Genomic DNA, 57,671 nt, shown 5'->3' on the forward strand with positions numbered 1-57,671 from the left:
TGACGCTCACGCTTAACACTTGAAACAGGGGGTACACCATAGTTAAACCTATGGCGCACAAAACATCATTATTTTACTGATGAAAGAAGAGGTATTTTACATACAACACTTCTTATATTTCTTGCCACTTCCACATGGATAAGGATCGTTTCTTCCTACTTTAGGTACTCCTATAAGGATTTCTCATACAAGTAAGCATTCATTATCTCTTCTGCTTCCTCTCCATCTAATTCATGGTAGGTTGTTCTATATCCTTCATAATTAATAGTTAAAAGCGTTTATTTTTTAGTTCACTCAGTTATAACTTCTAAATATGATAAAATTTATAATCTTCTCAACAACAATTCTGGCAATACTATTTTCACTTCTTTTTCATGTTCTTCAGACCACCAATAGATAATATAACTCACTTTCGCTTTTGCTATGGTATATCCTTTTTGAGATAGTCTTTGAAGCTCCTCTTTAAAGGCTTTGGAGAATTTTAAAATGAGATAGTTATCCTGAGTAAAACAACCATCTTGATCAAAAAGAAGAGCATCTCCGGTATTTAAGTTTGAGATGTACTTTTGTTTGTGAACAAAGAAGCTTAACCATAAATCTTTGTGAGTAGCTTGAAGAAGTAAAAGTTTTGAAGGTTCATAGTGTTGATCGTCTTCCAAAACTTCAAGATGAGGAATTGAAATATTATTTAGGTAGTTTTTGTTGGTGTGGATGGATAAATGATGCTTTGATCTGGTAAAAGCTACATACAACTCTCTTTTCCTGGCATTGGTATTCTCAATTTTATCTTTGAGCATAATAAATACGTTATCAAACTCTTTGCCTTTTGACTTATGGATTGTAGAAACAAGAATGGTTTCTTCGTCTGAATTAATAAAGTTTTCTAGTTTGGACTCTTTGATAAAAATCTCAAAATCTGATTTGTATTTAATCTTTGGATAAAGTTCTTCAAATTCAGCTATGATATTTAGACATAACGATAAGTGTTGACTGTTACTGAAGTTTGATTTAATCTTTTCTATTGAATCCTTCCACTTATTATTGTCAATAATAGCCTCACTATTTTCAAAATCTAAGGCAATGATAAAATGACGTATTTCTGATAAATTATATAAGTTGAAACCATCATTGGATTGAATAAGTTTAGCCTTCTTTCCCATCATATTCAACAAGCCTGTGATCTGTAAAGCATCTTCATTTTTATGAGTAAGAATACAAGTCGAACCTTTTAATGGACTGTGATAAACTGTTCTTACCACCGCTTCTATTAAATGTTGGGAAACATACTTTGTTAACTTTACGGAACCTGTCTCTTTCGACTTAGAGGTGATTTGATTTACCTTTAATCGATTACCGATTTTTTTGACAAATTGATTGGAATAATCGACCAAAGCCATATCACTTCGATAGTTTTCTGTCAATTCATACTTTTCTGCTCCGTTATGTTGAATAAAGTCTTCTAAATATTTTGAAGAAGCCCCTCTGAATTCGTAAATATTCTGATCATCATCCCCCACCATAATTACCCTCATATCATCATTAATCTCCATCAAGGTAGACACTAACTCAAACTCCGCTTGATCCATATCTTGTGCCTCATCGATCACAAGTACCGTTTTGGTAATTTTGGATTGTTCAATCTCCTTATTCTTAATTTTGTCTACTGTGGAAGCAATAATATTTTGCGATTTCTCTAGATCACCTACCTTACCCAATATTTCAAAACAATAAGAATGGAAGGTCATAATTTCAATACCATACACTGCATTTCCAATCAATGCTTTGAGTCGCATTTTAAACTCTGTTGCCGCTGCCCTCGAAAAGGTCAACATCAAGAGTTGTTCATGCTTGACATCTTCCATGAGAATCAAAGAGGCTAATTTATGTACTAACACCCTAGTTTTCCCACTTCCTGGACCAGCTAGAACGGAAATATAATCCGACTTATTATCTTTAATTATGCTATTTTGAGTGATGGACAATCCACCAAAAAGCTGTTCATATTTGGCGGGTGTAATGTTCTTTTTTAAAGATTTCCCTTTTTCACCTCTAAAATATTTTCTTAAAAAATCTGAGTATTCCAAGTGAAAATAATCTTCCGTAAACTGCAATGCATCTTGATAATCTTGGATCATTTTTTTGGCATACTCTCCTACTATATGAACCTGTTCGGTTTTATTTTGATAGTATTGATCCAATTTCTCATAATCTGACTTCTTATATTTGATCTGATTGTTTTGCTCTAATCGATCAACCTTTATCTTATTATAAGTAATCAAAAAGCCTCCATCAATCTTAATGGCATCAATCCTCGACAAGTAAAAAAGGGCATCTTCAATATCCTCTAATTTAGCATTTACCTTAAAAAGAGAAGATGTGTTTTTAAAGTCAAAGGCTTTCTTTAATTCTAAAATTGAAAAGTGAACTAGTATTTCATTTCCTTCTAAATTTTGACTTATACTTTTCTCAAACAAAAACTCAACGATAAATTCTGATAAAGTATACCTTAATTGAATTTTCTTTTTTAATGTATCAGGTGACAGTTTACATTTTACAATAAAGTGATGATTTGAATACTCATCTTTCTTCCTTTTGATACTATTTGTAATCACCCAAAAGTTTAAGATGGTATTTATCTTCTGAGGGTTGACTCTGGAAACATTCTCACTTTCTGCTTTTTCATTGAGTTCTTTAATATGATATTGACATTCCTCTTCTGTAAATTGATCAACCAAAAAATTTTCAATACCATGGAAGGACTTCAATATATTCAAAGACCTATTTTTCTTGTCTTCTCTTTTGATAAAAGCGGTCAAATCCTTTGCATCAGACAGAATTCCTTCAGCCCTCAGTAAAGTAATGACTTCTATGACCTGTTCCTTTTTTAAACCAAGGTGATCTGATATATAATCAACTCTCGTTTCTGCTTTCTCATCATCTTCTCTTATCCGTGTTTTGGAAGAAAATAGTTTTTTGATGACTCGAATGGCATTCTGTTTTTGGTCTTCATTAAATCGAGGAGAATTGTTTATTTTATCGATTGCCTCCTGTGCATTTTTAGATTGAATACTATCCGCAAAAACTTGAGGCATATTTTGTCCACGTTTTACATAACCGGCATCTTCTAATGCCGCTATAGCAGTGGTCACCCTTGTTTCTAATTCCTTGATACTATCATCCCAACCTGCTTTCCTTGCGATCTCTAAAGCAGAATTTGACACACTACCTTTATAAACTGATAGTTGTTTGATAGCACTCCATATTTGCTTTATTTCATTGAAGTTTAGCTTTGTTTGATTCAAAAGAAGAAAATGCTTGTCTAAATCTTCTTCATTAAACAACACAAAGCATTCTGCTGACAAGCTTTGATCTCTCCCTGCCCTACCTGCTTCTTGCACATAATTCTCTAAAGAGTCCGAGACTTCAAAATGAACTACCATCCCCACATCACTTTTATCCACTCCCATTCCAAAAGCAGAAGTAGCAACCATAATATCTACTTCTCCATTGATAAAAAGTTCTTGGTTTTCAGACTTCTCATTCTTGTCCATTTTTCCATGATAAGCCCTAGCATAAAATCCATCTTGATTTAATTGCTCTGCAATTTTGTAGGCTTTTTTAGTCCTTGAAACATAAACAATTGTTGGGCATTGTTTCGCTTCTATCAATTCTCTAAGTTGAGCGTACTTTTCTTTATCTCCTTTCTTAGGAATTACTTGGTAACTCAGGTTCGTCCTTGAGGCTTTGGAACTAAATTCTTTTAATTGAAGAGATAATTTACTTGAGAAATAATGCTTGATATCGTTAACGACCTGCTTTTTGGCTGTAGCTGTAAAACAAGAAACAGGAATGGTATAATTTAGCTTTTTCTTTATTTGTAAGTTTTGAATAAAGTCCGCAATGTACAAATAGTCCACTCTAAAATCTTGTCCCCAAGCTGAAAAACAGTGGGCTTCATCAATTACAAACCTTACGATATTCCTCCCCAATAAAAGTCTTTCTATCGACCTTGATCTCAATGACTCAGGAGAGATATATAATAAAGAAGCCATTCCATTTTCAACTCTTTCAAAAGATTTCGCTCTTTCGATAGGGTCTAATAGTCCATTAATAGTTACTGCATCTGTGATATTAGATTTCTCTAAATTATCCACTTGATCTTTCATCAATGACTGTAATGGTGAAATCACAACCGTTAACCCCTTCACATTTTCACCACTCATTAATGCTGGAACTTGAAAAGTGATCGACTTTCCTCCTCCTGTTGGAAAAATAGCTAGAAGTGATTCATTATTTATGGCAGCATTTACGGCATCTTCCTGCAGAGACCTACCTTCAAACTTACGATAATCAGGGTATCCAAAATACTTTCGCAACCCTTCCTTTGCCCCTAATTTACTTTGACAATAATTACAGTCTTCAGAACATTTGGTATTCCTTAATATTTTAAAAACAGCTTCAACTTTGGGATACGTTTTTAATACCCAGGGTGGCGTAATAGAGTATTTATTATTTATCGAAATAAGTGCCAAAACATAGGCTAATTCTACTGGGTTTTCTAGGATTAAATCCTCTAAAGAAGCTATGTTATCACAAATCTCTCCTTTAAATCTTCTGAAGATTGTAGATTTTATTTTTTTATGATCGGACTGATAATGAATGTATTTGAAAAAGGATTTATATTCTCTTTGATCTTTAAGTAAAGCATAAAAAATTGCTCTTAAGTCTTCGTCTAGATTATTGAAAGCTACAATCTCATCATGTAGTAAGTCTTTCGTTTTCAAGCAATCTGTTAATGGATTATTCAATTCATCAGTCTGTAATTTATCATCTTTTAAAAGCTTATGATAAGGTTTGGAGGGAAATAATAAAGGAGACCAATGCAAAGTATCAATCACTTCTTTCTCTGCAAAAGACACTACAAATTGCTTTTCAATGCAGGGAATATCATGTGCAAAAATATTATGTCCACATATAAACTCCTTCTCTTTTATACATTGAAGCAAATCTTGATTGGAGGTAGAATGTGAAGCCACATCCTCACCTGATACTACTCCTATATCTTCAATTTTCTTCGATTTTACATTAACCTCTACATCAATAAAAGCAATCCTTTCCATAATATACTCTATAAACAATCAGCTGTAATAACAACTATTCTTTACAAATTTCTTAGATGATAAAAAGACGGTCCCGTCAATTATTTTAAAATCTTGTTTGCTAGTCGACTTAATCAGCTAACTAATAGATCAAATCAACAGTGTTCAATATAATTAGAATCAAGAAGAAATTATAACATAATACATATTTAATACTTAGGGTTAAGAGACATTGACTACGTTAAGAAAATAATAATGTGCAAGTGTACTAATCATCAATTCCAAATTGCTTAAATTATATAAAACTCAACGACTGAAAAATAAAAAGAGGGCATGATACTATCCATCAAAAACCCTCTTTCATTTACTAACATTCCACATTTTAATCGAAACAAAATCTCTGATTAATAGTATCAACCCGAAATACGATTAAATGAGGTGCCGTTTGTAAAGCATTTCTACTTTTGCAAAGTGTGCTCCCGAATCTAACCTTCGTTTTAATTTATAAATGGACTTTATCTTTGTGGGTTCATAATGAGTGACCACCAATTTAAAACGATATTGATCCGTTCCGTAGGTTCTTGATGACAATAAATCGGTTTTAAAATCCTCAGACCGTACTTCTGCTATAAATTTGGGGTGTTCTGTAGAAAACACTTTGTGAGGGACTTCACGAAAACCTTCAGAAAACAAAAAATTTAATTTTCTCTTCAACTTTGCTTTTTTTCTTTCAGGTACAACATGGATATGCACAACCCTATCAGTGATTAGGCCCTGAAATACTTTTTTTGACAGCTGTACAATTTCTTTATCAGAGAGAATATCTTCTGTCTTTTCTTGCCAAGCCCAAAAAGTTACGGATTCTAAAGCAACCCACTTCAATTTCAAATAGATACCTTCAAACCTTCTGATCATGATTATTCTCTTTGTAATTAAATGCTCGGTTTGCTCAGCAAGTTCTAATTCTTTTAATTTTAGCATGATAAAAGTAGTTTTAAAGGTTAATAGTAACAGTTGAAATAAGAGTATATTCAAATTCAAGAGGCGTAGTTATTCCATCACCACTTAGCCAGGTACTTTTCAAAAAGTGGACTTGACAAGATTTGATATTTAGATTGAAGGTTGGGTTAAATTCCAATACCTTTCTTACTCTTTTTAGAGCTAAGGTTAAATCCGCTTGAAAGTTTTCTTTACTGGAGGATAATTCAATGGTCAATACCCCCTTTTTGAAAGACTTAATATCGGTACAAACCTGAGTAAGCATACGAGAGTACTTATCAACCCCATGAACAAAATAGTCGTTGAGTACTTGAATCTCTTTGTCTGAAAAAGTATGTTTTTGCATTACAATAGTATTTAAAGGGTTAAAACTATTGCATCAAGAAAAGAAGAGAAGTGACCATGTTTTTTTTAGGCGGCCGCCTCACATCATTTTTACCACCGTGCCTTGGTGAAAGATCGGTTGGTGAGTGTTAAAACACTACTCTTGATGCTATTATCAATTCAAAAGTGCATAATTCTCAATTAAAACACAACCATTAAGGTATTTATTCTATTTTAATTAGAGACTTATTTTATTCAATAATAGTAGTAGGCCTTATCTCGGTTTATAACAGTTAAACTCGTTCAGTACACTTTAAACTACGTTTCTATGCACTTTCAATCCATTTTTCTACAAGATTCTAAAGTGTAATTATATCTAGAAAATTCTTTATAAAAAGAAACTATGATAAACGTTAAACAGGTTGTTATTTTGAAAAGTTTTTTCTAAAATGACAGTTCATTACGAACACGTTGTCGTTCCATTATTAATTTGATTATCACTTCAAATTATAGTTTTTTTTAATCAATTTACTTAGCAAATACTTTTAATATCTCATAAACAACAATTAAAAAATGCTTCAAAGAAAATTTGATAAAATCGTTAAAGCGGAGTTTCCTAATGCGAAAGATGCAAAGGATACATCTATTCACTATTTAGGTAAAATGCAAATTGACTATGAATTGGATGTATCAAAAGTCCTGATGGCCACTTCAGTTTGCTCAGACGATATCAATGTACCTTCATCTACTTTTTTCAGTATACTTTTTGGACCGTTTGTAATGGGTGGACTTGGAGGTATTCCGTTTGTAGGTAAAACAGGTATGACAGCTTTTGCCCATCATGTACCCGATGGAGGAAGTGCATTTATTTTTTATGGCCCTCATATTGGTATCACATTAGATGGTGAATTAGGTAAAATGTACAGACCAAGAATGGAAGAAACCGGAAATTCTTGTGGAGCACTGATGTTGGCATTAAGTCGTCTGGAAAATGAAACCTATACCCCCACTATGAGCGATGATGATTACCAACAAATGAAACTTGAAGAAAGTTTGCTGCCCTACAGAGAAAAAATCATGTCAGCCGAAAATAAGCCAAAAGCAATTACTGAAGCTACTTATGAGATTATTGACCAAAAAATCCATGAGTACTTGAAAACTTGCAAAGAGGAATTTCATGTGGATAAGGTCACTTTGCTCGGCGGAATAGTTATCAATACTGATTATGGTCTGGATGATTATTTCGATGTTAGAAATTTTGAAGTCATTGACTTAAATAGTATTTAATGTAAAATACCTAACTATAATATATACTGCCTCACCAATATTGGTGGGGTATTTTTTTCAACTATCATCGCATTGAGATAAAAAGAGTGATGCAGAGGTGATATGAATTCAAAAATTAAATAAATCACCTCTACGTAGTTCACTATCACTCCTCCTTCTCTCATACTTCTTCCATCATAAAAGCTCCTGCCAAGGCTTTCGTTTCTATATCTTTTGCGAATAGTGGAGTTTCTTCATTGATATGAAGTTGGAAAGGTGTTTCCTGTGGATCAATGTCTTTTGTTAGCTCGTGAGTGGCTTCGATAAATTTTTCATTTTCAGTTTCTGAAATCACTTTACAAGTAAGCAGACTAGTGTCCTCATCTATTTTTTCAACTGTTAATTCCCAAGTGATTTGTAGTATTACATAGTTGACATCATCCAACCAAAGTGTAGTATTAGGTGAGACGGTCAATACTCTATGCTTTTCTGAGATTGTTTCTATGTAGTGCTGTACCATAAAGTAACCCGCTACATTTTCGACATTCATTGAGACTCTTTTTCCTGAAGGTAATTGCCCTTGTGCCGCACTTTGATGCCCAGATGAACAGGCGGCATATTCTTCGGAAGTTATATTGAAGAGCCATTCTGAGATGTTGATACTTTCAATGTTCGCGTTAATAATGGCTTGTGCTGTTGCTTCTCCTAGTTTTGTCATGATGTTTTTGATTTGAAGAGAGTAAATTTTGTTTAGAAATAAGTGTTCTCGTTTTTGAATTTTCCGCCAACCATCCAGAAGTAAAATCTCATTTGACCGTGAATAGGCTGTACAGCATCCCAATGTTCAGTGATTTGACCATTTTCTACTTTCCATACATCTATGATATTCAAACCTTTTTGAGGATTTCCTCTATGTTTTTTATCATTCGTGGCATGTGAGTGAACGGTTACGTGTTCCCCATCTACATAAATATGCTTCACATCATACATATAATCAGGGTATGTTTTTGCAAAGTTAGAGACCACTTCCAACACCCCTTCTAAACCATCGACCATACTTTGATTGTGTTGTTTGTAAGGGTGACTTCCATACGTCTTTCTTATGTATTCAAAATCATGATCATTCATTATATGCTGCACAAAGTCAACTACGATTGTTGCATTTTCTACTTCTTGTGCTGTCCATGATGCTTTCTGATACTTCTGTAAATCAATTTTTTGCGTTTCCATTTTAACTTTATTAAAAGGTTTTTAAATAAATAATCTTTAACTTGCATTTTGCAATCTTTTACAAACATAAAGCATTAACTTGCATTTTACAAGCTATAAAATGAAAAAAGATGAATTAAGATCAGAGTGCCCTATCAATTATGCCTTGGAATACCTTGGGGATAAGTGGACATTATTGGTGATTAGAGACCTTGTTTTTGAGGGAAAAAAATTCTTTAAAGAGATCCTGAATTCGAAGGAAGGCATCGCTACAAACATCCTTACTGACCGTTTAAAACGATTAGAAAGTTTGGGCATTGTGGAGTCTCGACCTTATGAAAAACAAAGAAAATTCAAAGTTTACTCACTGACAGACAAGGGAATAGATTTAATTCCAGTTTTATTAGAATTAATTGTTTGGTCTGCTAAACATAAGGAGGGCTTAAATGTGAGTTCAGAGTTTATTGAACTCGTAAAAAAGGATAAAGAAGGAGTAATTCAAGCTATTACAGAAAGTGTAGGGACTAATAAATTTAGTGCGAATCGCGAAGCATAAGGTAAGTTGATTTTTTTTGAAAAGTTTTTTTTAAAAAAACAGTAATTCAGTTTTGATGTGTGGATGTTAGAATGCAATGTCCACACATTTACCTCATTCATTAAGGACAAATGTTGTATTCAATAATTTGAGTCATAGTGTTTTTTTTATAATTTGAATAAGCCAAATATTAAGAATTTGCGTCAACTCAAAAAATAACTATGAAACTACTTGAACACACAACAACCTGGGCCAAAGGTGATATCTACCAAGGAAAAGTGATGTTAAGCACTGGCATTCTCCTCCTCATTGTTGGTATAATGATCCTAAGAAGCAATTATGAATTATTAAAAGGAACTTTGATTCCTATATCATTAGCAGTGATAATGCTATTGGGATATGGAGGTTTTCTAACTTTCACTAGAAATAGTCATCTGACCAATGTAGAATCAATTTATAAAGAAAGTCCAGCAAAGGCGATTGAACAAGAGTTTGAAAAAGCAAAAAAAGATCACGAGGCGTATTCCAAATTAAAACCTGTATGGGCGTTATTGATCGTCTTATCTTTGGGTTTGTTCTTTATTTTTAAAACAGACTATCTCAAAGGGCTTTCTCTTGGGCTTGTAGGTCTTTTCTTTCTAGCATTAATAATTGATACGAATCTTCATTTCAGGTTAAAACCCTATTTTGACCTACTTAGTAATTTCTCATTAAATAACAATCTATGATTATTTCAAAAAGTATTGGATTAAAAAAATTAATACAATGGTCAGGCGTCCATATGCTATGGCTTTTAATTTTTATGACTTCAGTGGCTGCTCTTTATTATTTTAAAGTGATAGAAATTAGCATTCCATGGTTACCTGTCTCTGTCATCGGTACTGCTGTAGCTTTTTACGTTGGTTTTAAAAATAATCAAGCTTATAATAGAATGTGGGAAGCTCGAAAAATTTGGGGAGGAATTATTAACGATAGTAGAACTTGGGGAATGATGGTGGATGGTTTTATTACAAACCAATTTACCAATGAAAAGGTCAGTGAAAACGAAATAAAAGCCATCAAAAAAAGACTAATTTACAGACATATTGGTTGGCTTTATGCTCACCGGAGCCAACTTTTAGTCCCTGCCCCCTGGGAACATTCGAGTCAGAAGGGGCATATTGGAAATAGAGCGAAGTATTTTCAGAAAAATTTCGGTATTGGTTTAGTAGATGATGAAGTGACTAAATCTGAGTTAAAAAACTTTTTACCACCCACTGAATACGACCGATTGATCAACTATGCCAATACTGCTACCCAAATCATCAATGAACAATCTCGTGAATTAACTCAATTGCGAGCGTCGGATTTAATAGAGGATTTCAGGCATATGGAAATGACTAAAATACTCTCCAATTTCTACACTTTACAAGGGAAAAATGAACGAATCAAAAAGTTTCCCTTACCTCGACAGTATGCCAATATCAGTAGGTATTTTGTGACCATTCTTATCGCTTTACTCCCCTTCAGTATGATTCCAGAATTAATAAAATTAGGCAGTTGGGGAATTTGGATTTCTGTTCCCATTTCTGCCTTGGTTGGCTGGGTTTACCTGATGATGGAGATCGTTGGAGATTATTCAGAAAATCCATTTCAAGGAATGGGCAATGATATACCAATGCTATCACTCTGCCGAATTATTGAAATTGATCTTCTTCAGATGCTAGGGGAAACAGATTTACCAGCTCCGATTCAACCTAAGAATGATATTTTGATGTAAAATTAATCACAAAAGAAACTATTACGAATAAAGAATAGTCCTATTTAGAAATGCCCTTATTGATAACAAATAGTTGTTGATAAGGGCTATTATTTTAAAATAACAATTTTACTTTTTCACAGATAAACACTATAACAACACAAACATGAAAAATTTGTATTTATCAATGACCAAACCTTAAAACGATTTCAATACTGTTGTAAATTAAGTCAGCGTATTCTCTATATCTTGCTTCTGTTAGCCCTACTTTAGAAAAAAAAAAGGAATAAAAAAACTTATAAAATGAACTAATATTCACACTAAAATAATCTGTATTATAAATTTAAAAATTAGATTATCAACGATTTACAAGTATTACAAAATAATATTATATTAGATATTTACAATAATTACTTCGTATTATTATATTTGTATGTAATGTATGATTCACTAAACATTATTTTTACAACTTTTGTAATACTATTGAAAAAATTTCCATTTAGAGGAAAAAAGGCATTGCATCATTATCATAACATTAAATACTAGGTTATAATGAGAGACCTAGATGCTAGTAGTACTTATCTCCAATTTAATTATTATACTCTTTCCTATGAAATTTGATTTATTCAATTTTTTCAAGATTAAGACGAAAGTCTTTTTATCCATTGAGATTGCTTTCATTATAATTTTTCTATTTTTAGATTTAAAAACGGAAATAGTTTCACTTTCATTTCTTACACTCATACAGGTAGGAATTGTTCTATTTTCATCACAATCAGAAAAGTGGACTTGGATATTGCATCTTCAAATATTACTACTCACAGCGATAGTTACCACAATTTCCTTTATAGGAGGGGGAATTACATCTCCAGTCATCTATTTCTATATTCCAACAATGGCGGTAAGTTTCTTGTTTTTTGATCTAAAAACAGGAGCCATGTATACTGCTCTTATATTAGTTTTAGCTATAATTTTGTCTGTAGTTTCTATCAATGAGTGGTCACCTTCTAATGGAATCGCACTAACAGAATTACAAAATAATATCTTTTTCGCTTTGGTATTAGTCGGGGCGAGTACAGATACCCTTTGGACAATTGTCCAATATGAAATTGCTCGTAATAAAGGGGAAAATGAGTTAAAACTGTATCACGATGAAATTATTCAGCAAGAAGAAGAACTTCGTCAGCAGCAAGAAGAGTTAATTTCAACTAGGGAACATGAACTTGAATTAGCTAAAACAAAAACAACCGCACTTGAAGAAGAACAACGTAGGATAAAGGCGGAACAAGATTTATTTGTTATTCAAGAGGCCTTAAAATATACTTCTGAGATTCAAAAAATTACGCTTCCTGGAAATGAAATATTAAAGGATTTCTTCAATGAACACACTCTAGTGTATAAACCCAAAGAATCAATCAGTGGTGATTTCTACTATGTCAACGATTATAATAAAATTACGATGGTAGTAGTAGGTGACTGTAAAGGGCATGCTATTAGTGCCACTCTACTCACAATGGTCATTTCAGGGTACTTTGATTCTCTACAGGAACTCCCCTATTACCCAAGCCTCCTTTTGTACAATTTACATGATTATCTAATCAATAAGTTTGATCACAAAATTGACGATAAAGAGCAATTTAAACATGAAGTGAATTTATCAATTGCTTATTTCCAAGGAAATAACATGATTTATACATCTGCTAACGGTAGAGGTATTCTAGTCCAAGAAGATAATGTCAATGAACTTCCTCATACAAATGCTCCTATTGGAGATCGATTTAACTTAATCAAAAACTTCAAAGACGTAGAGTTCTCGATCTCTCCTGATGATGTGGTTGTATTGTTTACGGATGGTTTGACTAAAATTGGGCAAACTGAGAAAACCGAGGACCTTATAAAAATAAGTAAGGAGTTCTATGGTAAATATGAAAAAGATTGGACAGCACAGATTCAAAAATATATCAGTAAAAACTTCGCTTCTGAACAAGATGATGATATTACGGTTTTAGCTTTTAATCTGAATTAAAAACTAAGGAGTACTACTCAACGAATAGGAAAGGGTCGGGGTACTATTCACCTTTTTTACCTCATCATAAATCCACTTTTAAATCATGGGTTTATGATGAGGTATTTTTATACAACTGCTTTGAATTGATTTATTGAAGGTCGATCAAGAGTTCATTACTTTTTAGAGTTCCTACTGTAGCATAAACCTTCCCACTTCCCAATTGTGTTTTTGCTCTAAGCATGGCTAGTGCTCTACCCTTATGAGATTTCACTTGATTCGTGTTATGAGGCGATACATTCATTTCTGAACCATTATCTACACCGATCAACTCTAACTCTTCTGACACATGGAATATTACTTGCTCTTCTAAGTTTTTAATTTCGTGTCCTTGTTCATCCAACATTTTCACTTTGACATGAGCAACATCATATTGATTGGCTTTCATCTGGGAGCGGTCTGATTCAACGACAATTTTAGCTACTTTTCCTACGGTATTTAATACATACTCTTGTACTTTCTGACCTTGATTATAGCCTACCACTTTCAACTCTCCCTTTTGATAAGGTACTAACCATTTGATGATATTGTCAGTTGAAGTGAAATCTGAAAGAGATTGTTTCCCTAAGCTTTTCCCATTAAGAAAAAGTTCAGCTTCTTCACAATTTGTATAGGCTTGCACTACAATTTCCTCTCCTTTTTTATAATTCCAATGTTCATTGACCTTATACCATTCCCATAATCTCAATTCTGCCCATACTGGTGGTTTTCTTAACTGTATATCAAATTTCCAACCTCCCTTTTGACTATAGGAGTATTCTGATATTGAAGCAGGTGTAGTGACCATATATACTTTTGGTTCTTCCTTCCATAAACACTCAAAGAAATGCCCTCTAGGGTTTTTGAAACCGGCAAAATCAAATAGAGAAATATTTAATCCTTTTCGAGGCCACAAACCCGCCTCTCCTAAATAGGCAAAACCTGTCCATACAAAAATGCCTGGAATAAAATCTCTTTCTTGCACCGCTTTCCACTCTGAATAGGCCACCCAGTTTTCTGATCCCAACATCATTTTATGAGGAAAAGCGGCATGGGCTGCATCATAATCTATCTCTCTATAATTAAGTCCTAAAATATCAACGGCATCAGCATATCCACTTGCAAAAGCAATGGAGGGACGAACGCTTCCACAAACTGTTGGGCGTGTTGTATCTTCTTCTTTGACCCACTTAGATAACTGATGAGCAATGATAGAAAGAGAATCTACGCCACCCGTTACTTTATCAAATACAGGTTTAATGATTGTTGTATCAAAAGTAGGTGTATCTTCATACTCTCTGATTCCATTTTTAAGTTTAGCATAGGTCTTAGAGTAAGCAGGGAAAGTCCATTCAATTTCATTCCCAATACTCCACATGATTACTGAAGGATGGTTATAATCTCTTCGAATCAAATCTTTCAAATCACGTTCTGCCCACTCTCTAAAGATTTCAGGGTACCCAGTCGAAATATCTTTGGGTGCTTTCTTTCCACCTAAACAGTTCATCATTTTCCCTTTAGGAACATACCACTCATCAAATGCTTCGTTCATCACCAAAAAGCCCATTTCATCGCATAAATCCATCAGTAGTGGTGAATGTGGATTGTGTGCCATTCGAATTGCATTTACACCTACTGACTTCAATTTTTTCAAACGAAAAACCCAGTGATCTCGTACAGCGGCTGCACCTACTGCTCCAACATCATGATGTAAATTGACTCCCTTAATTTTTACATTTTGCCCATTCAAGAAAAAGCCTTTTTGTGAATCAAATTCAAAGTCTCTAATACCAAAATGCTCTTCTGTTTCATCGACGACTTGACCTTTCTCTATCACTTGAACTTTAGCAGTGTATAAATAAGGGTGATCTATCCCCCAGCGTTTTGGTTGAATGACTTGTAATTTTTGATCAATGATATCTCCTGTAATGGCTTTTGCTTCACTTTCAGTAACCACTTTACGCTCTTCATCCAAAATACTAACCTTCACGGAAGTCTGTTTTGACCTTCCCTTGATCGTTGTTTTTACACGAACAATAGCATCCTTTTTTGATAGTTTAGATGTTTCTATTCGAATGCCCCATTGTGGTATATGTGTTTTAGAGGTTTTTACTAATCTCACATCACGATAAATCCCCGAACCAGTGTACCAACGTGAATCTACAAAGTTGGAATGATCCACTTTTACGGCTATCACATTTTCTTCTCCATATTGCAGATGATCAGAAAGTGAATAAGAAAAACTAGAATATCCACTTGGTCTAAATCCTAGCTTTGTTCCATTAATATAGACTGTGGAATTACAATACACTCCATCAAATTCAACCCAAATCTCTCTGCCTTTATCGGATGTTGGAACAGTAAATGTTTTTCGATACCACCCTATTCCTCCTTCAGTAAAACCAGTACTCGAAGCACCTTTATCTTTTTGGTAACCTCCTAAAATACTCCAATCATGCGGTAATCTGATGGCCTCCCAAGTGGTGTCATCATAGGCTTTCTGTTCCGCATTTTGTTGTTCGTTTTTGATAAACTTCCATCCAAAGTTAAAATCATCTACTGATCGTTTTTTGGTTTGACTGCATGAAGTGAAAGCCAAGAATAAAATAAGTAGTAATACAGTTGGTCTCATACCTTATTTAAGTTTGTTAGTTGAGTTCATATAATCTGATAGTGAATGTAAAAGAAATACCCTCCCTTTAAGTAAAAAAATTTAACCAAAAGAGAGGGTATTTAGTGTATGAGTGAGAAATTGTTCTTATTCTGATAACGTTTTTGTATCCCAATACTTCTCAACGATTGCCTGAATTTCCGGATAGTTTTCATCCGTTTCATTCAAATCTTCTCTTTGCTTTTTCAATTCTGACTTCAACTTTGCAATGATCTCTTGGTATTTTGGATCATCGTAGCGGTTATGTAATTCTTCTGGATCGTTTTTCAGATCATAAAACTCCCAAGTGTGAGGTGTTTCTCTTTCGATACCATAATATTGTTTCGCCCAATAGTGCTTGGCATATTCTGACTCCGGTAAGTAATGTTTTCCGTAATAGAATACCAATTTGTAGTCCTCTGTACGTAAGCCGAAATGTGCGGGTACATAATGGTGAATAATGTGCATCCAATAACGGTAGTAAGTTGCCGTTCTCCAATCTTTCTCTTCTTTCCCTTTTAGCGTTCTTGCAAAGCTTTTCCCTTGCATATACTCAGGTGCCTTTCCTCCTGCCATTTCAATTAATGTGGGTGCAAAATCCGTATTATTGATTAGAAGGTCAGTGTCTCTTCCTGCTTCAATAGTTTTAGGATAATGTACGATAAATGGCATACGCATCGACTCTTCATAAATCCAACGCTTGTCCTGTAAGTCATGTTCTCCCAACATCATTCCTTGATCGGCGGTGTAGACAATGATTGTATTTTCCCAAAGGCCTTCTTTCTTTAAATAATCAAATAAACGACCTAAGTTATCATCCACTCCTTTTACACAACGTAAATATCTTTTCAAGTAATCTTGATAAGCAACATGTGCTGACTGTTGCCCTTTTAGAGAATCCTCATGGAAAAACTTATTATAGTTTCTGTACATATGACGATCAGAAACGGAAGTACCAATATAGTTTATCAAAGAATCATTGGCTCCTCTTGTTGCTTCTGATCCCCAATTGGGTTGATAATACAAGCTTGAAGGTTCGGGGATTTCTGTATCTGCCAAGTAGTCTTCATAACGAGGTGCATACTCAAAGAAATCGTGTGGTGCTTTATAGTGATGCATCAAAAAGAACGGCTTGTCCTTATCTCTATTTTCTAAATATTCGATCGTCACATCTGTTATTACATCACTTGAATGACCTTCCGTTTTCACTTTATTTTTTGGCCACTCTCCTTTTCCTTTCTCATGGAATGAAGGATTGAAATATTTTCCTTGACCTGGCAATACCTTATAATAATCAAAAGCTGTAGGTTCAATATGTAAGTGCCACTTTCCAATGATCGCTGTGCTGTAACCCAACTTTTTCATTTCTTTTGGTAAATACTGTTTTTCTGGCTCTAAACGAATATCCAAATCCAATACACCGTTGGTTTGAGGATACTGACCTGTGATAATTGAGGCTCTACTTGGTGTACAAATAGAGTTGTTACAAAAAGCATTATTAAAGCGAATTCCTTCGTCTGCTAGTTTATCCAAATTGGGTGTTGGATTTAAAGAAGATAAACGACCTCCATAAGCCCCAATAGCATGTGCAGCATGATCATCTGACATAATGTAGATAATGTTGGGCTTTTTCTTTTGAGCAAATGAAATTGCTGATGAAAACAAGATTGCGAGTAATAACCCTGTTTTTGTGAGTGTTTGAAGATTAAATATTTTCATTTCTGTGTTAATATAATATCTATTTTTTTATGCTCGGTTTAATTTGAGCTTGTTTTCGTTTTGTTGTTCGTGTTGCCGTTATATACAATACAACGGCCCAATAAGAAGTGTGCCCTGTAGAACCACAATTCCTTGTGGCACACGGACCATATCCATGTTTCAAGTGTTAAGCGTTAGCGTCACTTGGAACAGATCATTGGCGAAGTCTCCCGACTTCGAATATTAAGGTCACTCTTTCATTCATTTCGAAGTCGGGAGACTTCGCTTATAGGAAATCACAAGTGACGCCTACCGGCTTAACACTTGCGATATGAAAATGAAGAAAATAGGTTTTGCGACATACCATGCCCCCTAGCTATTATTTATTTTCTTTAAAATTGATCTTAAAGACATAAGCAAAATCACATGGCTTATCTTTTGGAAGCGTTACATTTAATGCGCCTTCCGTTCTTTCCCATTTCAATTTCCCTTTGTGACCAATCAATTCTATATCTTTTACTTTTGAATTATAAGCAATTAAACCTAATGATTTGATAGGCAACACACCTGATTCAGGCCAGCCTAATGCAATAGCATATAACTGATCTCCTTTTGTTGTAAAACGGATATCTTCAGCTCCGAAACCATCAAATTTTTGATCGGCTAAGTGACCACTTTTAGTCTTCGTTGGGCCTTCTCCAAAAATCAACCAAGGACGGCTATCATAGATTGCTTCTCCATTTAACTTTAACCACGCTCCCATTTCCAACAAACGTTCTTTTTGTTCTTGAGGAATTGTACCGTCAGGATGTGGTGCAACGTTTAATAATAGACATCCATTTTTACTGACAATATCTACAAGGTCATCAATCAAACGGTTCGTAGGATAGCATTTAAGATCTGATGCATACGACCATGAAGATTTTGAGATAGATGTATCCGTTAACCATGGATCAGGATAAATATCAGGCATACGTTCACGCTCCAAGTCCACTGTTCCTACACCCAATGGGAAATCAGGGCGCTTGAATGTAAATACTCTTTCGATGTTATTTTCAGCACTGTGATTATGTACATAAGCCACCATTTGCTTTCTGATACCTTCTGATAAAATTCTCACTCTATTATCAAACCAAAGCAAATCAGGAGAGTAACCATCCACTACTTCTTTTACTTTTTCTAACCAAATTCTTTCAAATTCTGGACTTGGCATTGGGTAAGAGCCTTTCTCCTCTCCAATTTTAAGAAGACGAGAAGTTTCAGGGATTTTGGGTCCATACAAACCGGAAAACTCTGGGTTAGCACAATCCGTATTTTCATCCCAAGTAGGGTACCACCCCCAAAGCCAAGAGTGATGCAAACTGACCACGTATTTCATTCCTCTCTTCTTTACCGCTTTTTTCATCTCTGCAACCACATCGATCTTCGGACCCATTTTTACAGAGTTCCATGGATTCACTTTAGAATCCCACATCGAAAAACCGTCAGCATGTTCTCCGGCCGGTCCTGCAAACTGTGCTCCTGCTTTTTGGAACAGTTCAGCCCACTCATCTGCATTAAATTTCTCGCCGGTAAGTTTCGGCACTAAATCTTTGTAGCCAAATTCTTTCTGATCACCGTACGTTTCTTTATGGAATTTATAATTCGGGTGCCAGTCGTTATACATATTTCTACCGTACCAATCTGAATTTCCCGTGGCCATAGAAGCCGAGTAAACACCCCAGTGTGTGTATATTCCAAACTTGGCATTTCTAAACCATTCAGGACACTCATATTGACTCAATGATTCCCAATTTGGCTCAAAGTGTTTTTTATCTTCTTTAGGTTGCTCTTGTTCCTTACATGCCCCTAATATCATGATTAGGGAGAGTATTGTAAAAAGTCTAATTCGATTCATTTCAATAGTTGTATTTATTAATCTAGTTAAGTATCCAATAAGGTAGTCTTAATTGATTTCCAGAATAAACTAAATCAATTTTGATGAATCGGAAGTGTGGTAAAAAAATTACACCCCACATATAATGAAAATTTACACTCTTACAAAGTATAATTTTCCTTGAAATGCGAGTGGAATTCGAATCTATTGGGTGTAAACAAAGGCTTTTTCAGCGACTCATAACGATAGACTTTGTATAGACACCTATAAAAAATGGGAACTATTCAGAAAGAAATATTACACAATATCATCATATGATTTATTTAAAACTGATTAATATAATCATACAAATTCGTACCCTTTACCAAGTTCATTTTCTTCCTTAATCTATATCGTTTTAGGTCCACACTTTTAGGAGTGATATTGAAGATGGGGGCAAGTTCTTTTGTGGAAAGATTTACTCTGATATAAGCACAAAGCTTGAGGTCTTCTTTGGTGAGTGCGGGGTGTGCTTTCTTTAAATCTGAAAAGAAGTTTTGATGCATTTTTCTGAAAGTGGACTCGAAAGTGAGCCAGTCTTTTTTATCATCAAACTCGGTGGTGAGGATATGGTCAAGCTTGCGGATCACTTGACTTTTGTTGGCGGAATCAAAATGCTTGGCGTTGTCTATCTGATGCTTTAGTTGCTTGATGACGTCTTTGTTTTTTGAGCTTTGAACGAGCAACTCTGATAAACTTTCATTTTTATCTTGAAGCTCTTTTTGAAGTTCGTTGGCTTGAAGAATAGCGATTCTTTTTTCGTTGAGATCTCTTTGATGGTTGAGGTCTTCTCTCTTTTTTAAAAGGAGGGCCATTTTCTCTTTTCTCAACATTAAGCTATAAAACTTATGGAGGCTCCATACCGATAATAAAACGGCTACAACATATACTATTAGCATTAAGTTGGACAAATAAAATGGTCTGTCTATTTCAAATTTATAATGGGAGGTTTTATTGGAAGCGGTGTCTTTTACTTCAAATGTGAACTTTCCATAAGGAAGGTTTTGGTAAGCGATTTCGTTCTTTTCTCCTATCTCCACCCAATTACTGTCATAGCCGATCAGACGAACTGCATAATTCGATTCTTCATAGTAATTTTTGGAGCTGAATTGGAATTCAACAGAGTTGTAATCAAAAGGGATTTTATCTTCTATATTACTGAGTTGTTCTTGATTTCTATGGTACCAAAACGTGACTTTTCTAATGTCAGGTTGATACTGTTTAAAATTATAGTTTTCGATGGAAGGCGTTGAGAAGAACCCTGCCCCTTGGGTGAAAGTGATCAGGAAATTATCCTTGATGTTGATGATATTTTCGTAATTGTAGATTTGATTATTGCCTAGTTCTGCAATTGATTTTCGTACATGAATAGAATGGTCTGCTTTGGCATCATAAAGCATCAATTGTCCTTCTATTTTCATTACAGAAACATCATCAATAGGGTGTGAAATGAAAGTCAAGCCTTTTAAATCTATATTGACGGGCAAGTTATTTTTAAAGGTTACAACAGTATCATTAGTGGTCAAGAGCTTGGTATCTCCTAAATCAAAAAGTCTGTATTTATAACTGTTTTCCAATGATTTTTTAGTGGAAAGATTTTCAATGGATTTGAGGGACTCTAAATCTTCTGAGAGTGTGATTTTATAGATGTTTTTCCATGAATCAGTCAGTAAAATAGTGCCGTCATTCAATTCAATAATATCTCTTGTTAGTGAATTGATCTTTTTAATGGTGTGGCTATACTCCCATTGCCCATTGATTTTATTCCAAATGTTCAATCCATAATAAGAGGTTTGAAACATCACATCTTCATGAAGTCTACTTTTCAGGAAAGTATAACCACCACCGTTATTATAGACTTTTTTGAACGTCTCTCCTACTTCAAAAATGCCTTCATTATGTCCGCAGAACAATTGATCATTGGCGACAAAAAGATTCCAGACTTGCCCCTTTGAGCGAGGAAATAATTGGAGTTTGAGGATCGGTGCATTGATAGAATCTGTGGTATAATACAGCCCTTGATTTGTGCCGATAAATAGTTTTCCTTGAAAGATAGCGACGTCATAGATTGGTCCTATTTCAGCCAAAGGATCATTGATAAAACGAACGGGGTATTTTAGGTTTACGTTGGTAATTCCTTCTTCGCTACCCACCCAAAGTAACCCTTCATTGTAATGTAAAGCATGTACTCTATTGCTCGGCAATCCATTTTTGGAATTGATATAATAATCAATCACTCCTGTATTGATATTTCCAATAATAATCCCTTTATCTAATGTCCCAAAAGCAAAACCTCCTTGATCATCAATAGGTTGAGCCACGTTTAGTCTTGCTTCTTTTAGAAAGGTTGAAATCTTATTTTCATAAGGTGTAAACCCCTTCCCATTCCAAAGAAATAAGCCGTTTTTATAAGTCCCTATTAGAAGTCCTTCTTTTACCTCATGAATGTATTTGACCATCCAATGTTGTAAATCTGGGTGAGTAATATTATTGGTCTCCACCAGGCCTTTTGTGATGTTGATATGATTGTAAAGAACTTGGTAGTAAAAAGTAGTTTCGTCTTTTGACTTGAACGCATAAGAAATATTTCCTTCTGTAAGGCTTTTTCGGGTGAGGTCTTTTGTCTCGAGATCGTAGATATAGAAAGTATTGAAGGATTGAAAAACAATCTTGTTTCCGATCTGAATGGCTTTCCATATTTCATCATGAAATGACTTTTGAGGCATTAAAGAATTGAACTTCAAAACACCATTCTCCTTTTCAAAAACACCTATGGTATTCATCCCTCCCACAAAGATTTTGTCTTTATGGATCAATAAACATCTTAACGGTTCATTAGTAGGAAAAAGATTCCAACTTTCACCGTCAAATTCTAACAGCCCCAAAGTATTGGCCGTGTAGATCAGACCATCATCAGATTGTGTGATGTACCAATTTTGACTTTCAGCATTATAATCTGATTTGCTGTAATTGGTAATCTTTGTTGATGTAAATAACTCAATGGTTTCTTGTGCGAAACTTGAAGTAGATATAAGTAATAAAGCGGTTAGTAGTAACTTAGATAGTAAAGCCATTTATTTCTCACGTAAGATAGTTTGAAGCTAAACTATAAATAATTTTAAATTGATTAAAATCTATTTTCAATTGATAACAAATCAATCACCTCATTTTCTCTAGAAGTCAGAGACTTCTAAATATCTAATAAACACAAAAGACGCTGACGCTTAACTCTTGCGCCAGGGAAATAGTAGTACAACCACTGGCGTGAATGTTAAGCGTCAGCGTCATTCGTGTCCTATTGATCATCAGAAATCTCCTGATTTCTAATAGATGAAAGTTTTATTATCATATTCTTTATTCAAGAAACCTTTTATAGCATCCCACCTACCACAATTAAGACACACTACGAATTGAAGAATTAATTAATAAAATTATGGTTGAGCGAGATGCCTTAAAAGGTTCTAAATATTTAATTGATAATATAACGTACACCATGACTGAAGTCATGGGCAGGTGATAATAACTCCAACAACACTAAAGTGTTGTCTACGTTTTTAACCTTCAAGACTTCAGTCTTGATGAGGTTATTCTATCACCTGCCCATAGTTTTAACTATGGTGCACGCAACAATTAATTCACCGAAGAAAAAGACCAATTCAAGGTTTCAATGCCTTTCTTGATATCTTCATCCATCATAAAATATTTCCATAGCACACCTGATCTGTAATTCTCAATCATAGTGATGATTGGTCCTTGATCAATGGCTAAGTAAGACTCTGCGTACCAGTCACCTTGTGAAAGATTGTAAGCATCTTTGAAGCCGTATTCACCCCATAGTTTTGGTTGTTCTTCGTAGAAATAACGCATCGCAGCCAATGACTCTTTTGGTGTATACACAATCGAAGATAAAGCGGCAGTAGGTGTAATGGTACCGTTGTCTAAATCTTGTGATGGTTCATGTGCCATATACCCTACAAATGGATCATCGCTAGCAGTTAAACCCCAAGCATTTTCACCATAATAAGGGAACTTCACTTGCTGTTGGATACACCAACGACGATTCTCTAAGGTACGCTCTCTGAATAAGTCAAAATACGTTTTGCTTGATGTACCATCAGTGAAATGAGGGTCCAAGCCGATGTAAGAATAATGTACCCAGAAAAGTGGTTTTGCTGTATCTACCGTAAGACTATGTTTGTATCTATCCTCTCCATTTTTAAAACATGTTTCATACGTAGAAGCTGGAACAGGATGTGTTGGCGAAGCGACTGCTAAAAGGTGTGTAATCTGAGTTTCATCAAAACCATACAGTGGCATATTCATTTGGAAATCATATTGAGGAGACCAATGCCAATACAATTTATCCGTACCGTTTCTGTACCAATCCCAATCTACACCTTCCCAAAGTGCTGTAGCTAGTGTACGTAACTTTGCTTCCGTTTCATTATCACCATCAAAGTAGTTTCTTGAAGTGATAATTCCTTCAATCAAGAAAGCTGTTTCCACCAAATCTCCCCCATCATCTTTTTGTGAGAAAGGTCTTACTTTACCTGTTGAACCGTAGTACCAGTGGGGAAATGCGCCGTGGAATCGATCTGCTTTTTCCAAAAACTCATACATCTTCACTAAGCGTTGAGCAGCTTCAGCTTTTGTGATATAACCTCTTTCAACGCCTACAATGATAGCCATGATCCCGAAACCTGTTCCTCCAGTTGTCACGATTTCATCATCTCCATTACTTCTCTCTCTTGACAAAGCAGATACAGGGTGTCCATAATCCCAGAAATATTTGAAGGTCGTTTCCTGTACTTTATCCATTAACTCTTCATCGGTTAAGGGTACTTTTTCCTCCTCATCATCATAGATCGGTAATTCTGGAGATACATTGACAGCTTCTGAACAACTCATCATTGAGAATAATAACAAGGTCAAAAGGGCTTTAATATTTATGTGTTGCATTATAAATTAGCGTTATAGTTTGATTCGTAATTATAGAATGTTTTTACTTCTTCATCAGTCATTGCTTCCTGGAAGATTCTGAAATCATCAATTCCTCCATTAAACGACTCCTGTAAATTGGTATTATTGTTCTCTACTTGAGCACCAATGATCAGGTTTGAGCCAATTCCTGCATTAAAGTGAACAGGACCTAACGCTTCGATCTCATCGACTTTTTCACCATTGTAATAAACTTTTCTTACTAAGCCATCCGCTGTGATTGTGATGTTCGTCCATTTTTCAAATTCAATTTCATCTGTAAAGAAATCAACAGCACCCCAGTTCGAAGTTTCGTGGAAATACATGTTTTTGATACGTCCATCACCTTCTCTTTTCATACTGAAGCCTTCCCAACGTTGCATTGAATAAATCCAACCGTCATTAGATAAATCAGTAGGTCTTACCCAAATCGAAACGGTCATTTTACCTGGTTTTAAGTTCTCGTCATACGTTACAATGGCAGCTGTTCCTTCTTCTGTGGCATTTGAGCTATTGAATGCACTGTTGGTATTTCCAAATCTATCGGTCGTGAACCTAGCATTGTGATCTTCTACTTCATATAAATTGTCATCATCCTCAACCGTATTATTGAAGGATAAGCCAATTACTTTTCTTTCAAAAACAGTTTTTAATGAAACAGTAGAAGTAGTAAATACTGACGGGTCTGAAATAAGATTATTGGCTACGTCATTTCCTTTCACCAACCAGCTGTATTCTGTATTTTCTTCCAAGTCTGTAATTACAAAGAAATCATCTTGAAGGTCACTTACTAACGGTGCCTCTGGCATTTCTTCAGAAGATTTCCATAGGTATACTTCATAAGACAAACCTAATTTTTCGGCCGCCCAAGTCAGTTGTACTTCTTTGTCATAAGTAATATGAGTTTGTGTATTGGAAGGGGAAACTAATTGAATGCCTTCAATAGGTTCTGGTTCTACGTTGATCGTGTCTCTTGCATCATCTGTGGGCGGTGAAGCAATTGTTTTTACATCATCTGGATTTAAACCACAACCTGCGGCAAAGGCTATAATGAATAAAAATAAGAGTTGCTTTTTCATGATATTTCTTTTTTGGAGCGTGCACCAATGTTTCAAGTATTAACCGATACTTGCTACAGAAGTGGTGCACGCCATTTTACATGTGTTTATTAGTAATTTGGATTTTGCTTTAAAATGTCGCTTCCTACAGCATTAATCTCAGCTTGTGGAATTGGGTAGACTTTATTTTTTGCAGCATCAAAAACGTTATCGCCATTTTCAACTAATTTGCTTTTGGCGTACCCCGGAGCCACATTATCCATTCTCATCAAGTCAAAATATCTGTGCTGTTCCATGGCCAATTCTACACGTCTTTCATTCCAAATCGCTTCTCTTAATTGTGCTGGATCAGACACTGTTACGTCCGGTAAAACGTTTTGGCCTGCACGTGCTCTCGCTCTCACGCTGTTCAAGTAACCTAATGCCTTTGATGAGTTTCCTAAAGCAGTAGAAGCTTCTGCCGCCACTAAAACAATATCTGAATATCTCAACAATCTAATGTTCATTGGGCTATTGTTATTTCCGCCATTATGTGATGGAGAATAAACTTTATAACTATAGAATTCACTGATTGGGTCTGAGTTATCACCGAAAATACCGTCTTCTGGTCTTGGTACTACTTCACCGTCATACAATGTCTGACCTGCTGTGATGATTGTTGCATCATAACGTGGATCGTTGGCTTCAAAGGCATCTCTAAGTGATTTTGATGGAATATTGAAGCCCCATCCTTTGTTCAATACATTTGAACGGATACCTTGGATTTCTGTAAATTGACTGCTACCGCCTCCTTGCTGGAAGTCATGTGTTTGCACTTCAAAAATAGACTCTGAACAGTTTTCACCTTCCAACCTAAAGATCTCTGCAAAGTTCGGGTACAAGTTGTACTCTCCTGACTGAATCAAAGCTTCCGCCGCGTTCAATGACTTTTGGTAATCTTCATTTGAACCTGTAAATGATGCTTGAAAAAGGTATACTTTTGCTAATAATGCTTGTGCCGTTCCTTTGGTCACACGACCTAATTCTGCTAAATCATATTGTGATTTTGTGGGCAGAATTTCTACTGCCTCTTCCAAATCCTTGATGATAAAAGCGTACGTTTCCTCTCTTGTCGAACGTGCTACTTTGTACTCTTCTGGATTTAATAAACGGTCCACGATAGGCATACCACCATACGCTCTTACTAGGTTGAAGTAGAAAAATGCTCTTAAACACTTCGCTTCAGCAATATACCTTGCCTTTAAGTTTTCATCAAACTCTCCCTCAGGCACATTGACAATCACTTGATTAGTACGGTTGATAGCTTGGTAATGCTCATTGTAATACCCTTGGATGGTTCCATTGTTGGGTAAATAGGAAGCATTATTCAATTCAATCATATCATAACTGTCCGTTGATGTTGATCCTTTGTCGGCATCATCAGAAGCAATATCTGCTAACCCGATTGGGCCCCATGCAGTTGTATTCCAACCTCTCAAGCTTTCGTAAATTGCGTTTGTGGCTTTTAAGGCTCCATCTTGCGTTTTGAAATAATCCGCAGATGTTTCCTGTCCTTGAGGTGTTTTTTCTAGTAGGTTTGAACAAGAACCTAAAAGTAAAAGTGTAATGGTATATAAGAATATTTTTTTCATTTCAGTACAATTAGAAGTTCACGTTAATACCTAATGTGTAAGTGGCAGTCAATGGATAAGTATTGAAATCAATTCCTGCATCAAGTGGTGAATCAGAAGTGATTTCTGAACTATACGACTGATAAGGTTGGTATAAGTAAATGTTGGATGCGGCTGCAAAAATTCTACATTTTTCAATGAAAATTTTGCTAGTCACATGCTCTGGCAAAGTATATCCTAAGGTGATATTTGCTAGTTTGAGGTAAGATCCGTCTTCAATAAAGCGGTCTGATACTTCATAGTTTACACCTCCGTTTGTGACTCTAGGCTCGCTATTGCTTGTGCCCTCACCTGTCCATCTTCCTAAGAAAGACTCTTCGAAGTTGGTCGTACCCCAACGTACTGCTTTCTTAGCATTGTAGATTTGGTTGCCTGATTGTCCTTGGAATAAGGCTGATAAATCGAAGTTCTTATAAGATAAACCTAAGTTGATACCATAGATAAAGTTTGGAATAGGGCTTCCGATAAACGTTTTATCTTGTTCATCAATCACGCCATCACCATTGATATCCATGTAGATCACGTCACCTGGCTGTGCACCTGGCAATGATGGTGAGTTATCAATTTGCTCTTGATTTTGGAATACACCATTCGTTTTATAACCATAGAATGCTCCAATTGGATGACCTGGAGTAGTCAAAGACACTTGTTGACCATTGCCTAAATCACCTCCAAAAATATAAGGATTGTTAGGGTCTAAAGCGATAACTTCATTGTGGATCGTTGAGATATTTCCTCCAATATTGTACTGTACTTCTCCAATTTTGTGATTCCATTGGATGCTCAAATCAATACCTTTGTTCAAGATCTCACCAATGTTAGAAGGCACTGCACCTTTTGATCCTACTAAGCCTGGAGGTGTGATATATACCAACATGTCTTTGGTCATTTTGTGGTAGTAATCTGCATCGATCGTTAATTTATCGTCCCAGAAACCTACTTCAAATCCAATATCGAATTGCTCTACAGTCTCCCAACGAAGGTTAGCGTTGGCCATATTGATTACAGTACCACCCGGTTGGAACCCTTGATCAGGACCAAAAACTGGGTTTAAATTATTATCAATCAATGAATACTTACTGTAGTCCCCAATCTTGTCGTTACCAATTCTACCCCAGCTTGCTCTTAGTTTCAGGTTGTTGATCAAATCACTAGACTTCATAAAGTTTTCTTCCGAAATTCTCCAACCTAAAGCCAATGAAGGGAAGACACCAAACTTATTGTCTTTACCGAAACGAGAAGAACCATCCGCTCTAAAAGAAGCCGTTGCAAGGTACTTATTATCGTACGTGTAATTCACCCTACCAAGGAACGATAAGTAGGAGTTAGCAGCACCTTCTTGAAATACATTTCTACTGTCTACCAATCCAGTACCCAAGTACCACATATCTCTGTTATTAGGCACGCCATTTTCAGAACCTTCCCACTTTTGCATGGTATTATTTTGAGTGGTAATACCCGCTACAGCATTGATACTATGCTTACCAATCTGCTTCATATAGCTCACCGTATTTTCCCAAAGCAATGCATTGTATTCGTTTCCTTCTTGCTGTAATCGACTTACATCATTGAATTGTTTCCCACTCACGAAGAATACAGGAGTATATTGTGTTCCTTTGTTTGTAGCTCGATCTACACCTAAGTTCGATTTGAAAATTAATCCTTTAGCAATTTCATAATCCAAGAAGAAATTACCTACCAAACGGTCTCCACTACTAAAATCGTTTTTGTAATAAGAAGAAGCCATTGGGTTACCAATATCATTATTATTGGAAGTCCCGAAGTAACCATTCTGATCATATACCGGCATAGTTGGGTCTGCTTTATAGGCATCTCCTAAATCCACACCTTCGTTGGTGCTGTTGTAAGTAGAGTAAGCGATATTATGACCTACTTTTACTCTCTTCGACAACTTATAGGTGTTGTTGATTCTTAAATTGAAACGGTCGAAACCCGATCCTTCTACAACACCTAACTGATTGAAATACCCTGCCGTGATATTGTACATCACATTGTCTGATCCACCTGAAACACCTACTTGGTAATTTTGGATCGGTGCGTTTCTTGTAGCTTCATCAATCCAATTTGTACCGTTGCCCATGTTGTTGATTTGATCTTTTGTATAAATCAAGTCAGAACCTTGGTTGTGCATGATCTCATTTTGAAGCATGGCATATTGCTGTGCATTCACCATATTAGGACGAGCCGCCACTTGTTGCATACCTACATAAGACCCCAAAGTCACTTTTGCCTTTCCTTTTGAGCCTTGCTTTGTAGAGATGATCACCACACCATTGGCACCTCTCGAACCATAAATTGCTGTTGCAGAGGCATCTTTCAAGACTTCCATTGATTCGATATCATTAGAACTCAAGAAATTGATATCATCCAGAAGCATTCCATCCACAACATACAGCGGACTCGAATTACCCGTGGTACCGACACCCCTGATCTGTACTTTCGGTGAACTACCTGGCGTATTGCCTGAAGTAATCTGAACACCTGATACTTTACCTTGTAAAGATTGCAAAGGGTTTGAAGCTGGAATTTTCTCCACATCTTCACTCTTCACACTCGATACGGCACCCGTTAGGTCACTCTTTTTCATGACACCGTAACCGACTACCACTACTTCTTCAAGCTGTTCCATATCTTCATTCAAGACCACTTGAATAGGTGAGAAACTGGTGATAACTCTTGTCTCCGTGACATAACCGATGGATGAAATTTGAATGGAATCGTTGAGTTGAATTCCATCAAGTTTAAAGTTTCCGTCGAAGTCAGTAATTGACCCTTTTTGTGTTCCAATAATCTGGATTGTAGCTCCGATTACGCCATCTCCTGTATTACTTGTCACCTTCCCAGAAAGAATATTTTGGGCATACAAAGACATACAAGAAATACTAATAAATAGTGTTAGTAATAACTTTTTCATGGTCATTTCATTAAAAATAATACTGATTAATGCAGTAACTTCATTTTAGTTTTTGAATGAAAAAATAGCTTCATTCTGAACAATTGAGGAGTTAGGGGCGATCCATACTTTGAACTTCCCTTCTTCAGTTACTATGTTGTTGTTTATATCAAGAATTGATAGCATATCAGGAGTGATATCGAAAGTTACTTTTTTCGATTCCCCTTTCTTTAGTTTAATTTTTTGAAAGCCTTTCAGCTGTTTTACGGGTTGAGCAATAGATGCAAAGATGTCTTGAGTGTAAAGTTGTACAACCTCTTCCCCATCATATTTACCTGTATTTTTCACTGTGATGGATGCTTTAATTGCACTTCCTCCCTTCAATACTTCAGAAGATAATTTTAAATCTGAATACTCAAATGATGTATAACTTAAGCCGTAGCCAAATGGATAGAGCGGAGAGTTTTCCACATCTAAATAGAATGATTTATAATCCTGAGGATTGTTCTGATCAAACGGTCTGCCTGTATTCAACGCATCATAATAGATCGGGATTTGTCCTACGTTTCTTGGGAATGTCATGGTCAATTTTGCTGAAGGATTGTATTTTCCTGCCAATACATTCGCAATAGCATCACCTGTTTTAATTCCCAAATACCACGCTTCAACAATCGCATCTACATTTTGATCTTCCCATGATAAATCCAATGGTCTTCCATTCAATAAGATCAAAACAATAGGTTTCCCCGTTTTCTTTACCGCATGCATCAGTTCACGTTGTGCTTTTGGAATACGAATATCCGTTCTGCTTGCCGCTTCTCCCGACCAGTTGAAATCTTCACCCAAAGCCAAGAATACCACGTCACTGTTTTGTGCTACTCTTACAGCTTTCTGAATTTCTTTAGCATTGCTTTCTCCCATTAAGTTTGCTCCTTTAGCATAACTAAATTTTGCATTGGAGTAAAGGTTTGTTACCCCTTCATACACTGTTACACTCTTAGAGCGATCCCCTTTAATGGCCCATTCTCCATTTAAGCTTTTTCTTTCTTTGATCATTGGACCAATTAGAGCAATTCTCTTTTTTGTATTTTCAGCTAACGGTAATACCTCCTTCTCATTTTTCAATAATACAATAGAACGTTCAGCTCCTTTTAAAGCCTCTGCTAAAAACGCTTCAGTCATTGTGTTTTCAGCTTCACGCTTCGTATCCATATATCTGTAAGGATCTTCAAATAACCCTAATAAGAATTTCAATTCTAGAATTCTTGCAACAGCAACATCAATTTGACCTTCCGTTACAGCACCTTCATCCACCAATTTTTTAAGGTTTTGAATATAAGCCGCACCATTCATGTCCATATCAATCCCAGCATTCAAAGCTTTCTCTGCCGCTTGCTTAAGATCTTCAGCATAACCGTGAGGAATCATTTCGTTGATGGCCGTATAGTCCGTGACCACCGTACCTTTAAAACCCCATTCATCTCTCAAAATATCTTTAAACAAGTATTTGTTGCCCGTGGCAGGTACTCCGCTGACTGTATTAAATGAAGTCATAAATGTAGCTACTCCATGATCAACAGCTGTTTTAAAAGGAGGCAAATACGTTTCTCTCAATACTCTATCCGAAACATCTACTGTATTATAATCTCTTCCAGCTTCTGCCGCACCGTACCCTACAAAATGCTTCGCACAAGCCAACATGGTATGAATATCACCAAAGTCCTTATAACTTTTGATACCTTGAAAACCATTGACTCTCGCCTTTGCGATTTCATTTCCTAAGAAAACGTCCTCACCGGCACCTTCCATCACTCTCCCCCAACGCGGGTCTCTAGCAATATCAATCATAGGCGCAAACGTCCAGCTGATTCCTGCCGAAGTCGCCTCAATAGCGGCAATTCTTGCACTTCTCTCCATCAATTCTAAATCCCAACTACACGACTCTGCCAATGGCATTGGAAAGGTTGTCTTATAACCGTGAATCACATCCGCTGCAAATAAAATCGGAATTTGAAGACGAGAATGCTTCATTGCCTGCTCCTGCAGTTTGCGTAATCCTTCTGCTCCAAAAACATTGAACATGCTTCCTACTTGTCCCTTTTCTAAGTACTCTTTAAAGTCGTCATTGATCTGCGGTCCCGTCAAAGTACCATGCCCAGAGAACTGCGTCATTTGTCCTATCTTCTCCTCCAAAGTCATCAAAGATAACACCGAGTCCACCTTCCCTTCAATCACAGGATCTTGACTGTAACTTTCCCAATCGAAGTCTTTTTTCTTCTGTTCACACGATAAAAAAATGGAACAGCCAAAAAGTAATAATATTGTCTTATTAATAAATTTCATACAGATAAGTGAGTAAGTTGTTTTCACTAATTCAGACGATTTGCTTAGCGAAAAATAAAATTCAGTTTAACGATCGTTTTGTAATTACAAATATGGAGGGGATTAAGTGTAAAAATGTAATTTTATATATCATCAAAAAGACATCATCATTCTAAAAAATATATAAAACCCTGTTTATCTGAACTTTGAAAGTGTTAATTATCCCATTTTACTACAATGATAAGATGGTATGATGTGATAAAATCACATCAGTGAAATGGGGAGATTTTCATTAATAATTAGAAAGACAAGGAAAATAACATGATGAGTGGTTGTGAAGTTGGTTAGGGATGTGGGTGGTGTACTATTGGTGGAAGTGTTAATGTATAACTACTACAAAACAGATTTATTTTATTCTAGATAATAGCTTATTTCAAACTATATTTTGATATACAAACAAGCCAATCTATGTGAGGGTAGATTGGCTTGTTTTGTTGTTTTAAGTTGAGAACTTAAATTGTGAGAAAGTTTGTGGTGATGCCTAAAGGCTAAACACAACGAACAGTAGGGAAACTATTTTTTAGTAACTCCTCGTATTTCTGGGTATACTGGTTCTTTTGTAAAGTTAAAATTGTCATTTAACAATAAAGAAAATTCCTTCCCCCATAATTTAAACTCAAAATAATTACTTGTTATGACATTATCGCTTCCAAATAAAAATATATCTTGAGTAATAGAAACCGTATCTATTTTATCATTAAAAAACGATACCTCTTTGGGGTTTTTAATAGAATAGTCAGTAATATGAATAGACGAGTAATTTGAGAATTTAAAAAAAGAAAAATCTAAATATCCACCTTGTAAATTAGAAGGGGTAAACTTCTTGTCTAATAAAGATGCATATACAGGGATAATAATATCATTTTTATCAAAAATTAAATCACCACATAAGGAATTAGAAAGATCAATTTCATCAAAGTCAACATTAATTTGTTTTATCATCATATTTATTCTAAAGTAACTGTTTATAATTTTTCAATAGGAATTCCCCCCCACTGGCGCAAGTGTTAAGCCAAAGGCGTCACTTGTGTCTATATTTTGAAGGAGTCTGTAGACTCTCTACCCCACAAATTAATAGTCAATATTTACTGATAAAAGAATTTATATAATTTGTAATTCTATCTTGAATATTTTTGGCTCGGAATTAGGGAGACTTTTCCGATTGTTAGGCACAAGTATCGGCTTAATACTTGAGGCAGAAGGAGATTGACTTGTCTTGTTGTAATAAGTTACAAACTTATACAATTGGACAGTTCTAAGTAACACCTTTCGGTTTAATACTTAGAACAGTGGGGAGAAATACATTTAAATCCTAACTCTAAATAAGTAAAAGTATCAACTTAACTTTACAAACAGTCACAAAGGTCATACACATAATATTAAATCATAGAACTCAGATACTGACGGATCATTATTATTCAATGCAAGACATTCCTTGAAATATTTGTCAACAATAGAGCTATCGAGTTCATAAACACCTAATGTGCTTTTTTGTATTTCAGCTTCAATAACGATTATCATTGAACGAAAAAAAGATTCTACATCAATACCACAACACATTTTAATTTCTCCTGAAAGATTCAAAAGATATACACCCCCTGATTGGCGATTTAATACATAAAATAAATTATAGTTATTATGATTAGCAAAATGGTAATATTGATGATTAAAATCCATTTCTGAAAATGTTAAAGTAAAATCTACAAATCCATATTTCACCGGAAACTCAAAACCATTTCTAAAGTATTCAATTGCTGTCTTATCGCCTTCATAATCAGCTTTAATAATTAATTTTACATCATCAAATTTATTCATCTCAAGTGTCAAATAATTATTATAAGTGTTTACAAACGTCTCAATGTAATTTTCCATTTTTAATTTATAATTGTCAAGTTTTTCTCACTTCTGTTCTTGGCATGCAGGCAGTGAGAAGGATACGATTATCATTCTCTTTTATAGCATACACTATAGATTCAAAAATATCATTTATCATTTTTTCTTAGATTAGATTTTAATTGGTCATATAATAACTCCTCTATCCCTTTGTCAAAATTATCCGACAATTCATCTCTTGAAACAGAAATAATAAAGCCTTGTTCTTTAAAACCTCCTCCATCATAATGCCTCAGGAAACCTTCAGGGGCAATATGAGGTCGTATTAGACCATTTGTTAGATATTCTTCAATTATTGTTGTACTATCAGTTTCTACAATTCCAAGTTTGCTTTTATCATATGTAATTTTATTATCATATATCTCTATTAAATAAATATTTCTTTTTCCGTTCTTAGATATTGAAAGACGTACATTTTCATCTGGTAATTCGTTATTGAATTTATAGATATATACCACTCTCTCAAATCTATTTAAACCTATAAAGTCATCTTTTTGAATAGAATCGTAACGACCGTATGCCTTTTTGGCTGATAACATCTGTGAAAAAATATCACCACCATAATCTTGAGGGTAAGTCGATAAAATTATATAAGATTGACAAATAAAAAATAGAATAAACAAGAGTAATGTAAAAAACCTCTTTTCAATTCGAGCTGATAACAAAAAAAAGATAACTGGAGAAACTACTCCTGTAAGCAAAACTATGAATGGTGTGATGAGGCCTGCCAATCCTGTATAAGGAAATAACCACCTGATGTTTCCCCACAGAAAAAAACACGACAAAAATAAAAATATTGAAAATAATAATCTAATTAATTGCATAGTGCAACAATGATATAAATTTAGGTATAGTTCACTTTAACAGAACTAAGTTACTAAATTGTCTTTTATGTTACACAGTTTCTTTTTTTTAACTTATCCAAACTGGCACTAATGTTAAACTGGAGGGATCATCTCATTCAACCTACCAATATTTTTTTATCATAAATGCCCTAAAGAACAAACCTATCACGTAAAGCTATTAACTTACATCTGAATTAATTTTAAAACCTAAGAAACTAACATCAAACAGCTGATCTCATTGGCTTTTGAAAAGAAATAAATTTAGTCATTCCATTATCACGGATAATTAGGGCTATGGGTATTTAAGTATTTTTCGCCTTTTGACGTAATTTTATAAGACGGTAAACTTTCGTTTGTAACTTTTATTTCTTCTATAAAGTCACTATCTACCAAGAATTGAATATATTCCATAAGAATAGGTAACTCATCAAAAAAAAGTTCACTCCGAGAATATTTATGATGAACCGCATACCAATTGAATCTTTCTCTTTTTTGGATAAATTCTAATAATTCTATATTAAATTTCGTATTCATAAGATATTAAGTGGGAGTGAAGAACTTAGGTGGAACATAATCCAATAGCCACCTTTTTTCTTCACTCGCTACTTGTTGATTAACTTCACTTTCAGAATACCTTTTTATAACTTCTAAGCAGTTCTCATATATATATCTGTCATAAATTGTATTCTTATTTTCTAAAAGAAAATGTGCTGTCCAAAGGTTTACATAATACTGATGTTCTGTAATATTTCTATAAAACAGGTGATAATCTTCATTCTCAATGAATGTGTCTACTTCTTTTCTCATATTGAAAAAAGAAATAGTTCTTCTAAAATTCAAATTATAAGGTGTGTGCTTTTTAATGTAATTCTCTTTACACCACAAAAGAAAATTATCGTTTAAATGTCTCATTATTCAACCAGTTTTTTGTAAAATATTTAGAATCCCCCCACTTGTGTATATATTTTGAAAGAGTATGTGGACTCCCCACCCCACAAATTAATGGTCAAAATTTTACTGATAAAAGGATTTATAGAATTTGTAATTCTATCCTGTAAGTTTTTTTGTTCTGTAGGATCGGAAGTCGGGAGACTTTTCCGATTGTTAGACACAAGTGACGCCTATCGGCTTAACACTTGCGCCATAAGGTAAACTGATTATACATCAATCAAAATATTCATACACCAAAATGATACTTTCATCTTCAATCGTTAGATCTAATATTTTTTCAAGCATTTCTACTTCAAAGTTTAAATATTCATCAGCTAAATGTTTATTCTTCTGTAATTGCTCTTTTAATTCTGTTGCCATCTCAGGCGTTAGCTGATAAATATTACTTTCGAATGGTGTAAAAAAGTGTATTACCCAAAAATTACCTACACAAATACCACACTACTTTAAAACTCATGCACATTGACTATTGATTTACATCATGTTATGGATTGTTATGAAACGAAATTTAATACATTAATCAGATGTCTTTAATTTAGCGGTTCTTCAATTAAATCATATTTTTCGCGATTGTCAAAAGTAAATTATTATGAAAACCTTATTATTAACGTTCATCCTCTTTACTTCCTTCAGTACATTGGCTCAAGAGCCCATGAAAATTTTTGAATCAAAAATACTCCGAGGTGATAAGCTTTACCTTGATCATATTTATTTGTATGAAGAAGAACAAAAATATGAACGCAATGAGCATGGAGGGTATTTTGAAGGTTGTGAAGACTTTTATATTATTACTGAAAAAGGAGCTTATACTTATAACCCTCTTCTGAAAATCTATGAGTTTCATTGTGATTATTCGGTGATTACAAAGTGGACGAAGGGAGACGGAAATGAATATCATGAAGGTGATAGCATGACGTTTGAAAGTAGAAATAAAAAGAAGTATGATTCCGACATGTCCGGGTATGTTGAGGTCGAACACCATACTTTGCATGACATGAAAAAAAGAATTGAGTTTAGACATAAAGGCAAAGACTCCTTAGAATTATAGTTTTCAATTTTAAGATCGAAAACAAAACCCTTACAATTCTCACTTTGAAGATTTGTAAGGGTTATTTTTATATTCAAGGTCAATGATTTTTTAAATTACAGTCCAAACATTGCCATTCCTTAATATCTAAAACAGATAAACAACTAACTGCTTATTCATTCAAAATAAGGAAGTTATTCTACACATTTTTTTATTTTATTATCATTTTTTAATTGCAATGCATAATATATAATTGAAAATGAATACATTTGCAATTACACACAAACACCGTTAATCGTTACTTAAACAAACTCTATGAAAAACTTTGTAAAAGAACTAATTAAACAAGAGCCTGTTGCTATTATTGCTGTTATCATTGCCTTTTGTTCATCAGATTTTTTAATGCAAAAATTCAGTCACCCAAAAAATGAAATGTCAGTTGCAAAAGAGATTAGGATCACAAAACAATATGATTTTATAGAAAAAGAGACTAAATGGGAGATCTTAATCCCAATCACATTTTATAACTTTGACCCTGAAATGTATCGTGTAGATGAAGTACAGCTTATCATTAATAATTTAAATCAAAATACAGCGGATACTTTGTCGATGTTAGGCTTTTGGAAAATTGTTGATGGTGGTTTTAATGGTAACAAATATGAGAAACCTAATATTAATGACAGTACGAAAACAGATTTTGGAGAAAATATTACGTCTCGATACTATATTTACCGACCTTGGGAAAGTGCCTCAAAAATCCCTGTAGAAGCTAGTAGCAGTGTATCCAAAAATATTAATTTTAGAACAAAAAATACAGCTATTTTTCATGAAGGAGATGAGCTAGAATTAACAGTCAAAGGAAGTTTTACTTATGCTAAAAATGATATATTAGAATACACTTCAAAGGTCAAAATCGCCAATAAGTTTATCATGTCACACATACGTCATAAAGTAAATTTTCAGCAACAAAAATAACTGACAATAAGTACACTGTAAACTAAGTTTTCGAATATTTATGATTTTTAGAAATCAGGAGATTTCTGTTGATCTGTAGGACACGAATGACGCTTACGCTTAACATTCGCACCATTGAGCTTCCTACCACTTTAGTTTGGTAGTACTCCCCTCGGCATTGAAGGGAAAAGCGTTAAAAATTCCATGTATTGAGTCGTTAAAAATGATTTTCTTGTTTGAGCTTTAGCGAGTTTAAAATCATTGAGGCGAGAGAAATGGAATTTAGCTTTTGACTTCTAAGCCTAGATTTTTTGCTTCGTTTTTCATCAATGGAAAAATGAAGAAGAAGGAAGCTTGAAAGTAGATCCTATAAATACTTACAGAAATGCAGATTGCAAGTTGATGATAATTTAATTTACAGTGTAATAAGCTTTCTCTACGTAAATAGGTTCTCTTATAAATTCTTCCTCAATCTAAAAACAATCACTGGGGGGATTTTTGAAAAAATGTCTCCTCTATTGAAAACCGGCTCTTCAATCGCATCGATGGCAAAACCATATTTTGATGCTAATTTTGAGTATTCACTAATGGGCCTATGAAAATAAAACTGTTCTTGAGGTTGTTCCTCTAAAGCTAAGCCTTTTGAAGTACTACTTTGAATATAGTTTTTCACCAATACGGCATCTTCTTTCAATTCAGCAAATTCTGAATTGAAAGCAGGATGTTGAATTGAAAAAACAAAGGTTCCTTTTTCGGAAAGCGTTTTGGATAAAAACTGAAATAAAGGTGCTAAATCGGGCATATCCATAAATACCATATTAGAGACGGCGGCATCAAATGAGGAACCTAAGGCATTTAGTTCTTCTTCTATGGTCGCGTCTACGACAGCATATTGAATAGTTCCTCCATACGATTTTGCTCTTTTTATATTTTCTTCGGAAAAGTCAAAAGCAGTGACCTTAATTCCTTTCCCTTCCATCCTTCTGGCAAAAATCCCATTTCCGCAACCAATATCTAGTAGGTGATCTTGAGGTTTTAGATTTAGTAATTCTTCAGTAATAGGTGCTATTAAGTTCAGGTGCCAATCATTTCCTTTTTCACCCATACTCTCATCCCATACTTTGGCGTTGGCTTCCCAAATTGCTTTATTTTTTTGATTGATTTCTTTCTGGTTCATCCTTTATTCATTGTAATTTACTTTAGGAATTGGCGCACCGAATACTTCTATACTAAAAGGAGGCGCCACCTCTAATAAATTAAAAGTGCCTTTCTTTTGCAACAATTCCAAACGGTAAAGATCTCTTAATCTTGACAATAGCTTTCCTCCAATATTCAAACCTCTCATCATGCCGTTACTTTGGATCTTCGTCCCCCAAAATGTAGAAGGACTATTCTGGTCAAATTCGATCTCCACAATTGGCGATTGTTTTACCGCTCCATTCTTCAACAATACCTTTCCAAATTCCTTACGATTGTTAGCCAATTTCATCAATAAAGCATACCACATACCATTAATAATTTCAGTCAATGCCTCCCAATGTTTTTCTTTATATTGATCAAATGGAAGGTCTCGCATTTCCCAATCTTTCATGATCCAAGCCGATCGCCAAAACATTCTCATATCGTCTTTTCGATCGCCCACTTGTTTTGCCCCTAACCCTGAAGTTTGGTCCAAAATCAACAACTGTTTATCTAGAATTTCATCTCCTTTGGTTGGGTCAAATTTGATGCATTGGAAAAGATGTTCTGCCGTTCTGAAATGTGGAAACTGTGGAACTTTAATTGGAAAACCTTCTGATGTATTCGAAAGTAAATCAAAGTCTTTACTCACAATATGCAAACGTGTACTATTTTTTCTCACAAAAGCATTAATGCCTTCATGACGTACCTTTCCTGCTTTTACTTGATCAAAAAGCACATGAAGGTGGTAAGGAAATACTTCTTTTTGATCTAATAAAAAGTCTTTGATATGATAAGTGCTTTGATAGCACATTTCTTTTACTTCGTTGATGGATAGGTAATGCATGTTTGGTATTGAGTAATTAAATTAAATTTTCACTTCTAAAAGTGACTGATAAGGGTCTCCTTCTAATCCTAATAGTTTCGCAAAGGCAGGTTCTGTTTTCAATCCTCCTGCTTTTAAAGCAATAATTTTTTGACGAAAATCTTCTCCATATTTTTCAAGAAGCTGATATTCTATCATCATGTGACGAAAAGCATTTTGCTGCTCAGTGGACTTATTTTGACCAAAAACTTCAACTTCAAAAGCATCGATCATAAAACTACAAACCACTGCCCCCACTCCTTCTTGGTGTGATACGGAAAGCTGAAACTGTTCTTCCTCCTGAAACGATTCCAATAAAAAAGCCTCGAATGACTCCAAAGATTCACACTGACAAATGACATCCAAATCGCTTTCTGGTAAATCAATACGGATAGGTATTGTACCTGTCAAAAGAGGAACATAAGCTGCTAAACGCTCAAAAATTTGATGCTTTTTTAAAGCTTTATAAGCTTCTTGCTGTCTTTTGTTCCCCTCTTTAAGGTATTCAATATTCTTGAAATCGATCATGAATTAATGCTTAAACTAAAACTTCACACGGTTGTTGAACCAAGATAAGATCATTGATGGCATCCCACAATTCTATTCGTTTTTGTAAAGCTTCTTTTGCAGTATTTAAAGTTTCTTCCCACTTCTTCTGATCATCACCGCATAATTCAGAGATCATCTTCAATGACAACGGTCCATGTTCATCACCATCTAATTCAATATGTCTTTTCAAATAATACACCACTTTGTTGTACTGCTCTTGCTCAGCTGCATTATTCAAAATTTCTAAAAACATATCTGGAATCACGTCTTCTCTACCAAAAGTAAATGCAGAAGCAACCAAATGGGTCTTATGTGTATCAATGACCGAAAAAGTATAACGCACAAATGCCGCTACTCTTTTGTCTACGGCTGTTCTTTCTAAAGCCACATCTACTGATTTTCCTTCTTGAAGGTAAGCGATCAATTGATGCATTTTTGTAGCATCAGCATCCACTTGTGCCATTGCATCCAAATACATTTCATAATGGCTTTTTGGTTCGCCCAGCTCATTAATATCGCTTTCTTCTCCGCATACAATTTCATTGATAAACCTTGCAATTGTAGGGTTTGCACTAGGCATCCAAGGAGATTCAACGTTGGTGAGTTGCAGCTGTAAAGTCTTCAATAGTGACATAAAATCCCATACGGCAAACACATGGTTTTCCATAAAGATTTTGATATCACTTACTTTTTGCAAGTTTTGATATAGAGCGTGGTTAGAAAGCTGATCTCTTAGTGTTTTGATTTCGGCTTCAATGTATTCAATGGTATACATCTTATGTTTGTCTGTTATGATTTATAGATAATAACTCTTTGCTGATTTGATGCAAATTTAGTAGATGTACTACTATAAACCACAATGGTCTCTTTAAAAATGTAGAAGTCTGAAATAGAATAGCACTACAAAAAGTGAACACTGCTACCATTCTGTACTCAAAACTTTATTCACAACGCTGAGAATATCGAAACTTTCTACATTTTTAAATAAAACACCTAAATTGGCTCTTTTTGCATCTATTTCTTAATCAGTTTGTAAACATTTTTTGTTTCCGTTTCGAGATTGAAAACTGAAATAAAATAAATTCCTGTTTGGTAAGCCTCTGTTTTAATCATCATTTCCTCCGTGCTTCGCTTTGTAATTTCTTCTATTTTTTGACCGGATGAATTATAGACTGTAATAATTGCTTTTGTATCAGTGGCTGTTTGTCCCAAATACAATTGGTCTTCAAAGGGATTAGGGAAGAAATTATATTCTTTTGAGGTTAAAAAATCAGGAATGGCGGTCACATTACAGCTCCCACAATCTCCGCCACAATCAATACTTATTTCATCTCCATTTTGAATCCCATCATTACAAGACCATCCAGTTCTAATACGATTACCTTCCTCCTGCAATGCCTCCATACGTTGTTGTTGTTCTGCTGTTAATGTTCCATTCAATAGGTTTTTGGTTTCATACGGATCATTGATCAAGTCAAAGAGTTCTTTTGTATTGTTATTGTCGAGGTATTGAATCAATTTATATTGCTCATCACGAAGTGTATAAGCATCATCGGGCACTCCATCTTTAGCCCCTAACTCCATATAATTGAACGTTCGTGTAGTCCCATCTTCACCCGAAAGTAGATGTTTGAAACTTAAACTGTTGTATAAACCTCCTTTTTCTCCAATCGATTCATCAGAGAAATGTGCCATTGTCGCAAATAGATCGCAGACATTAATTTTAGCATCAATTGTTTCATTTTTTAAGGCGACTCCCTTCCCTGAAATAATCATAGGTACATGAATTCCTCCTTCATATAAAGACCCCTTTCCTTGCGAATATCCTTGTACGAGATTAGGTGGAGTACCATTGTCACCTACAAAAATGACCACTGTATTTTCTAAAACACTTTCCGGAATATTCTCCAGAAGTCTCCCTATCTCATAATCCAAATTTTCGATCATAGCCAAGTATTTTTTCATCGTTGGCGAACCTGAATGATTATTGGAATAAGTACCCTCTGGAGGATATTGGTAAGGAGAGTGAGGACTCACATGAGCCAACCACATCAACCATGGTTTATCTTGCTTATTGATCCAATTGATCGCATAGTCTGTAAAATAAGATGTCGCATACTCTGTACACGTTTCTTGTTGTTGATTTTCGACCTTACTCCAACTGTAATAATCAGCCACGCCTGACTTCAATACGCCCATATATTCATCTACACCGTGTTCATTAGGATGGTCATAATCATTGTTTTTCCCTAAGTGCCATTTTCCAACAAGACAAGTCGTATACTCGTTATTCGTTTGTTGCTTTAATTGCGTGAAAATTGTGGTATGATCCGTGCTTAATTCCCCCGGTACACTAGGCACACCATTATTGACGCCATACTTTCCTGTCATAATAGTCGCTCTTGTTGCTGCACAGACAGGAGTAGCCCATACGTTAGAGAATAAAACGCCTGATGTTCTGAGTGCGTCTAGGTTAGGTGTTGATGGCAAATTGCTTCCTATCCCATAACCCGGCGTGACATCCGCTCCCATATCGTCGGCAATAATCAAGAGTATGTTGGGGTGGTCTTGTGCTTGGTTTGTTCCAAAAATTGATAATAAAAGTAGTACAAGCAGTAGTTGTTTCATAGTCATTTCAGTCAAAAAATTAATAAGTAATGAATACATTGTAAACTAAGTTTGCGTTAAATTTTAATCAACCTTTCTACAAACATTTATAGGCTCTACTTTCAAGCTTCTTTCTTCTCCATTTTTCCATTGATGAAAAACGAAGCAGAAAATCTAGGCTTAGAAGTCAAAAGCTAAATTTCATTCCTCTCGCCTAAATGATTTTAAACTCGCTTTGCTCAAACAAGAAAATCATTTTTAACGGCTCAATTCATGAAATTCTGAACGCTTTTCCCTTCAATGCCAGGGGGAATACTACCAAACTAAAATGGTAGAAAACTCAATGGCGCGAATGTTAAGCGTCAGCGTCATTTATGTCCTTCAAATCATCAGAAATCTCCTGATTTCTAAAAAATATAAATAACGTAAACTTAGTTTACAATGTAATGAAGATGTTGTATACTAAAATATTCATTAAATTCCGAATAGTGTTTCTTGGAAAGTAAATGCCATTCAATCAAAAACTAGGATTGATTTCAATAGGATTTTCAACAGTTTCCTCTAAATCATCAAAAAATCAATAAGCATCTTTAGTCTACAATACTTTTGGACATAAAATATAGGTGTAAATACTGATAAATCAATTAAAAAAATAGTGACAAAATAATAAAGGCTTTCCATTTGGATGAAAAGCCTTTATTTATGTACGCTATTATAGCTCTTAAATGAGTAATCTTACTTTACTGATTCTCGGATTTGTGTAGCTGCTGCTTGATCTAATTTACCGTCTAATAAATAGCCTTTCACATCAACGATTTTATTCTCTTGAAGTAATTTTAAATCCTCTTCTTTTAAAACATGCTTGAGAGTACAGATAAACTGATTCATGTCATATTCAAATTCCACGTCCTCAAGATTTGCTAACTTCAACTGACTTCCATGCTTCATTTTTGTCTTAACACAAAAACGAAGCAAAAAAGTCAAGGCTTTGAACGCAAAAGCTAAATTTCATTCCTCTCGCCTAAATGATTTTAAACTCGCTAAAGCTCAAACAAGAAAATCATTTTTAACGGCTCAATCCATGAAATTCTTAACGCTTTTCCCTTCAAGGCCGAGGGAGATACTACTAAATGATGGTCTGATTACATGTCAAAAGACAAAAGTTTTTATTATAATCTTCTAAAATGTAGTGCCGTAGAAACGTTTTATTAAAACATCCTCGCGAACCACAACACACAACTATTTACGTACCCTACAAATCAGCAGAAATTTCACGATTTCTAAATGTTATAAATATTCGAAAACTTAGCTTACAATGTATTCAGATATCGGTAATACTTGTTGTTTTTAAATGTAGAAATAAGCCTTCATTATAATTATCCATGAAATTACAAGTTGTAACACTTATCTATAAATCATGAAAGATGAGGGCATTGAATTAAAAAAAGACGCTTAATAGCAAAAAATCTGATAAGATAATGCGAAGAAGTTACTTTTTGTTTCATATAAAAAAAGGCCACTAACTTTCGTCAGCGACCTTCAAATCGTTAAGGGCTAATATTTATTTTTTCTGAAACGTTTGTTTCATTGCTTCATATTCTTTGTCCATAGAAGGCTTACAGAATTGAGTTCCTTCAAAGATTTTGTCAGAGTTTTCTTGACGCTTTTGTAATTGCTCATCCAAATGCTCTTTCTTCAATTCTCTTTGTTTTCCATCAACACCAAAGACTGTCAATGTCAATTCTTTTTGATCTCTTGTAACAAGTACCTTCTCTCCTGCTTTTACGTCGATCGCAATTGGTTGGAATAATGAATGCTCAAAACTTAATGTCACATCTTTTCCTTCCATTGTGTACGTATAAATTTCTACTTCTTTTTGACGCTCAAATTGACCTACTAATGTTCCTCCCATTAATTTCTCCTTATAAGAAACGTTGTTCAATTTAGAAGGCATTCTTGGAGCAAGAACAATCGTATTTTCAATCGCATTAGGTCTTAAGCCTAAGAAGTATTGGTACCAAACTCTCAGTTGTTCTCCGTTTGACCAAGCTTGCATATAAGTACCTGTCAATTTAGGATAAGATTCACCTGGATGAGGGAATGCATCAGCATTTTCGTTCATACTACCAACTGCACCCATATCTAATGATTGCTCATTCATGTTTTCGAACAATTGGAAAGCAATATCAGGTTGACCACTTTCGATCATACGCTGCATTGCGTAGCCATTGTTCCACTGCCAAATTGTACCATTGTGATAAGCGGCATCTTTATGGTAATGCTCCCACGCAAGGTGATAAGGGTGGAAATTAGGATCTTCTTGGCTTAATGATGCTACACCCCAAGGGTATACTAAGTGCTCCCAGATTTCACGCGTTAATTCCATTTTCTTGACATCGTCTGTCATAAAGTCCATAGCAAATAATTGGTTAGGACGGAATTGGAAGTCCGGTTGGTCGTCGTGATCAATACGGTCAGCCATATAAGCATGTGAATCGTCAAAGAAATCTTTGTTGAAGTTGGCTTGTACCTTATCCGCGATTTTTTGCCAACGCTTCATATCGCTGATATGGTTTGTTTCTTTTGCACAATAGATCGCTGCATTTAATTGCTTGAACCATAATGCTTGAATATCATTGGCGTAGCTACCTCTTGGTGAATATGGAACGTGATCAGGCTCTCTTCTAGCATCCATCCAAGTGTCTGCATCTTCATGCGTTAAGTAACCTTTTTTGTTTACCCAGTTTTTCAATGCACCATCCACACTTCTTTTTACCGTTGGGTACATTTCTTTAATCAATGAATTATCACCAGAATATTGGATATAATCTAATAATTCAAAGATAAAACGTGGAGTACCGTCCGTAGTATGGTAGTTTAGAGATTCCATTTTTACGATGTTAGGAATTCTACCATAATACTTTGAAGTTGATTTTTTGTCTTGAACATCAGCAAAAGAAAGTAAGATTTTCTTTGCCACTTCAGTCTCACCTAATACTAAAGTACCGCCCGGTAATGAAATAAATGTATCTCTACCCCAGTATTCATTGAACCAAGGAATACCTGCATAGATACCATAACCCCTTTGGTGTGTCACCATTTCGTCCATTGTCAATGTCAACCACATTAACGCTTTATCGAAGTGAGGATCCTCTGTTTTGATGGCTGTATTTTCAGTAATTAACTGCGTCATGCGGTCTGTACGCTCTTGCAACCACTCTCCATGTTGTGTTCTTGCTTGTTGGATTAAAGCTAAACCTTCTTCTTTTGTCTTTGCATATGAAATATAGAAACCACCTTTCCCTGAAGCAGTTACTTTAGCATTACCTTCTTTATCAATTTGTTCATTGTGCGAAGGTGCCACTACAACAAAATGATCTTTTGATTCTGAGGGTACAAAATAAGAAGCATATTGATCTCTGCTGTCTAATTTGATTTGATCACCCGTCACTGTAAGGTTCGTTTCCGATCCTTTTACGCCATGAAAATCAACATAAATAACATCCTGATCATCAAAAAGTATTACTCTTTCTGTACCTTGAGCAGTAGCTCTTTGTAAATAATGAGGGAACACTTCTACTTTTGCATTGGCACGGTCAAAAGGTTGTCCATCAATCGTAAGATCATAATCCGTCAAAATTCTCTTTTGACCAATATTCCATCCATTAAACCAACTGTACAACTCACTATTTAAAACGTGTGTTTGAGTCTGAAAATAAGCACTTCTTTTATTAGTATAAGTCACAACTCTGTTCTCCGCAGCAGCAACGTCTACTTTCAATTCCTGTAACACTTCATCTTTCACAGCTTCTTTTGCTGTAAATTTGTGTTCATTATTTTCTTTAGCACACCCATAGAAAAGTGTCAAGGCGAGAAGTATAAATGTACTTTTTAAAATCCTCATTATTATTTAGTTAATCTTGTAAATCTTGTGATAAGAATTTGACTCATTTTCACGCAATACTATCATTAATGTTTCTCTAAGTTAACAATTGTTCATAGGTCACAAAATGATTTCTATTTTATTAATAATTACTGATTATGAGGTGTTATTGGAATTATTTCATGAAATCTTGGATAGATGAAATATATAAAGCACTAATGAACAGTATTTTACAAAGTAATTCAATTAAAACTTAAAATAAGTAAATTTTAAATTTAAATCGGTTGAGATGCTTTTTGTTAATAATTCCTGCTTAACATAAAATAAATGTACTTTCTACACACGATTCACCATCTTTATGTTCATATGTTTAAACTTAATGATTAACTGGAATGAATCAACTTAACTACAAACACTTTTGGGTAATGCTTTTAAGTATTATCACAATACAATTTAGCTATGGACAAGAGAAGATTTTTTTAAAGGGCTACACCGACTATATCAACGGTGATATCATGCCCTATAAATCTCCCCAGGAAGATGCCAATCAAGCCATGTTGGTGAGATGTACTGAAGGGAAAAACGAAATGGAATGGGAAGCGGAAGCAGTACCTACCTCTTTTAATGGTGAATACGTTGAATATGGCGTCATCATGGGTGTAGATATTGACAGAGCACAGTATGAATTTGATTTTTATATTAATGACAAAAAATACTTTACTTTTAAAGCTCCCGAAGAAAGCATCCTCCAAGATGTAAAAGCAGAGGGACCTAATGGTTCTCAACTGACTTTTAAAGGAACAATGATCGATGCCTACAGTGATATGTTTGGGTATGGATTCTTGAAAATTAAAGCAGAAGATTTGCCAAAAGGTCAACCTGTAAAAATGAAAGTAGTTGCTCCAAGCATCGGTAAATCAAGCTGGTTTATGATGTTCAAATATGGAGTGGATGGTAATGTAAGCTGGAAACAAGAACCTGCGGTGATCAAATCTGCAAAAGGTCCTCAACAGCAATTAAGAACAACCATCTTACACTACGGTGATCCTGTAAAAGCGACCATCACAGCGGGTAAATCAAAAGAAAAAGTAACGCTAAATGTTGGAGCAAACGTATTTAGAATCAACATTCCAAAAATCGAAGAAACAACTTCTGTCCCCGTTAAAGTTACGGTAGGCAAAACGATTTTGGACGAGCAAACATTGGAAGTAGATCCTGTAAAACCTTATACGGTTTATCTATTACACCACTCACATGTTGATATTGGCTATACGCATACACAAGATGAAGTAGAAAAAATGCAATGGGACAACTTGGATGATGCTGTAATGATGAGTCAAAAAACAGCTGATTATCCTGAAGGTTCTCAATTCAAGTGGAGCGTGGAAGTTATGTGGGCAGTGGAAAGCTACCTTAAAAATACTACTCCTGAGAAGCGAAAAGCATTTATGGAGGCAGTGAAAAACGGTTCTATAGAATTGAATGGTCTTTACGGTAACATGTTGACAGGTCTATCAAACCCACAAGAATTGGTAGAGTCTACTTTTGATGCATTACAAGTGGCCAATGAAACGGATACCAACTTAGAGTCGGCAATGATTACTGACGTTCCTGGTTACACTTGGGGATTGGTGCCAGTTTTAGCACATTCAGGAGTAAAATATCTTTCAGCAGGTACAAATGTATTCCACAGAATTGGTGGTACAATTTCTACTTGGGGTGACCGTCCATTCTATTGGTCTTCTCCTTCAGGTGAAGAAAAAGTAATGGTATGGGTACATGAAAAAGGATACAGTCATTTCCACACTGGTTTAGGTTTTACTGATTTGAAAGTCTTATTGACACCAAAATCTGTTTTTGATTACTTAAATGAATTGAATGAAAGAACATATCCTTATGATATCACAACGCTACGTTATACTGTAGGTTCAGACAATGGTCCTGTGGATCAAGGCATTTCTGAAACGGTAAAGGAATGGAACGATACGTATGAAACACCAAAAGTAATGTTGTCTACTACAACTGAATCTTTCAAAGCATTTGAGGAAAAGTATGGTGATCAACTTCCTGTAGTAAAAGGAGATTTCACTCCTTATTGGGAAGACGGTGCTGGATCAACTTCTGCTGAAACTGCTTTAGTGAGAAATGCATCAGAGAAACTTTCTCAAGCGATGACAATTATGTCATTAAACGGTGCTGATATTCCAAATGCAACGTTCGAGCAAGCTTGGAGATACGTTTTACTATACAACGAACATACATGGGGTGCTTACAACTCTATCTCAGAACCTGAGGCGGATTTCGTTCATTCTCAATGGGCCGTAAAACAATCTTTCGCGATCAAAGCGGATTCAATTGCGGATGAATTATTAGAAAGAGCATTAGCGATTGGTGAAAAGACAAAAGGTATTTTATTGACCAATACATTGAACTGGGACCGTTCTGAATTAGTAAAATTAAGTGCTGAGAAAACTTCAAATGGTGATTATATCACAGATCAAGATGGAAAATACTACCCTACTCAGCGTTTGAGTAACGGTGAATTGGCGGTTTATGTAGATCACTTACCAGCTTATGGTCAGTTGGAATTATTCTCAACTGCTGAAATGAAATGCAGTAAAGAATGTAAGAAATGCAAGGACTGTAAAAACTGTAAGAAGTGTAAAGGTCAAAAAGCATTGAAAGTAGCTGATAATACAATTGAGAACGATTTCATCAAATTAGAAATCAATGCTGAAAATGGTAGCGTAGCTTCACTTTTTGATAAAGTAAGAAAGAAAGAACTTTCGGATAACACTGAATTAAAAGGACTGAATGACTACTATTATGTGGCTGGAAGAAATCCTAAAGCTCCATTAACTACATCAAATGATATTCAAATCAAATGGTTAGAAAAAGGTGACTTAGTTAGCATTATTGAAGTGAGTTCATCTGCTCCAGGCACTGAAGAATGGAAGCGTACTTTCGAGGTTAATGCTTATTCAGAGGTAGTGGAAATTGATAATCAGATCAACAAAACCAATGTATATGATCCTGAAGGTGTTCATATTGCATTCCCTTTCAATGTCAATAATGGAACTGTGAGAATTGACGCTCCGTTTGGTGAGTATATTCCTGAAAAAGAACAATTACAAGGTTCATGTAAAAACTACTTCACTGTACAACGCTATGCAGACGTTTCAAACCTTGATCACGGTGTCACTTGGGTTACTCCTGATGCTCCAATGATTGAGTTAGGGGAAATTACAACGGATGCATTATCGTACGGTTGGATTCAAGAAGTAAAGCCTACTCAAACGATTTATGCTTATTTAATGAATAACTATTGGGAAACCAACTATAAAGCTTCTCAAGAAGGTTGGCATTCATTCCGTTTTATGCTAAGACCTCACGGTGCTTATGTTTCTACTGATGCTAAAAAGTTCAGTATGGCAGTAGCTCAGCCGGTCTTAATTTCTGAAAATGCAAACGACAACTACACTGCATTTATTCAGCCTACGGCAAATGATCTAATCATCACTGCTTCGAGACCAATGGATCAAGAGCATGTTTTATTGACGGTATTAAATGCCAACGCCGGTGATTCTGTTTTGGAATGGACTTCTTCAGATAAAGTGGAGGAAGTATACCTTTCAAATATCAATGGTGACAATATGGGCTCATTCCAACAAGGTGAAAATATCCCAGGCTGGGGTGTTAGATTCTTATTGGTGAAAGTAAATGGTGAGAGTGCTTCTAGGTAAATAACCAAGTAAAAATCTGGAACAACCCTCTCATAGGCGTGAAATAACGTCAATGAGAGGGTTGTTTTTTATCTATTAATCCTATCCAATATCATAATCAAATTAGAACAAAACATTCAATTAATCACCTAAAAAAGAACATATCAATAAACAAAAACCATCAATTATGACTGTTATTTACCAATGAATAACTTTTTTATTCTAGTTACTAAAGCGTAAATCATCTCACCTTTGTGAAGTAACAAATATTGATAAGATGAATATTCGAAAAAAGATAAGTATTGCACTTTTATCTGTAATCGTTCCATTTACTTCACAAGCGCAACAAGTGAAAGGACTTACAGTTCATGAATCGGAGGATTCTCCAACTAAGCAATTAAATTTCAGAGAAAATAAATTAGATGAAGCTCCCAATATCGTCCTCGTATTGTTGGATGATGTTGGGTATGCTCAAATGGGGCATATGGGTGGACAAATTGAGACACCTGCATTTGACGAAGTAGCAGATAAAGGTTTAACCTACAGTCGTTTCCATACCACTGCCTTATGTTCTCCGACTAGAGCCGCTTTACTCACAGGACGAAATCACCATAAAGCAGAAACAGGTGCAATTATGGAAGTTGGTACAGGTAATGACGGTTATACGACATTACTTCCTCAAGAAGTCGGTTCTTTTGCCAAAGTGCTTCAACAAAAAGGGTATTCTACTTCTTGGTATGGTAAAAACCATAACGTTCCCAACTGGGAGTCATCATTTACGGGACCTTTTGATCGTTGGCCAAATGATTTAGGATTTGATTATTTCTATGGTTTCTTAGGTGGCGATACGGATCAATTCCACCCAGCCTTAGTAGAAGACCGTAAAAGAATCACTGCTCCTGATACAAATGCAGATGGTTCTGAATATCATATCACTACGGATATGGCGGATAAAGCAATCAATTATATTCAGTCTGTCAATGCCGTAGCACCTGACAAACCTTTCTTTGTCTACTTTTCTCCTGGAGCAGTTCATGCACCACACCAAGCACCAAAGGAATACATTGAAAAGTATAAAGGAAGATTTGATGAAGGATGGGATGTCTACAGAGAAAATGTATTCAATAACATGAAAGCAAAAGGAATCATTCCTGCTGATACAGAATTAACACCACGTCCTGAATCACTACCTGCTTGGAACACCTTAAATGAGGAACAAAAAATGGTTTATGCACGCATGATGGAAGTATTTGCTGCATTTACAGATCATACAGACGCACAAGTGAAACGTGTATACGATGCCATTGAAGATATGGGTAAAATGGACAATACCATCTTTATCTATATTGCTGGTGACAATGGTGCTTCTGCTGAAGGTGGAATGGATGGTTTATTAAATGAAATGGCTTACTTCAATGGTTTTCCAGAAAAATGGGAAGACAAAGTGGAAGCTGTAAAAACGAACCGTTTAGGAACAGAAGATTATTTTAACCATATGCCTGCCGCTTGGGCTTGGGCTGTCAATTCTCCTTACCAATGGTCAAAGCAAATCGCTTCACATTTAGGTGGTGTTAGAAATGCAATGGCAATCTCTTATCCAAAAGGAATTGAAGGAAGAGGTGAAGTAAGAACTCAGTTTTCTCATGTAACTGATATTGCACCTACTATTCTTGAAGTAGCAGGTTTAGAAATGCCAAAACAAATTGATGGACATACTCAAGTTCCTTTTGATGGTCAATCTTTAGTGTATTCGTTTAATGACGAAAAAGCTTCAGAACAACATACCACTCAGTACTTTGAGATTATTGGTAACTTAGGCATCTATCATGATGGCTGGTGGGCTGGAGCACTACGCACTATCCCTTGGTTGTATGACTCTGAAGATGTTTCTATCACAGACATGGAGTGGGAATTATATGACTTGAATTCTGATTTCTCTCAATCAAAAAACATGGCAAAAGAAATGCCCGAGAAGTTAGAATACATGAAATATCTGTTCTTTGCTGAAGCCGCTAAAGCCAATGCTCTTCCAATTGATGACCGCAGAGCAGAACGCTTCAGAAGTACTTTCCGTCCTTCTTTAACGGCAGGTCAGACTACTTTTAATTACCCTAATGGTTTAAGACTTCCTGAAGGAGCAACTCCTTTTACTAAATTCCAATCCCATACATTAGAAGCTTCTATTCAACCTTACAAAAAAGGTGATCAAGGGGTATTCATCACGCAAGGCGGTCGTTTTGCAGGATTCGTACTTAGAGTCGATAAAGCAGGATATGTTTATTATGAATATAGTAATACTGTTAATCAGTTCACTATAAAATCTAATGTTAGGGTTAAGCCAGGAACAACCAATATTTCAGCTAAAGTAGTGATGGATGCGAAAAAACCATATACTCCTTCTACAGTGACTTTATTTGCTGAAGGTAAAAAAATTGGTGAAGGCAGAATAGGTAAAACTGTTCCAAACTTATTCTCTCTAGATGAAACTATGGATATCGGGCAAGATACAGGAACTCCAGTAACTGATAATTATAAAGTGAAAGGTTCTAAGTACACTGGTATTTTAAACAAAGTGACATTAGAACTAATTAACGAGTTTAAAGATAATACTATTACAAAATAATAACCCACGTATTTGTAACAAATAATGTAGATAAGTCAGCGGGCCTCCTGCTGACTTTTTCTTGTTACAGAAGGTCGCTCCCCAAAATATTGATAATAACTTTTACTAAAGTGGGTAAGATCGGTAAAACCTAAATCAAAACTAATTGCCCCAAGTTCTTTTTTTGTTCCGATGACCTGTTGTTTTGCTTCTTCCAATCTCATGTGATTATAAAACTGAAAGACCGGTTTTTTATATACTTTTTTAAACACACGCTGTAACTTGGATTCACTAATCCCGTGCTTTAACGTTAAGGCCTTCAAATTAGGTACCTGCTTTAAGTCAGAAAGGATCTCATCTTTTATTCTGATCATTAAATTGATGTCATCGTGATGTACTCCAAAAATTACATTTTCAAATCCTTCATCTTCACTTTTATTTTTCACGATTGTAATAATTTCTATCATCTTCGAAAACAGCATCCCCCTTCTTGATCGTTCATCTTGAATATATTCATCCAACTCTGTAACTATCTTGTCCAAGCGAGGAGTCAGTGGTAAATAATAAAACCATGCATCCTCTTGTCTTATCAATTCCTTCAGTCTATTTTCACTATCATCTGAAAGTAAATAAAAAATATCTTCAGGTACTCTCGCAAAATACCACCTCATTTCTTGATTAATAGGATAATCAATCGAAAACTGTTGATTACTATTATACAGGTAAATTGAACTTTTCAGATTAGATTTTTGAGCTGATTCTGAAGTAAAGTCACCAGGTCTACCTATACGGATACTAATGTATTTTTTCTCTCGATTGGATTGATTAATGATTTTAATTGGCACTTTCAGTTTTAGACTAGTAAAACCACAAACAAGCCCAGGAAGGAAACTGTAAAAATAAGTACTCATCTTTCCATACTCATCATTGTCATTATGATACTCATTTTGAGAAACTTCTCCTCCAAAGTTTTTTTTCAACTTAGTGTAATAATCATGCAGGTTAGTTTCATCTCCATTAACAGTTAAAATCGTATGGTCAGTTCTTTTCATATACCTTATTTTTAGGGGCTAAATTTTAAATACTAATTCTAATTATTAACGATTACTTCATAAAAACGCTAAAGAAGTTTCCTTGGTAATATAAAAACTGCGAAATATAAATCAAGTCATGTATTTATAATACAGAGTACAAATTGAAACAGCATAGCTATAATAATCATCTAATACTCTTCAACTCATACCACACCATTATTTCTTCTTTAACCTCATCTTCTTTTAAATTCACTTTCAACAACTCTTTATAAGACATCTTTTTCACTTCCATACAATACTGAACCATCAACCAGTAATCATAATAAACTCTAGGAGCTACGGTTTTATCTTCAAAAAAAACTCCCCATTCATCAGGGGCAACCATTCTTGCACTTTCTATTCTTTCCATATTTTTTAATAGAGAATGCTGTCCTTTTCCCTGCCTTGCAACATACTCAGCATAGCCTTCCCATTTCCACTCGGGGTGTTTTGCTAGTGGATTAGAGTTCCAAAAACCGAATGCATTGAATTGTAAGCAATGTGTTAGTTCATGTAATAGTAGTTGTTCAAAGTTCCATTGATAACCGTGGAGTTCAATGATGTTTTGCTGTATATCTATGGCTCCATTTAAAGTGGCAATATTGTACATTCCCCATCCAAAAGCATTGCCCCATATCGTTTTCATGAATTGAGGATATAAAGCATCATTACCTAAACAAACCTTCAGCTCCAGCTTACTATCGTATAATTCACTGTCGACCAAAATTGAATCAATGGCTTTTAATCTTTGTTCAAATCGTTGATGTAATTCCTTTTCATGATAGATCGTATAATTCCCGATTTGTGTCTTTCGAGCATAAAGGAGATTGGGATTTAACATCGTTATGGTAATCGACACAAAGCCAAGTAGTATAAAAAGTAGTGTTCGAATTCCCCACTTTCTGATTTTGTTTTTCATGTAAAGTAGTTGTATTGGTACTAATATAAATTAGTGAAAATGGATACATATTCAAAGAATCCCTCAATTGTAGTATAAAAGCTACTTACCACCAAAATACTGTTTTGTACCAATTCAATATTGAAACATAACAATAAAAATGGAGTCTCCCCTCTTAATTTTGACTCTCAATAACTACAATTATTATGTTTACAAATACAAAACTAAAATCGGTATTAAGCACAGCAATCATAGCTACTGCACTACCATTCATGGCTTCAGCTCAAAATGTAAAGGGGCTGACAGTTCACGAATCGGAGGATTCTCCAACCAAAGAATTAAATTTCAGAGCGAATAATTTAACTGAAGCTCCCAATATCGTATTGGTACTTTTAGACGATGTTGGTTATGCTCAAATGGGTCATATGGGTGGTCAGATTGAAACACCTGCTTTTGATGAAATTGCGGATAAAGGTTTGACTTATTCAAGATTCCATACTACTGCATTGTGTTCTCCTACAAGAGCGGCATTATTGACAGGTAGAAACCATCATACAGCTGAGACAGGTATCATTATGGAATTAGGTACGGGTAACTCAGGGTATACGACTGAAATTCCTAATGAAGTAGGTTCTTTTGCAAAAGTACTTCAAGAAAAAGGGTACTCTACTTCTTGGTTTGGAAAGAACCACAATGTTCCTAACTGGGAAGCTTCATTTACGGGACCATTTGACCGTTGGCCCAATGATTTGGGGTTTGATTATTTCTATGGTTTCTTAGGTGGTGATACGGATCAATTCCACCCTGCCCTTGTAGAAGACAGAAAAAGAATCACTTCTCCAAAAACCAATGAGGACGGATCTCCTTACCACTTGACCACGGATATGGCGGACAAGGCGATCAACTATGTTCAGTCTGTCAATGCAGTTGCTCCAGATAAACCTTTCTTCGTGTATTTTGCTCCTGGTGCAGCACATGCTCCTCACCAAGCCCCTGCCGAGTACATTGAAAAATACAAAGGAAAATTTGATGCAGGTTGGGATGTTTACAGAGAAGAAGCATTCAATAACATGAAAGCAAAAGGCTTGATTCCTGCGGATTCTGAATTAACTCCTCGTCCCGAATCTTTACAAGCTTGGGATAGTTTAAATGATGAGCAAAAAATGGTTTATGCTCGTATGATGGAAGTTTTTGCTGGGTTTACAGAACATACTGATGCACAAATCAAACGTCTTTATGATGCAATTGATGAAATGGGCAAATTAGATAATACTATTTTCATTTACATCGCTGGTGATAACGGTGGTTCTGCAGAAGGTGGTCAAGAAGGAATGTTAAATGAAATGACGTTCTTTAATGGTATTCCTGAGAAGTGGGAAGATAAAGTTGCTGCTGTAAAATCAAACCGATTAGGTACTGAAGATTACTTCAACCATATGCCTGCCGCTTGGGCTTGGGCGGTCAACTCTCCTTACCAATGGGCAAAACAAATTGCTTCGCACTTAGGTGGTGTGAGAAATGCAATGACAATTTCATATCCAAACGGGATTGAGTCTAGAGGAGAAGTAAGAGAACAGTTTACACACATTACAGATATTGCTCCTACCATTCTTGAAGTGGCTGGATTGGAAATGCCAAGTGAGATTGATGGATATGCACAGAAACCATTGGATGGTACTTCTTTGGTGTACTCATTTGATAACAAAGAAGCAGAAGAAACACATACTACTCAGTACTTTGAAATTGGTGGTAATTTGGGTATTTACCACGATGGATGGTGGGCAGGTGCCATGAGAAATATTCCATGGGTATCAGGGTCTACTGAGCATGTTGAAATCACTGATATGAAGTGGGAACTTTACAATCTTAAAGACGATTTTTCTCAATCGAAAGACCTCGCAGAAGAGATGCCTGAGAAATTGGAATATATGAAATACATGTTCTTTGCAGAAGCTTCAAAAGCCAATGCTCTTCCAATTGATGACCGTAGAACTGAACGTTTCAGATCTTCATTCCGTCCTTCTTTAACTGCTGGTCAAACTGTATTCAAATATCCAAATGGATTGAGATTACCTGAAGGAGCTACACCTTTTACTAAGTTTATTTCACACACAATGGACGCCTCATTAAAAGGGTATAAAAAAG

General features: G+C 35.2%; 39 protein-coding genes and 1 riboswitch (1 of these 40 running past the window's edge). Of the genes, 10 read left to right on the forward strand and 29 right to left on the reverse strand.

Features of this window, described 5'->3' with window-relative positions; translation table 11 throughout:
- Positions 1-96: 96 nt before the first annotated feature.
- From PL77_RS32565 to PL77_RS18070, 4 genes are all read right to left on the reverse strand, one after another.
- The gene (locus PL77_RS32565) at positions 97-180 is read right to left on the reverse strand and encodes an SEC-C metal-binding domain-containing protein (protein ID WP_216595920.1); all 84 of its coding nucleotides are present in this window, start codon (positions 178-180) and stop codon (positions 97-99) included.
- Between the two features lie 143 nt (positions 181-323).
- Positions 324-5,120: a RecQ family ATP-dependent DNA helicase gene (locus PL77_RS18060; protein ID WP_044208452.1), complete on the reverse strand. Its 4,797-nt coding sequence runs from the start codon at positions 5,118-5,120 to the stop codon at positions 324-326.
- A 408-nt stretch (positions 5,121-5,528) separates the two neighbouring features.
- Positions 5,529-6,080 (reverse strand): hypothetical protein, encoded by a 552-nt coding sequence (locus tag PL77_RS18065; RefSeq protein ID WP_044208454.1) that lies wholly within the window; start codon positions 6,078-6,080, stop codon positions 5,529-5,531.
- Positions 6,081-6,093: 13 nt separating this feature from the next.
- Complete coding sequence (locus PL77_RS18070; protein WP_044208457.1) at positions 6,094-6,444, reverse strand: hypothetical protein; 351 nt, start codon at positions 6,442-6,444, stop codon at positions 6,094-6,096.
- Positions 6,445-6,495: 51 nt separating this feature from the next.
- A riboswitch (SAM-I-IV-variant riboswitch) is annotated at positions 6,496-6,597 on the reverse strand.
- Positions 6,598-6,995: 398 nt separating this feature from the next.
- On the opposite strand from PL77_RS18070, the gene PL77_RS18075 reads away from it, so the two are divergent.
- Complete coding sequence (locus PL77_RS18075; RefSeq protein WP_044208460.1) at positions 6,996-7,709, forward strand: hypothetical protein; 714 nt, start codon at positions 6,996-6,998, stop codon at positions 7,707-7,709.
- A gap of 160 nt (positions 7,710-7,869) precedes the next feature.
- Here the strand turns inward: PL77_RS18075 and PL77_RS18080 are convergent, their stop codons facing one another.
- Both PL77_RS18080 and PL77_RS18085 read right to left on the reverse strand, forming a co-directional pair.
- Positions 7,870-8,406: a hypothetical protein gene (locus PL77_RS18080; protein WP_044208463.1), complete on the reverse strand. Its 537-nt coding sequence runs from the start codon at positions 8,404-8,406 to the stop codon at positions 7,870-7,872.
- 32 nt (positions 8,407-8,438) lie between these two features.
- A complete protein-coding gene (locus tag PL77_RS18085; RefSeq protein WP_044208467.1) occupies positions 8,439-8,918 on the reverse strand; it encodes a nuclear transport factor 2 family protein in 480 nt (159 codons plus the stop codon).
- Positions 8,919-9,018: 100 nt separating this feature from the next.
- Between PL77_RS18085 and PL77_RS18090 the strand changes: the two genes are divergently transcribed.
- The 4 genes from PL77_RS18090 to PL77_RS18105 all read left to right on the forward strand — a co-directional run bounded on the left by PL77_RS18090 (position 9,019) and on the right by PL77_RS18105 (position 13,196).
- Positions 9,019-9,453 carry a helix-turn-helix domain-containing protein gene (locus PL77_RS18090; protein WP_044208470.1) on the forward strand — a complete coding sequence of 145 codons (435 nt, stop codon included), beginning with the start codon at positions 9,019-9,021 and terminating at the stop codon, positions 9,451-9,453.
- A 200-nt stretch (positions 9,454-9,653) separates the two neighbouring features.
- On the forward strand, positions 9,654-10,160 hold the full coding sequence (locus PL77_RS18095) for a hypothetical protein (RefSeq protein WP_044208473.1): 507 nt from the start codon (positions 9,654-9,656) through the stop codon (positions 10,158-10,160).
- Positions 10,157-11,191: a bestrophin family protein gene (locus tag PL77_RS18100; RefSeq protein WP_044208475.1), complete on the forward strand. Its 1,035-nt coding sequence runs from the start codon at positions 10,157-10,159 to the stop codon at positions 11,189-11,191. Before PL77_RS18095 ends, PL77_RS18100 begins: the two co-directional genes overlap by 4 nt.
- 589 nt (positions 11,192-11,780) lie before the next feature.
- The gene (locus PL77_RS18105) at positions 11,781-13,196 is read left to right on the forward strand and encodes a PP2C family protein-serine/threonine phosphatase (protein ID WP_044208477.1); all 1,416 of its coding nucleotides are present in this window, start codon (positions 11,781-11,783) and stop codon (positions 13,194-13,196) included.
- Between the two features lie 130 nt (positions 13,197-13,326).
- Here PL77_RS18105 and PL77_RS18110 read toward each other — a convergent pair whose 3' ends face one another.
- The 14 genes from PL77_RS18110 to PL77_RS31810 form a co-directional block, all read right to left on the reverse strand.
- Positions 13,327-15,846: a glycoside hydrolase family 2 TIM barrel-domain containing protein gene (locus PL77_RS18110; RefSeq protein WP_044208479.1), complete on the reverse strand. Its 2,520-nt coding sequence runs from the start codon at positions 15,844-15,846 to the stop codon at positions 13,327-13,329.
- Between the two features lie 126 nt (positions 15,847-15,972).
- Positions 15,973-17,583 (reverse strand): sulfatase, encoded by a 1,611-nt coding sequence (locus PL77_RS18115; protein WP_044208482.1) that lies wholly within the window; start codon positions 17,581-17,583, stop codon positions 15,973-15,975.
- 358 nt (positions 17,584-17,941) lie between these two features.
- Positions 17,942-19,459 (reverse strand): alpha-L-fucosidase, encoded by a 1,518-nt coding sequence (locus PL77_RS18120; protein ID WP_044208485.1) that lies wholly within the window; start codon positions 19,457-19,459, stop codon positions 17,942-17,944.
- Positions 19,460-19,761: 302 nt separating this feature from the next.
- Complete coding sequence (locus PL77_RS18125; protein ID WP_044208487.1) at positions 19,762-22,551, reverse strand: triple tyrosine motif-containing protein; 2,790 nt, start codon at positions 22,549-22,551, stop codon at positions 19,762-19,764.
- A 556-nt stretch (positions 22,552-23,107) separates the two neighbouring features.
- Positions 23,108-24,436, reverse strand: coding sequence for a glucoamylase family protein (locus PL77_RS18130; RefSeq protein ID WP_063769033.1), 1,329 nt, complete (start codon positions 24,434-24,436; stop codon positions 23,108-23,110).
- Positions 24,436-25,533 (reverse strand): LamG domain-containing protein, encoded by a 1,098-nt coding sequence (locus PL77_RS18135; protein ID WP_044208490.1) that lies wholly within the window; start codon positions 25,531-25,533, stop codon positions 24,436-24,438. The genes PL77_RS18130 and PL77_RS18135 overlap by 1 nt, the downstream gene beginning before the upstream one ends.
- Positions 25,534-25,622: 89 nt before the next feature.
- A complete protein-coding gene (locus tag PL77_RS18140) occupies positions 25,623-27,143 on the reverse strand; it encodes a RagB/SusD family nutrient uptake outer membrane protein (protein WP_044208493.1) in 1,521 nt (506 codons plus the stop codon).
- Positions 27,144-27,153: 10 nt separating this feature from the next.
- Complete coding sequence (locus tag PL77_RS18145; protein WP_044208582.1) at positions 27,154-30,117, reverse strand: TonB-dependent receptor; 2,964 nt, start codon at positions 30,115-30,117, stop codon at positions 27,154-27,156.
- Between the two features lie 45 nt (positions 30,118-30,162).
- A complete protein-coding gene (gene bglX, locus PL77_RS18150) occupies positions 30,163-32,439 on the reverse strand; it encodes a beta-glucosidase BglX (RefSeq protein WP_052444537.1) in 2,277 nt (758 codons plus the stop codon).
- Between the two features lie 552 nt (positions 32,440-32,991).
- A complete protein-coding gene (locus PL77_RS18155; protein ID WP_044208496.1) occupies positions 32,992-33,423 on the reverse strand; it encodes a hypothetical protein in 432 nt (143 codons plus the stop codon).
- A gap of 420 nt (positions 33,424-33,843) precedes the next feature.
- Entirely contained in the window at positions 33,844-34,350 is a 507-nt protein-coding gene (locus PL77_RS18160; protein ID WP_044208499.1) for a hypothetical protein, read from the reverse strand.
- Between the two features lie 110 nt (positions 34,351-34,460).
- Positions 34,461-35,195: a hypothetical protein gene (locus tag PL77_RS18165; RefSeq protein ID WP_044208502.1), complete on the reverse strand. Its 735-nt coding sequence runs from the start codon at positions 35,193-35,195 to the stop codon at positions 34,461-34,463.
- A gap of 561 nt (positions 35,196-35,756) precedes the next feature.
- The gene (locus PL77_RS18175) at positions 35,757-36,023 is read right to left on the reverse strand and encodes a hypothetical protein (RefSeq protein ID WP_156152417.1); all 267 of its coding nucleotides are present in this window, start codon (positions 36,021-36,023) and stop codon (positions 35,757-35,759) included.
- Positions 36,024-36,380: 357 nt separating this feature from the next.
- Complete coding sequence (locus tag PL77_RS31810) at positions 36,381-36,527, reverse strand: hypothetical protein (protein ID WP_156152418.1); 147 nt, start codon at positions 36,525-36,527, stop codon at positions 36,381-36,383.
- Positions 36,528-36,756: 229 nt separating this feature from the next.
- On the opposite strand from PL77_RS31810, the gene PL77_RS18180 reads away from it, so the two are divergent.
- Together PL77_RS18180 and PL77_RS18185 are read left to right on the forward strand one after the other, a co-directional pair.
- Positions 36,757-37,215 (forward strand): hypothetical protein, encoded by a 459-nt coding sequence (locus PL77_RS18180; RefSeq protein ID WP_044208507.1) that lies wholly within the window; start codon positions 36,757-36,759, stop codon positions 37,213-37,215.
- Positions 37,216-37,509: 294 nt separating this feature from the next.
- Positions 37,510-38,169: a hypothetical protein gene (locus tag PL77_RS18185; RefSeq protein ID WP_044208510.1), complete on the forward strand. Its 660-nt coding sequence runs from the start codon at positions 37,510-37,512 to the stop codon at positions 38,167-38,169.
- 433 nt (positions 38,170-38,602) lie between these two features.
- On the opposite strand, the gene PL77_RS18190 is transcribed toward PL77_RS18185, so the two are convergent.
- The 7 genes from PL77_RS18190 to PL77_RS18220 form a co-directional block, all read right to left on the reverse strand.
- Positions 38,603-39,325, reverse strand: a complete 723-nt coding sequence (locus tag PL77_RS18190) for a class I SAM-dependent methyltransferase (RefSeq protein WP_052444538.1) — start codon at positions 39,323-39,325, stop codon at positions 38,603-38,605.
- Between the two features lie 3 nt (positions 39,326-39,328).
- Entirely contained in the window at positions 39,329-40,174 is an 846-nt protein-coding gene (locus tag PL77_RS18195; protein ID WP_044208513.1) for an NADAR family protein, read from the reverse strand.
- A 21-nt stretch (positions 40,175-40,195) separates the two neighbouring features.
- Positions 40,196-40,720, reverse strand: a complete 525-nt coding sequence (locus PL77_RS18200) for a DUF4269 domain-containing protein (protein ID WP_044208516.1) — start codon at positions 40,718-40,720, stop codon at positions 40,196-40,198.
- A 10-nt stretch (positions 40,721-40,730) separates the two neighbouring features.
- Complete coding sequence (locus tag PL77_RS18205; RefSeq protein ID WP_044208519.1) at positions 40,731-41,516, reverse strand: DUF3050 domain-containing protein; 786 nt, start codon at positions 41,514-41,516, stop codon at positions 40,731-40,733.
- A gap of 239 nt (positions 41,517-41,755) precedes the next feature.
- The gene (locus PL77_RS18210) at positions 41,756-43,369 is read right to left on the reverse strand and encodes a sulfatase-like hydrolase/transferase (protein WP_172665896.1); all 1,614 of its coding nucleotides are present in this window, start codon (positions 43,367-43,369) and stop codon (positions 41,756-41,758) included.
- A gap of 714 nt (positions 43,370-44,083) precedes the next feature.
- Positions 44,084-44,296: a hypothetical protein gene (locus PL77_RS18215; protein WP_044208521.1), complete on the reverse strand. Its 213-nt coding sequence runs from the start codon at positions 44,294-44,296 to the stop codon at positions 44,084-44,086.
- A gap of 613 nt (positions 44,297-44,909) precedes the next feature.
- Positions 44,910-47,252, reverse strand: coding sequence for an amylo-alpha-1,6-glucosidase (locus tag PL77_RS18220; protein ID WP_052444540.1), 2,343 nt, complete (start codon positions 47,250-47,252; stop codon positions 44,910-44,912).
- A gap of 371 nt (positions 47,253-47,623) precedes the next feature.
- Between PL77_RS18220 and PL77_RS18225 the strand changes: the two genes are divergently transcribed.
- Together PL77_RS18225 and PL77_RS18230 are read left to right on the forward strand one after the other, a co-directional pair.
- The gene (locus PL77_RS18225) at positions 47,624-50,974 is read left to right on the forward strand and encodes a glycoside hydrolase family 38 C-terminal domain-containing protein (RefSeq protein ID WP_044208522.1); all 3,351 of its coding nucleotides are present in this window, start codon (positions 47,624-47,626) and stop codon (positions 50,972-50,974) included.
- Positions 50,975-51,230: 256 nt separating this feature from the next.
- Positions 51,231-53,576 (forward strand): arylsulfatase, encoded by a 2,346-nt coding sequence (locus tag PL77_RS18230; RefSeq protein ID WP_044208525.1) that lies wholly within the window; start codon positions 51,231-51,233, stop codon positions 53,574-53,576.
- Positions 53,577-53,611: 35 nt separating this feature from the next.
- On the opposite strand, the gene PL77_RS18235 is transcribed toward PL77_RS18230, so the two are convergent.
- Positions 53,612-54,607 carry a helix-turn-helix domain-containing protein gene (locus tag PL77_RS18235; RefSeq protein ID WP_044208528.1) on the reverse strand — a complete coding sequence of 332 codons (996 nt, stop codon included), beginning with the start codon at positions 54,605-54,607 and terminating at the stop codon, positions 53,612-53,614.
- A 166-nt stretch (positions 54,608-54,773) separates the two neighbouring features.
- The gene (locus tag PL77_RS18240; protein ID WP_156152419.1) at positions 54,774-55,547 is read right to left on the reverse strand and encodes a hypothetical protein; all 774 of its coding nucleotides are present in this window, start codon (positions 55,545-55,547) and stop codon (positions 54,774-54,776) included.
- A gap of 185 nt (positions 55,548-55,732) precedes the next feature.
- Here PL77_RS18240 and PL77_RS18245 point away from each other — a divergent pair, with 185 nt between their 5' ends.
- Positions 55,733-57,671, forward strand: the 5' portion of a protein-coding gene (locus PL77_RS18245; protein ID WP_044208530.1) for an arylsulfatase. It continues 422 nt past the right edge of the window; 1,939 of the gene's 2,361 nt are visible here — the first part of the coding sequence; it begins with the start codon at positions 55,733-55,735; its stop codon lies beyond the right edge, outside the window.

It is taken from the genome of Flammeovirga sp. OC4, from assembly GCF_000812565.1.
Taxonomy (GTDB): domain Bacteria; phylum Bacteroidota; class Bacteroidia; order Cytophagales; family Flammeovirgaceae; genus Flammeovirga.

What these genes read in the sequence shown, in the direction of transcription:
- PL77_RS18220 (WP_052444540.1), bottom strand. Translation starts at nt 47,252, where the DNA reads ATGAGGATTTTAAAAAGTACATTTATACTTCTCGCCTTGACACTTTTC.
- PL77_RS18090 (WP_044208470.1), top strand. Translation starts at nt 9,019, where the DNA reads ATGAAAAAAGATGAATTAAGATCAGAGTGCCCTATCAATTATGCCTTG.
- bglX (WP_052444537.1), bottom strand. Translation starts at nt 32,439, where the DNA reads ATGAAATTTATTAATAAGACAATATTATTACTTTTTGGCTGTTCCATT.
- PL77_RS18080 (WP_044208463.1), bottom strand. Translation starts at nt 8,406, where the DNA reads ATGACAAAACTAGGAGAAGCAACAGCACAAGCCATTATTAACGCGAAC.
- PL77_RS18140 (WP_044208493.1), bottom strand. Translation starts at nt 27,143, where the DNA reads ATGAAAAAAATATTCTTATATACCATTACACTTTTACTTTTAGGTTCT.
- PL77_RS18095 (WP_044208473.1), top strand. Translation starts at nt 9,654, where the DNA reads ATGAAACTACTTGAACACACAACAACCTGGGCCAAAGGTGATATCTAC.
- PL77_RS18060 (WP_044208452.1), bottom strand. Translation starts at nt 5,120, where the DNA reads ATGGAAAGGATTGCTTTTATTGATGTAGAGGTTAATGTAAAATCGAAG.
- PL77_RS18105 (WP_044208477.1), top strand. Translation starts at nt 11,781, where the DNA reads ATGAAATTTGATTTATTCAATTTTTTCAAGATTAAGACGAAAGTCTTT.
- PL77_RS18235 (WP_044208528.1), bottom strand. Translation starts at nt 54,607, where the DNA reads ATGAAAAGAACTGACCATACGATTTTAACTGTTAATGGAGATGAAACT.
- PL77_RS18215 (WP_044208521.1), bottom strand. Translation starts at nt 44,296, where the DNA reads ATGAAGCATGGAAGTCAGTTGAAGTTAGCAAATCTTGAGGACGTGGAA.
- PL77_RS18180 (WP_044208507.1), top strand. Translation starts at nt 36,757, where the DNA reads ATGAAAACCTTATTATTAACGTTCATCCTCTTTACTTCCTTCAGTACA.
- PL77_RS18175 (WP_156152417.1), bottom strand. Translation starts at nt 36,023, where the DNA reads ATGAGAAAAGAAGTAGACACATTCATTGAGAATGAAGATTATCACCTG.
- PL77_RS18135 (WP_044208490.1), bottom strand. Translation starts at nt 25,533, where the DNA reads ATGAAAAAGCAACTCTTATTTTTATTCATTATAGCCTTTGCCGCAGGT.
- PL77_RS18115 (WP_044208482.1), bottom strand. Translation starts at nt 17,583, where the DNA reads ATGAAAATATTTAATCTTCAAACACTCACAAAAACAGGGTTATTACTC.
- PL77_RS18065 (WP_044208454.1), bottom strand. Translation starts at nt 6,080, where the DNA reads ATGCTAAAATTAAAAGAATTAGAACTTGCTGAGCAAACCGAGCATTTA.
- PL77_RS18145 (WP_044208582.1), bottom strand. Translation starts at nt 30,117, where the DNA reads ATGAAAAAGTTATTACTAACACTATTTATTAGTATTTCTTGTATGTCT.
- PL77_RS18210 (WP_172665896.1), bottom strand. Translation starts at nt 43,369, where the DNA reads ATGAAACAACTACTGCTTGTACTACTTTTATTATCAATTTTTGGAACA.
- PL77_RS18085 (WP_044208467.1), bottom strand. Translation starts at nt 8,918, where the DNA reads ATGGAAACGCAAAAAATTGATTTACAGAAGTATCAGAAAGCATCATGG.
- PL77_RS18070 (WP_044208457.1), bottom strand. Translation starts at nt 6,444, where the DNA reads ATGCAAAAACATACTTTTTCAGACAAAGAGATTCAAGTACTCAACGAC.
- PL77_RS18195 (WP_044208513.1), bottom strand. Translation starts at nt 40,174, where the DNA reads ATGCATTACCTATCCATCAACGAAGTAAAAGAAATGTGCTATCAAAGC.
- PL77_RS18110 (WP_044208479.1), bottom strand. Translation starts at nt 15,846, where the DNA reads ATGAGACCAACTGTATTACTACTTATTTTATTCTTGGCTTTCACTTCA.
- PL77_RS18120 (WP_044208485.1), bottom strand. Translation starts at nt 19,459, where the DNA reads ATGAATCGAATTAGACTTTTTACAATACTCTCCCTAATCATGATATTA.
- PL77_RS18190 (WP_052444538.1), bottom strand. Translation starts at nt 39,325, where the DNA reads ATGAACCAGAAAGAAATCAATCAAAAAAATAAAGCAATTTGGGAAGCC.
- PL77_RS18185 (WP_044208510.1), top strand. Translation starts at nt 37,510, where the DNA reads ATGAAAAACTTTGTAAAAGAACTAATTAAACAAGAGCCTGTTGCTATT.
- PL77_RS18125 (WP_044208487.1), bottom strand. Translation starts at nt 22,551, where the DNA reads ATGGCTTTACTATCTAAGTTACTACTAACCGCTTTATTACTTATATCT.
- PL77_RS31810 (WP_156152418.1), bottom strand. Translation starts at nt 36,527, where the DNA reads ATGGCAACAGAATTAAAAGAGCAATTACAGAAGAATAAACATTTAGCT.
- PL77_RS18200 (WP_044208516.1), bottom strand. Translation starts at nt 40,720, where the DNA reads ATGATCGATTTCAAGAATATTGAATACCTTAAAGAGGGGAACAAAAGA.
- PL77_RS18100 (WP_044208475.1), top strand. Translation starts at nt 10,157, where the DNA reads ATGATTATTTCAAAAAGTATTGGATTAAAAAAATTAATACAATGGTCA.
- PL77_RS18225 (WP_044208522.1), top strand. Translation starts at nt 47,624, where the DNA reads ATGAATCAACTTAACTACAAACACTTTTGGGTAATGCTTTTAAGTATT.
- PL77_RS18205 (WP_044208519.1), bottom strand. Translation starts at nt 41,516, where the DNA reads ATGTATACCATTGAATACATTGAAGCCGAAATCAAAACACTAAGAGAT.
- PL77_RS18160 (WP_044208499.1), bottom strand. Translation starts at nt 34,350, where the DNA reads ATGGAAAATTACATTGAGACGTTTGTAAACACTTATAATAATTATTTG.
- PL77_RS18165 (WP_044208502.1), bottom strand. Translation starts at nt 35,195, where the DNA reads ATGCAATTAATTAGATTATTATTTTCAATATTTTTATTTTTGTCGTGT.
- PL77_RS18240 (WP_156152419.1), bottom strand. Translation starts at nt 55,547, where the DNA reads ATGAAAAACAAAATCAGAAAGTGGGGAATTCGAACACTACTTTTTATA.
- PL77_RS18075 (WP_044208460.1), top strand. Translation starts at nt 6,996, where the DNA reads ATGCTTCAAAGAAAATTTGATAAAATCGTTAAAGCGGAGTTTCCTAAT.
- PL77_RS18230 (WP_044208525.1), top strand. Translation starts at nt 51,231, where the DNA reads ATGAATATTCGAAAAAAGATAAGTATTGCACTTTTATCTGTAATCGTT.
- PL77_RS18155 (WP_044208496.1), bottom strand. Translation starts at nt 33,423, where the DNA reads ATGATGATAAAACAAATTAATGTTGACTTTGATGAAATTGATCTTTCT.
- PL77_RS18130 (WP_063769033.1), bottom strand. Translation starts at nt 24,436, where the DNA reads ATGCAACACATAAATATTAAAGCCCTTTTGACCTTGTTATTATTCTCA.